Origin of the sequence: Arthrobacter sp. UYEF21 (assembly GCF_040546085.1) — a bacterium.
Taxonomy (GTDB): Bacteria; Actinomycetota; Actinomycetes; order Actinomycetales; family Micrococcaceae; genus Arthrobacter.
In genome coordinates, this window is the sequence record NZ_JBEPNF010000017.1 from 1 (window position 1) to 55,925 (window position 55,925).

Annotated in this window: 59 protein-coding genes (1 of these 59 running past the window's edge); 45 read left to right on the plus strand and 14 right to left on the minus strand. The window is 64.9% G+C overall.

Features of this window, described 5'->3' with window-relative positions; all coding sequences use genetic code 11:
• Nucleotides 1-272: 272 nt before the first annotated feature.
• From rpsO to ABIB27_RS15865, 4 genes are all read left to right on the plus strand, one after another.
• Nucleotides 273-542, plus strand: coding sequence for a 30S ribosomal protein S15 (gene rpsO, locus ABIB27_RS15850; protein ID WP_354217483.1), 270 nt, complete (start codon nt 273-275; stop codon nt 540-542).
• Nucleotides 543-788: 246 nt separating this feature from the next.
• Entirely contained in the window at nt 789-3,044 is a 2,256-nt protein-coding gene (locus ABIB27_RS15855; RefSeq protein WP_354217488.1) for a polyribonucleotide nucleotidyltransferase, read from the plus strand.
• 106 nt (nt 3,045-3,150) lie between these two features.
• Entirely contained in the window at nt 3,151-4,494 is a 1,344-nt protein-coding gene (locus tag ABIB27_RS15860) for a M16 family metallopeptidase (RefSeq protein WP_354217482.1), read from the plus strand.
• Nucleotides 4,495-4,604: 110 nt separating this feature from the next.
• Nucleotides 4,605-5,066: a DUF1579 domain-containing protein gene (locus ABIB27_RS15865; RefSeq protein WP_354217480.1), complete on the plus strand. Its 462-nt coding sequence runs from the start codon at nt 4,605-4,607 to the stop codon at nt 5,064-5,066.
• 44 nt (nt 5,067-5,110) lie between these two features.
• Here the strand turns inward: ABIB27_RS15865 and ABIB27_RS15870 are convergent, their stop codons facing one another.
• The gene (locus ABIB27_RS15870) at nt 5,111-5,392 is read right to left on the minus strand and encodes a hypothetical protein (protein WP_354217479.1); all 282 of its coding nucleotides are present in this window, start codon (nt 5,390-5,392) and stop codon (nt 5,111-5,113) included.
• Between the two features lie 189 nt (nt 5,393-5,581).
• On the opposite strand from ABIB27_RS15870, the gene ABIB27_RS15875 reads away from it, so the two are divergent.
• Entirely contained in the window at nt 5,582-6,712 is a 1,131-nt protein-coding gene (locus tag ABIB27_RS15875; protein WP_354254238.1) for a helix-turn-helix transcriptional regulator, read from the plus strand.
• Nucleotides 6,713-6,749: 37 nt separating this feature from the next.
• On the opposite strand, the gene ABIB27_RS15880 is transcribed toward ABIB27_RS15875, so the two are convergent.
• The 3 genes from ABIB27_RS15880 to moaA form a co-directional block, all read right to left on the minus strand.
• Nucleotides 6,750-7,043, minus strand: a complete 294-nt coding sequence (locus ABIB27_RS15880) for a hypothetical protein (protein WP_354217477.1) — start codon at nt 7,041-7,043, stop codon at nt 6,750-6,752.
• 452 nt (nt 7,044-7,495) lie between these two features.
• Complete coding sequence (locus ABIB27_RS15885; RefSeq protein WP_354217476.1) at nt 7,496-7,762, minus strand: MoaD/ThiS family protein; 267 nt, start codon at nt 7,760-7,762, stop codon at nt 7,496-7,498.
• Nucleotides 7,763-7,767: 5 nt separating this feature from the next.
• On the minus strand, nt 7,768-8,907 hold the full coding sequence (moaA, locus tag ABIB27_RS15890; protein WP_354217475.1) for a GTP 3',8-cyclase MoaA: 1,140 nt from the start codon (nt 8,905-8,907) through the stop codon (nt 7,768-7,770).
• Between the two features lie 373 nt (nt 8,908-9,280).
• On the opposite strand from moaA, the gene ABIB27_RS15895 reads away from it, so the two are divergent.
• The 7 genes from ABIB27_RS15895 (at nt 9,281) to ABIB27_RS15925 (ending at nt 14,975) form a co-directional block, all read left to right on the plus strand.
• Entirely contained in the window at nt 9,281-10,720 is a 1,440-nt protein-coding gene (locus ABIB27_RS15895; protein WP_502909246.1) for a molybdopterin-dependent oxidoreductase, read from the plus strand.
• A 24-nt stretch (nt 10,721-10,744) separates the two neighbouring features.
• Nucleotides 10,745-12,115, plus strand: a complete 1,371-nt coding sequence (locus ABIB27_RS15900; protein ID WP_354254240.1) for a molybdopterin molybdotransferase MoeA — start codon at nt 10,745-10,747, stop codon at nt 12,113-12,115.
• The gene (gene moaC, locus ABIB27_RS15905) at nt 12,103-12,597 is read left to right on the plus strand and encodes a cyclic pyranopterin monophosphate synthase MoaC (RefSeq protein ID WP_354217473.1); all 495 of its coding nucleotides are present in this window, start codon (nt 12,103-12,105) and stop codon (nt 12,595-12,597) included. Before ABIB27_RS15900 ends, moaC begins: the two co-directional genes overlap by 13 nt.
• Complete coding sequence (locus ABIB27_RS15910) at nt 12,594-13,142, plus strand: MogA/MoaB family molybdenum cofactor biosynthesis protein (RefSeq protein WP_354217472.1); 549 nt, start codon at nt 12,594-12,596, stop codon at nt 13,140-13,142. The genes moaC and ABIB27_RS15910 overlap by 4 nt, the downstream gene beginning before the upstream one ends.
• Nucleotides 13,132-13,593: a molybdenum cofactor biosynthesis protein MoaE gene (locus ABIB27_RS15915; protein WP_354217471.1), complete on the plus strand. Its 462-nt coding sequence runs from the start codon at nt 13,132-13,134 to the stop codon at nt 13,591-13,593. Before ABIB27_RS15910 ends, ABIB27_RS15915 begins: the two co-directional genes overlap by 11 nt.
• Before the next feature lie 125 nt (nt 13,594-13,718).
• Nucleotides 13,719-14,489, plus strand: a complete 771-nt coding sequence (gene dapB, locus ABIB27_RS15920) for a 4-hydroxy-tetrahydrodipicolinate reductase (RefSeq protein ID WP_354217470.1) — start codon at nt 13,719-13,721, stop codon at nt 14,487-14,489.
• Nucleotides 14,490-14,492: 3 nt separating this feature from the next.
• Nucleotides 14,493-14,975 carry a hypothetical protein gene (locus tag ABIB27_RS15925; RefSeq protein WP_354217469.1) on the plus strand — a complete coding sequence of 161 codons (483 nt, stop codon included), beginning with the start codon at nt 14,493-14,495 and terminating at the stop codon, nt 14,973-14,975.
• A gap of 86 nt (nt 14,976-15,061) precedes the next feature.
• Here the strand turns inward: ABIB27_RS15925 and ABIB27_RS15930 are convergent, their stop codons facing one another.
• The gene (locus tag ABIB27_RS15930; protein WP_354217468.1) at nt 15,062-16,297 is read right to left on the minus strand and encodes a heparan-alpha-glucosaminide N-acetyltransferase domain-containing protein; all 1,236 of its coding nucleotides are present in this window, start codon (nt 16,295-16,297) and stop codon (nt 15,062-15,064) included.
• A gap of 206 nt (nt 16,298-16,503) precedes the next feature.
• Here ABIB27_RS15930 and ABIB27_RS15935 point away from each other — a divergent pair, with 206 nt between their 5' ends.
• The 8 genes from ABIB27_RS15935 (at nt 16,504) to ABIB27_RS15970 (ending at nt 25,246) form a co-directional block, all read left to right on the plus strand.
• Nucleotides 16,504-16,839: a hypothetical protein gene (locus ABIB27_RS15935; RefSeq protein ID WP_354217467.1), complete on the plus strand. Its 336-nt coding sequence runs from the start codon at nt 16,504-16,506 to the stop codon at nt 16,837-16,839.
• A gap of 9 nt (nt 16,840-16,848) precedes the next feature.
• Nucleotides 16,849-17,595 (plus strand): carbon-nitrogen hydrolase family protein, encoded by a 747-nt coding sequence (locus ABIB27_RS15940; protein ID WP_354217466.1) that lies wholly within the window; start codon nt 16,849-16,851, stop codon nt 17,593-17,595.
• A 162-nt stretch (nt 17,596-17,757) separates the two neighbouring features.
• Nucleotides 17,758-18,666, plus strand: a complete 909-nt coding sequence (gene dapA / locus ABIB27_RS15945) for a 4-hydroxy-tetrahydrodipicolinate synthase (RefSeq protein ID WP_354217465.1) — start codon at nt 17,758-17,760, stop codon at nt 18,664-18,666.
• A gap of 41 nt (nt 18,667-18,707) precedes the next feature.
• Nucleotides 18,708-20,399 (plus strand): ribonuclease J, encoded by a 1,692-nt coding sequence (locus ABIB27_RS15950; protein ID WP_354217464.1) that lies wholly within the window; start codon nt 18,708-18,710, stop codon nt 20,397-20,399.
• Nucleotides 20,400-20,562: 163 nt separating this feature from the next.
• Complete coding sequence (locus tag ABIB27_RS15955; protein WP_354217463.1) at nt 20,563-23,496, plus strand: FtsK/SpoIIIE family DNA translocase; 2,934 nt, start codon at nt 20,563-20,565, stop codon at nt 23,494-23,496.
• Nucleotides 23,497-23,505: 9 nt separating this feature from the next.
• The gene (gene pgsA, locus ABIB27_RS15960; protein WP_354217462.1) at nt 23,506-24,153 is read left to right on the plus strand and encodes a CDP-diacylglycerol--glycerol-3-phosphate 3-phosphatidyltransferase; all 648 of its coding nucleotides are present in this window, start codon (nt 23,506-23,508) and stop codon (nt 24,151-24,153) included.
• Nucleotides 24,150-24,629: a CinA family protein gene (locus tag ABIB27_RS15965; RefSeq protein WP_354217461.1), complete on the plus strand. Its 480-nt coding sequence runs from the start codon at nt 24,150-24,152 to the stop codon at nt 24,627-24,629. The genes pgsA and ABIB27_RS15965 overlap by 4 nt, the downstream gene beginning before the upstream one ends.
• Before the next feature lie 164 nt (nt 24,630-24,793).
• Nucleotides 24,794-25,246, plus strand: a complete 453-nt coding sequence (locus ABIB27_RS15970; protein WP_354217460.1) for a helix-turn-helix domain-containing protein — start codon at nt 24,794-24,796, stop codon at nt 25,244-25,246.
• Nucleotides 25,247-25,319: 73 nt separating this feature from the next.
• Here ABIB27_RS15970 and ABIB27_RS15975 read toward each other — a convergent pair whose 3' ends face one another.
• Nucleotides 25,320-25,889 (minus strand): MarR family winged helix-turn-helix transcriptional regulator, encoded by a 570-nt coding sequence (locus ABIB27_RS15975; RefSeq protein ID WP_354217459.1) that lies wholly within the window; start codon nt 25,887-25,889, stop codon nt 25,320-25,322.
• 41 nt (nt 25,890-25,930) lie between these two features.
• Here ABIB27_RS15975 and ABIB27_RS15980 point away from each other — a divergent pair, with 41 nt between their 5' ends.
• The 6 genes from ABIB27_RS15980 to dapF all read left to right on the plus strand — a co-directional run bounded on the left by ABIB27_RS15980 (nt 25,931) and on the right by dapF (nt 31,567).
• Nucleotides 25,931-26,152 (plus strand): DUF3046 domain-containing protein, encoded by a 222-nt coding sequence (locus ABIB27_RS15980; RefSeq protein ID WP_354217458.1) that lies wholly within the window; start codon nt 25,931-25,933, stop codon nt 26,150-26,152.
• A 191-nt stretch (nt 26,153-26,343) separates the two neighbouring features.
• A complete protein-coding gene (gene recA / locus ABIB27_RS15985; protein WP_354217457.1) occupies nt 26,344-27,399 on the plus strand; it encodes a recombinase RecA in 1,056 nt (351 codons plus the stop codon).
• A gap of 34 nt (nt 27,400-27,433) precedes the next feature.
• A complete protein-coding gene (locus ABIB27_RS15990) occupies nt 27,434-27,973 on the plus strand; it encodes a regulatory protein RecX (protein WP_502909247.1) in 540 nt (179 codons plus the stop codon).
• 59 nt (nt 27,974-28,032) lie between these two features.
• The gene (miaB, locus tag ABIB27_RS15995) at nt 28,033-29,598 is read left to right on the plus strand and encodes a tRNA (N6-isopentenyl adenosine(37)-C2)-methylthiotransferase MiaB (protein WP_354217455.1); all 1,566 of its coding nucleotides are present in this window, start codon (nt 28,033-28,035) and stop codon (nt 29,596-29,598) included.
• 3 nt (nt 29,599-29,601) lie between these two features.
• Nucleotides 29,602-30,498, plus strand: a complete 897-nt coding sequence (gene miaA / locus ABIB27_RS16000) for a tRNA (adenosine(37)-N6)-dimethylallyltransferase MiaA (protein WP_354217454.1) — start codon at nt 29,602-29,604, stop codon at nt 30,496-30,498.
• Nucleotides 30,499-30,622: 124 nt separating this feature from the next.
• Nucleotides 30,623-31,567, plus strand: a complete 945-nt coding sequence (dapF, locus tag ABIB27_RS16005) for a diaminopimelate epimerase (RefSeq protein WP_354217453.1) — start codon at nt 30,623-30,625, stop codon at nt 31,565-31,567.
• On the opposite strand, the gene ABIB27_RS16010 is transcribed toward dapF, so the two are convergent.
• The gene (locus ABIB27_RS16010; RefSeq protein WP_354217452.1) at nt 31,548-32,162 is read right to left on the minus strand and encodes a class I SAM-dependent methyltransferase; all 615 of its coding nucleotides are present in this window, start codon (nt 32,160-32,162) and stop codon (nt 31,548-31,550) included. The genes dapF and ABIB27_RS16010 overlap by 20 nt on opposite strands.
• A 442-nt stretch (nt 32,163-32,604) precedes the next feature.
• Here ABIB27_RS16010 and hflX point away from each other — a divergent pair, with 442 nt between their 5' ends.
• Both hflX and ABIB27_RS16020 read left to right on the plus strand, forming a co-directional pair.
• Nucleotides 32,605-34,170 (plus strand): GTPase HflX, encoded by a 1,566-nt coding sequence (gene hflX, locus ABIB27_RS16015; RefSeq protein WP_354217486.1) that lies wholly within the window; start codon nt 32,605-32,607, stop codon nt 34,168-34,170.
• Nucleotides 34,163-36,220 carry an ATP-dependent DNA helicase gene (locus tag ABIB27_RS16020; protein WP_354217451.1) on the plus strand — a complete coding sequence of 686 codons (2,058 nt, stop codon included), beginning with the start codon at nt 34,163-34,165 and terminating at the stop codon, nt 36,218-36,220. The genes hflX and ABIB27_RS16020 overlap by 8 nt, the downstream gene beginning before the upstream one ends.
• Before the next feature lie 105 nt (nt 36,221-36,325).
• Here the strand turns inward: ABIB27_RS16020 and lexA are convergent, their stop codons facing one another.
• Nucleotides 36,326-37,072 carry a transcriptional repressor LexA gene (lexA, locus tag ABIB27_RS16025; RefSeq protein WP_354217450.1) on the minus strand — a complete coding sequence of 249 codons (747 nt, stop codon included), beginning with the start codon at nt 37,070-37,072 and terminating at the stop codon, nt 36,326-36,328.
• A gap of 512 nt (nt 37,073-37,584) precedes the next feature.
• Between lexA and ABIB27_RS16030 the strand changes: the two genes are divergently transcribed.
• From ABIB27_RS16030 to ABIB27_RS19500, 9 genes are all read left to right on the plus strand, one after another.
• Entirely contained in the window at nt 37,585-37,899 is a 315-nt protein-coding gene (locus ABIB27_RS16030; protein ID WP_502909241.1) for a LysM peptidoglycan-binding domain-containing protein, read from the plus strand.
• Between the two features lie 83 nt (nt 37,900-37,982).
• On the plus strand, nt 37,983-39,101 hold the full coding sequence (locus ABIB27_RS16035) for a histidinol-phosphate transaminase (RefSeq protein WP_354217449.1): 1,119 nt from the start codon (nt 37,983-37,985) through the stop codon (nt 39,099-39,101).
• A 59-nt stretch (nt 39,102-39,160) separates the two neighbouring features.
• Nucleotides 39,161-39,787 carry an imidazoleglycerol-phosphate dehydratase HisB gene (gene hisB / locus ABIB27_RS16040; RefSeq protein ID WP_354217448.1) on the plus strand — a complete coding sequence of 209 codons (627 nt, stop codon included), beginning with the start codon at nt 39,161-39,163 and terminating at the stop codon, nt 39,785-39,787.
• On the plus strand, nt 39,784-40,515 hold the full coding sequence (gene hisH, locus ABIB27_RS16045) for an imidazole glycerol phosphate synthase subunit HisH (protein ID WP_354254243.1): 732 nt from the start codon (nt 39,784-39,786) through the stop codon (nt 40,513-40,515). The genes hisB and hisH overlap by 4 nt, the downstream gene beginning before the upstream one ends.
• Complete coding sequence (locus ABIB27_RS16050) at nt 40,516-40,674, plus strand: CG2302 family histidine operon protein (protein WP_354217446.1); 159 nt, start codon at nt 40,516-40,518, stop codon at nt 40,672-40,674.
• A 53-nt stretch (nt 40,675-40,727) separates the two neighbouring features.
• Nucleotides 40,728-41,474, plus strand: coding sequence for a bifunctional 1-(5-phosphoribosyl)-5-((5-phosphoribosylamino)methylideneamino)imidazole-4-carboxamide isomerase/phosphoribosylanthranilate isomerase PriA (gene priA, locus ABIB27_RS16055; RefSeq protein WP_354217445.1), 747 nt, complete (start codon nt 40,728-40,730; stop codon nt 41,472-41,474).
• Between the two features lie 9 nt (nt 41,475-41,483).
• Entirely contained in the window at nt 41,484-42,380 is an 897-nt protein-coding gene (locus tag ABIB27_RS16060) for an SseB family protein (RefSeq protein ID WP_354217444.1), read from the plus strand.
• A gap of 57 nt (nt 42,381-42,437) precedes the next feature.
• A complete protein-coding gene (locus tag ABIB27_RS19495) occupies nt 42,438-42,692 on the plus strand; it encodes a hypothetical protein (RefSeq protein ID WP_502909242.1) in 255 nt (84 codons plus the stop codon).
• A 52-nt stretch (nt 42,693-42,744) separates the two neighbouring features.
• Nucleotides 42,745-42,951, plus strand: a complete 207-nt coding sequence (locus ABIB27_RS19500; RefSeq protein ID WP_502909243.1) for a hypothetical protein — start codon at nt 42,745-42,747, stop codon at nt 42,949-42,951.
• Nucleotides 42,952-43,105: 154 nt separating this feature from the next.
• Here the strand turns inward: ABIB27_RS19500 and ABIB27_RS16070 are convergent, their stop codons facing one another.
• Nucleotides 43,106-43,492: a DUF1844 domain-containing protein gene (locus ABIB27_RS16070; protein WP_354217443.1), complete on the minus strand. Its 387-nt coding sequence runs from the start codon at nt 43,490-43,492 to the stop codon at nt 43,106-43,108.
• A gap of 388 nt (nt 43,493-43,880) precedes the next feature.
• Here ABIB27_RS16070 and infC point away from each other — a divergent pair, with 388 nt between their 5' ends.
• The 4 genes from infC to ABIB27_RS16090 all read left to right on the plus strand — a co-directional run bounded on the left by infC (nt 43,881) and on the right by ABIB27_RS16090 (nt 46,768).
• The gene (gene infC, locus ABIB27_RS16075) at nt 43,881-44,993 is read left to right on the plus strand and encodes a translation initiation factor IF-3 (protein WP_502909244.1); all 1,113 of its coding nucleotides are present in this window, start codon (nt 43,881-43,883) and stop codon (nt 44,991-44,993) included.
• Between the two features lie 115 nt (nt 44,994-45,108).
• A complete protein-coding gene (gene rpmI, locus ABIB27_RS16080) occupies nt 45,109-45,303 on the plus strand; it encodes a 50S ribosomal protein L35 (RefSeq protein WP_009358635.1) in 195 nt (64 codons plus the stop codon).
• Between the two features lie 119 nt (nt 45,304-45,422).
• Nucleotides 45,423-45,806, plus strand: coding sequence for a 50S ribosomal protein L20 (rplT, locus tag ABIB27_RS16085; RefSeq protein ID WP_164201051.1), 384 nt, complete (start codon nt 45,423-45,425; stop codon nt 45,804-45,806).
• Nucleotides 45,807-45,856: 50 nt separating this feature from the next.
• Nucleotides 45,857-46,768, plus strand: a complete 912-nt coding sequence (locus ABIB27_RS16090; protein ID WP_354217441.1) for a TrmH family RNA methyltransferase — start codon at nt 45,857-45,859, stop codon at nt 46,766-46,768.
• Nucleotides 46,769-46,863: 95 nt separating this feature from the next.
• Here ABIB27_RS16090 and ABIB27_RS16095 read toward each other — a convergent pair whose 3' ends face one another.
• Nucleotides 46,864-47,139 carry a GlsB/YeaQ/YmgE family stress response membrane protein gene (locus ABIB27_RS16095; protein WP_354217440.1) on the minus strand — a complete coding sequence of 92 codons (276 nt, stop codon included), beginning with the start codon at nt 47,137-47,139 and terminating at the stop codon, nt 46,864-46,866.
• Nucleotides 47,140-47,341: 202 nt separating this feature from the next.
• On the opposite strand from ABIB27_RS16095, the gene ABIB27_RS16100 reads away from it, so the two are divergent.
• Entirely contained in the window at nt 47,342-48,313 is a 972-nt protein-coding gene (locus tag ABIB27_RS16100; protein WP_354217439.1) for a cation diffusion facilitator family transporter, read from the plus strand.
• A 55-nt stretch (nt 48,314-48,368) separates the two neighbouring features.
• Here the strand turns inward: ABIB27_RS16100 and ABIB27_RS16105 are convergent, their stop codons facing one another.
• The gene (locus tag ABIB27_RS16105; RefSeq protein ID WP_354217438.1) at nt 48,369-49,577 is read right to left on the minus strand and encodes an MFS transporter; all 1,209 of its coding nucleotides are present in this window, start codon (nt 49,575-49,577) and stop codon (nt 48,369-48,371) included.
• A gap of 211 nt (nt 49,578-49,788) precedes the next feature.
• On the opposite strand from ABIB27_RS16105, the gene ABIB27_RS16110 reads away from it, so the two are divergent.
• The gene (locus ABIB27_RS16110) at nt 49,789-50,241 is read left to right on the plus strand and encodes a (deoxy)nucleoside triphosphate pyrophosphohydrolase (RefSeq protein WP_354217437.1); all 453 of its coding nucleotides are present in this window, start codon (nt 49,789-49,791) and stop codon (nt 50,239-50,241) included.
• Between the two features lie 27 nt (nt 50,242-50,268).
• Here ABIB27_RS16110 and ABIB27_RS16115 read toward each other — a convergent pair whose 3' ends face one another.
• The 3 genes from ABIB27_RS16115 to ABIB27_RS16125 form a co-directional block, all read right to left on the minus strand.
• Complete coding sequence (locus ABIB27_RS16115) at nt 50,269-51,384, minus strand: Rv2578c family radical SAM protein (protein WP_354217436.1); 1,116 nt, start codon at nt 51,382-51,384, stop codon at nt 50,269-50,271.
• Nucleotides 51,385-51,471: 87 nt separating this feature from the next.
• The gene (locus tag ABIB27_RS16120) at nt 51,472-52,113 is read right to left on the minus strand and encodes an SIMPL domain-containing protein (RefSeq protein WP_354254245.1); all 642 of its coding nucleotides are present in this window, start codon (nt 52,111-52,113) and stop codon (nt 51,472-51,474) included.
• A 5-nt stretch (nt 52,114-52,118) separates the two neighbouring features.
• On the minus strand, nt 52,119-52,715 hold the full coding sequence (locus ABIB27_RS16125) for a hypothetical protein (protein WP_502909245.1): 597 nt from the start codon (nt 52,713-52,715) through the stop codon (nt 52,119-52,121).
• Nucleotides 52,716-52,913: 198 nt separating this feature from the next.
• On the opposite strand from ABIB27_RS16125, the gene pheS reads away from it, so the two are divergent.
• A complete protein-coding gene (pheS, locus tag ABIB27_RS16130; protein ID WP_354254246.1) occupies nt 52,914-53,975 on the plus strand; it encodes a phenylalanine--tRNA ligase subunit alpha in 1,062 nt (353 codons plus the stop codon).
• 3 nt (nt 53,976-53,978) lie between these two features.
• Nucleotides 53,979-55,925, plus strand: the 5' portion of a protein-coding gene (pheT, locus tag ABIB27_RS16135; protein ID WP_354217433.1) for a phenylalanine--tRNA ligase subunit beta. Its footprint extends 597 nt past the window's final position; only the first 1,947 of its 2,544 coding nucleotides appear in the window; it begins with the start codon at nt 53,979-53,981; its stop codon lies beyond the right edge, outside the window.

A 55,925-nucleotide genomic window follows, 5' to 3' on the forward strand; every position in this document is an offset into this window, starting at 1 on the left:
CCTGGCCGGAACCCGGGGCATTGCCAAGGCGATGCGGACTGCCGGACGCGATCCGGAAATCGCCCGGAACCTCACCGGACTTTGAAATAGCCCTGGCTGTTTCGACAAGATTGCGGCGCTCCCGCTAAACTGAACGTTGGATCCGGCTGCAGTCCGTGGCGGCTGGTTCCTGCCATGCGTGGAAAGCCCCAGTTATCAAGGGAATTCCTGCGCGGGCAGACCCGGCAGTGAAGTACTGATTCGGGCCTCACGGCACATCGCTAGGAGTTATTGTGGCACTTGACGCCGCTGTAAAGCAGTCCATCATCAAGGATTTCGCAACGTCCGAGGGCGACACCGGTTCGCCGGAGGTCCAGGTTGCAGTCTTGACCCAGCGGATCAAGGATCTGACTGAGCACATGAAGGAGCACAAGCACGATTACCACACCCAGCGCGGTCTGCTGGCAATGGTTGGTCGTCGCAAGCGCATGCTCACCTACCTCAAGAACACTGACATCTCCCGCTACCGTGCGCTCATCGAGCGTCTCGGCCTGCGCCGCTAGTCAGGCTTTAGGGGCGGCCCTTTCCTTGTGGATCGGGCCGCCTTCTTCAGAAGAAAATTAAACAGGAGGATCAACCGCATCACGCATTCGCGGTCCTCGGTAGTGATCCCCGGGAACGGCTTCCACGATGGAAGCCCCGGCCCGTGGGTCTCGATCGATGACCGGGTGCAGTGCAGGCCAGTAAACAGATGCTGGCCTGGGTTGATGCGGCTGGGCTCCGTGAATCATGAAACGGAGGTGACTCTCTTGGAGGGTCCCGAAATCCAGTTCTCAGAAGCAGTCATTGACAATGGCCGCTTTGGCAAGCGCGTAATCCGCTTTGAAACCGGCCGTCTTGCCAAGCAGGCAGCCGGCGCAGCCATGGTGTACATCGACGAAGACACTGCTCTGCTGTCCGCCACTACCGCGGGCAAGCACCCGCGCGAAGGCTTCGACTTCTTCCCGCTGACGGTTGACGTTGAAGAGCGCATGTACGCCGCCGGCCGTATCCCGGGTTCGTTCTTCCGCCGTGAAGGCCGCCCGTCCACCGAAGCCATCCTGGCGTGCCGCCTGATGGACCGCCCGCTGCGTCCGGCCTTCGTCAAGGGCCTGCGCAACGAGGTCCAGATTGTGGTGACCGTCCTGGCCATCAACCCCGACGAGCTCTACGACGTGGTGGCCATCAACGCCTCCTCCATGTCCACCCAGCTCTCCGGCCTCCCGTTCTCCGGCCCGATCGGCGGCGTCCGCGTTGCCCTCGTAGCTGACGAGCAGGGTTCGCAGTGGGTTGCTTTCCCGAAGCACTCCCAGCTCGAAAACTCCGTGTTCAACATGGTTGTGGCCGGCCGCGTTGCCGGCGACGACGTCGCCATCATGATGGTTGAAGCCGAAGCGACCGACAACTCCTGGAACCTCATCAAGGAACAGGGCGCCACCGCTCCCACCGAAGAGGTTGTCTCCGAGGGCCTTGAGGCCGCCAAGCCGTTCATCAAGGCACTGTGCGACGCCCAGGCTGACCTGGCCGCACGCGCTGCGAAACCGACCGTGGAGTTCCCGGTCTTCCTGGATTACCAGGACGACGTCTACGCTGCTGTCGAGGCCGCCGCTGCTGAGAAGCTGGCAGCTGTCTTCCAGATCGCCGACAAGCAGGACCGCGATGTTGCCACGGACGCGCTGAAGGACGAAACCACTTCTGCCCTGGCCGGTCAGTTCGAAGGCCGCGACAAGGAGCTGTCGGCAGCATTCCGTTCGGTCACCAAGCAGGTTGTGCGCCAGCGCATCCTGAAGGACCAGATCCGCATTGACGGCCGTGGCCTGACGGACATCCGCCAGCTCACCGCCGAGGTTGAGGTTCTGCCCCGCGTGCACGGTTCGGCCATCTTCGAGCGCGGCGAGACCCAGATCATGGGTGTCACCACGCTGAACATGCTGAAGATGGAACAGCAGATCGACTCGCTGTCGCCCGTCACGCGCAAGCGCTACATGCACAACTACAACTTCCCGCCGTACTCCACCGGTGAGACCGGCCGCGTGGGTTCGCCCAAGCGACGCGAAATCGGCCACGGTGCCCTGGCAGAGCGCGCACTCGTGCCGGTGCTGCCGTCCCGCGAGGAATTCCCGTACGCCATCCGCCAGGTGTCTGAAGCTCTCAGCTCCAACGGTTCGACGTCGATGGGTTCCGTCTGTGCCTCCACGCTCTCCCTGCTCAACGCTGGTGTGCCGCTGAAGGCTGCCGTTGCAGGTATCGCCATGGGCCTGGTCTCCGACCAGGTTGACGGTCAGACCCGCTACGCTGCCCTGACCGATATCCTCGGCGCCGAAGATGCCTTCGGCGACATGGACTTCAAGGTTGCCGGCACCGCAGAGTTCGTCACGGCCATCCAGCTGGACACCAAGCTCGACGGCATCCCCGCCTCGGTCCTGGCAGCAGCACTGAAGCAGGCCCGCGAAGCCCGCCTGCACATCCTCGAGGTCATCAACTCCGCGATCGACACCCCGGACGACCTCTCCGAGTTCGCGCCGCGCGTCATCGCGGTCAAGATCCCGGTTGACAAGATCGGCGAGGTCATTGGGCCCAAGGGCAAGATGATCAACCAGATCCAGGAAGACACCGGCGCTGACATCTCCATCGAGGATGACGGCACTGTCTACATTGGCGCCACCAACGGTCCGTCTGCAGACGCAGCACGCTCCGCCATCAACGCCATTGCCAACCCGCAGGTTCCCGAAATCGGCGAGCGCTACCTGGGTACGGTCGTCAAGACCACCGCCTTCGGTGCGTTCATCTCCCTGACGCCGGGCAAGGACGGCCTGCTGCACATCTCCGAACTGCGCAAGCTGGCCAACGGCAAGCGCGTGGACAACGTTGATGACGTGGTTTCCGTCGGCCAGAAGATCCAGGTGGAAATCACCAAGATCGATGACCGTGGCAAGCTGTCGCTGTCCCCCGTCGTGGCTGAAGAGGAAGGCGCTGGCGACAGCGTTGACGCTTCCGTCGCAGAGGGCGCTGCCGAAGCGGAGTAGCATCCTGCTGCACACAGATGAATCGGCGGGGCCGGTGGATGATCCACCGGTCCCGCCGCTGTTACGATGGCAGCCTGATCCGGCCGCCGCTCCTGAAAGGCTTCAATTGACTGTTGTACCCCTGCCGCTTGAGCAGAACCAGCCCGGTGACACCCTGGTCCACGGCTCCGACGGCGGCTCTGTTGTCCGGCGATCGGTGCTGCCCGGCGGCGTGCGGGTATTGACCGAGGCGATGCCGGGCCAGCGCTCGGCAACCATCGGGTTCTGGGTCGGGGTCGGGTCACGCGACGAAGCCCCGGGCCAGCACGGCTCCACGCACTTCCTGGAGCACCTCCTGTTCAAGGGCACCAAGCGCCGGACCGCCCTCGAAATCGCCTCCGCGTTCGACGAGGTCGGCGGGGAATCCAACGCCGCCACGGCCAAGGAAAGCACCTGCTACTTTGCCCGGGTGTTGGACACGGACCTGCCCATGGCCATCGACGTCATCGCCGACATGATTACCGGCGCGGTTCTGGACCCCGCCGAGATGGAGCAGGAACGCGACGTCATCCTCGAAGAAATCGCCATGGACAGCGATGACCCCACCGACGTGGCACATGAAAACTTTGTCGCTGCGGTGCTGGGTAAGCACCCGTTGGGCCGCCCTATCGGAGGCACCCCGGCTGCCATCCGCGCCGTCGCCCGTGATTCGGTCTGGGAGCACTACCGCCGCTATTACCGCCCGGACGAACTGGTCATCACCGCCGCCGGAGGGCTGGAGCACGACGTCGTCTGCAGCCTTGTGGTGGATGCGCTCCACACAGCCGGGTGGTCATTGGAGCCCGCCGCCGCCCCCGTAGACCGCCGCTCCACCGAGCGTGCCGACATCACCGGCACCGCTGGCCTGCATGTGGTCAAGCGGGCTGTGGAACAGGCCAACATCATCATGGGTTGCCCCACGATTGTTGCCACGGATGACCGCCGCTATGTGATGAGCGTGCTCAACGCCGTCCTGGGTGGAGGCATGTCCTCACGGCTCTTCCAGGAAATCCGCGAGAAGCGTGGGCTCGTGTACTCCACATATTCTTTTGCCTCGTCCTATGCCGATGCCGGCTACTTCGGCATGTACGCCGGGTGCACACCGTCCAAGGTGCGCCAGGTACTTGACCTGCTGGGGCTGGAGCTGGACAAGCTCGCCGAAGGCGGAATCTCGGACGACGAACTCCGCAAGGCCGTGGGCCAGCTATGCGGCGGCATCGTCCTGGCGCTTGAGGACACCGGTTCCCGGATGTCCCGCCTGGGCCGCGCAGAACTCGTCTCTGGTGAATACCAGGACATCGACGAAACGCTGCGCCTTATCAAGTCCGTCACGGCGCAGGAAGTCCAGGACCTTGCCCGGGAGCTGGCAGCCGCACCACGGACCGTCACGGTCGTGGGCCCGTTTGAGGAAACTGAGACGTTCGGCCTCTGACGGGCACCTTCCTGCAGTTGGCTCACGGTTCCTTTGTCCTGGAGCAGCCAGTCCCGGTCCCAGCCCGAGGGTCTCTGTCTCGGAACGCTCTGTCCGGCGATAATGTAGCCATGAATGCTCCGCAGCCGGGCACGGTGCACGCCGTGTTGGAAGACTTCCTGGGCCATTGGCGCGGGACTACACGTCTTGCAGCGTCAGCTTGGGGTCCTGAACGCTCAGCAGTGGCGGAAATCAGTTTCACGCGGGCGGCGGGAGGGTTCGCCGTAGTACAGAGCTACCGGCACACTGAAGCAAACGGCACTCATTTCGACGGCCACGGTGTGTTCACTGTCGACCCCGACCACCACGATGTCTTCTGGTACTACGTCGACAGCACGGGCTTGCCCCCCGGAACGCCGGTCCGGTGCACTTGGGTGGATGGGGTCCTGCGCGTGGAGCGGCACAGTGACCGGGGGACCGCGCGCCACACGTTCCAGGTTGCCGACGGCGTACTGACCTACTCCGCCGGGCTGCGCCTCGGCGAGGGCCACAGCTTTGGCCCGTTCATGACCTGCGAGTGCCGCCGCGCCTGAACGTCTTCAGCGTCACTGGGAGCTCGATCTCGCCGTTCTGGTCATCAGCCGGCTGATTCGAGAATCCTCGTCTGCGGCGCACCGTTGAGGGCTGGCGACGCGGACGATGAGTTCCAGACCTTGCTCTTCAGGTTCGCCAGCAATTGCTCAGCCTGGTTGAGTTCACTGAAGTCGAGCTCCACCACGACGTATTTGGAGTCATTCACCGGCCGGGAAATCCTGTGCCCGACCACCCCGGACGCAGCCCGATTCAACGGATCGCGGTCGAAGGCCTGCTTCCACAGACCAAAGTCCTTAATTCCATGTTCTATGTGAAGTGTGTACATGACTGATTCTCCTTAGCCGGACGGCGATGTTCTCGGGATCCGCAGTTACCGGTGGCATTACTCAAGTGGGTACTTTTACCCTAAAGTGTCCGGCCGTCCGCGGGCCATCCCAGAATTCTGGGGGACTGCTCGGGATTCTGCGGTACTGTCCCACAGGGAGATGGTGTCCCCAGAGCGCATACTGTGGGAATGACGACCGCAAGGTCTTGGGACCGGATCCTGGACCGGATCCGGCTCCTTGATGATTCGAATCCGGACCACCGCGCCTTGCGTGCCGGTGTGTTGGCCGAGTTGGGCCGCGTCATTCCGTTCAGCGCCTTCGTCTGGCCACTTTCAGACCCTGTGACGGGAACTGGAATTTCCCCCATGGCCCGGTTTCCGTATCCGGAGGATCTGCCGCTGCTGATCCGGCTGAAGTACCTAACGACGGTAGGGCGCTGGACCACGCTGGCGGGCAGGGAATCGCCCGTGACGACACTGTTGAGCGAAACAGGCGGCAATCCATCGCAGAGCCTTGTCTGGGATAGGTTGATGAACCGCTATGGGGTGTCGGATGTTCTGTATGCGGGCTTCACGGACAAGTATGGCTACTGGGGCTGGCTTGATCTGTGGCGGACGGTTGATCAAGGCGCTTTCACTGCCGAAGAGGTTCGATTCGTGGCGGCGGTAGTCCGCCGAGTGACGCCGGCACTCCGCCGGTCAGTCTCCAGGCAGTTTTCCAGGGCCGGGCCAGTTCCATCACCCCTATCCTCGCCCGTTGGCGGACGTCCGAGAGCTGACTTGCCTCAACAGGGTGTCCTGATTCTCGACGAGGACATGGCAGTGGTGGGTGACACGGTTTCTGTCGACGAATGGCTGGGACTCCTCCAAGCCGGACCGTCGCCCTTCCAGCGTGTTCCGGCCGAGGTATTGAATGTCGCCGCCCAACTGTTGGCAGTGGAGGCGGGGGTGGATCGCCATCCTGCGTGGTCCCGCGCGTATCTGGGGGCCGGCCAGTGGGCCATTCTGAGGGCCAGTCGGATGGGTCCCGCTGGGTCAGGGCCCACGCCACCGTTGGCCGTCACTATCCAAGCTTGTCCTCCTGAGGAGCGGCTGGATATTTTCGCCCGGAGCTTTGGTCTGACACCACGGCAAAGGGAGTTGCTTGATCTCGGTGCAGGGGGCGTTGATACCGTTGCTATGGCGACGGCCCTGGGCATCAGCACCTACACCGTTCAGGATCAGTTCAAACAAGTATTTGATGCCTGCGGCGTCCACAGTCGGGCGACCCTGTTGGCTATGGCTTTAGGCACAGCGCCGTACGCAGAGCGGTGCACTTAGGGCAGCTCAAACTCGGCGTGGCCGTCTTTGCGATACGTCAACAGTGATCAGCATCTGCGCCCAAGGTGAAGGAACACCGACGCTGCGGCCACCGCATGGCCCGGGAGGCGGCGGTGGTCCGCTCCCAGATCCCGGACGCAGTATCCGCGGGCAGGTAGTCCGACAGCAAGGCCATGCCGTCCCGGTCCGGGGAAAACAGCACCCGGCGGTCGATGGCGCACTTCATGTGTCGTATCTCGAAGCTAACCGGATGGTGCCGTTCCCGCCAGGTCCGGGCCTTGGCCCGGACCCGGCCAGCTGTCATCTCACCGGCATGGCCGTAGTGATTCACTGACCGTCATCGCACAGGCGACCTCCGCTATAGAGGCCATCTCCTGAACCGTGTAGTCCTCCGGCGAGACAACAGGTCCGCCATGGCCTCCGCTGCGCCGGCGTACCCGGCGGCCAGATGGACCCGAACGGCGGCCACTTGGGCATCAATCCGGCCGGTCCGAGCTAGTCCGTCCGGAAATCATCCGCCAATGCCCACAGCGTCGGCATCACCGGACCCGATCGATTCTTCGGCGCGCAAGAAGCAACCAGCGCAGTGGCAGAGACCGCTAGAGCCTCCGCCGACTTCACTGCCGCTCTGCGTCCCATACCCACAGCATCCCAGCAAGCGCCGACAAAAGGCCCGTGGATTAGCGGCTACGTGGATGACTCTGAGGGCGGCCCGTCACGTGCACGTAGCCACCCGTAATGCTGGGCTAACGGCAACTGTCGCTGCAGCCGTTGCCGATATCCCTATCCGCCGGCGAAGGGCGGCAGTACGTCAACCACGTCGCCCGGTTTTAGCACAGTGGTGTGGTCCCGGACGGCTACCTCGTTGAGCAGGAAGCTGCTCCGGGAGAGGACGCGCTGCAGGGGAGGGGTTCCTGTAGGCGGCTTGGCGCGGTCCACGGCAATGACGGCCTGCAGCAGCTCAGCCACGGTTGCGCCTGAGGGCAGGTCAAAGCGCTCCTCGTCCAGTCCGGCAGCGGCCCGCGCGGCGGCGAAGTATCGTACGTTCAAAAAATTCATCCTCCGATGGCGCTCATGCTGCGGTCCGGCTGGACGAAGTCCGCGGCGCCGAGACCCGTGTGATCCATGCCGTGCGCCTTTGGTTTGACCCACATGGCGTCCTGCCAGCGTTCGGCAAGGGCTTGATCGCTGGCACCCTGGCGAAGAAGACCCAGCAGATCAAACTCCTCGCGCGAAAACAGGCAGCTCATGATCTTGCCCTCAGCGGTGATCCGCGTGCGTCTGCAATCCGAACAGAACGGCTCGGTGACGGAGGCGATGATTCCCACGGTGCCCAGCACCGGACCTTCAGCACCCAGCGCTGACCGGACGGTTAATTCCGGGCCAGCCACCCGGCGTCGTACTTCAAAGCGTTCTGCCGGGGCACCGTCGCGGGCACGAGGGTCCGGGCTCAGGACGTAGTCCACCGAAAGCAGGGCACGGATTTCGGCCGCCGTGATCATGTTCCGGCGCGTCCACCCGTGGTCTGCATCGAGGGGCATCTGCTCGATGAAACGCAGTTCGTAGCCGCGGTCCAATGCCCAGGCGAGCAGGGACGGCGACTCAGCGTCATTGATGCCCCGCATCAGTACAGCGTTGAGCTTCACGGGGCCCAGGCCGGCGGCCCAGGCGGCGTCGACCCCGGCCAGCACCTTGTCCAGGAACGGACGCCGGGTCAGTTTAGTGAAGGTTTCTTCGTGCAGCGAATCGAGGGAAACATTGATGCGCGTCAGGCCCGCAGCCTTGAGCGCGGCGGCCTTTTTGTCCAGGCCAACGCCATTGGTGGTCATGGAGATCGGCAGTTCCGGATGGTTGTTGCGGAGAGCATCGATGATGTCCACGAGATCGGCCCGGACCAGCGGCTCCCCGCCCGTCAGCCGGAGTTCACGGACACCAAGCAGGTCCACACCAATGCGGACAATACGAACGATTTCCTCAGCCGACATCACCGCCTGCTTGGCCAGCCACTCAAGCCCTTCCGCCGGCATGCAGTAGGTACAGCGCAGATTGCACTTGTCTGTCAGCGACAGCCGCATGTCAGTGGCCCGGCGGCCGTACTGGTCCAGTAGCCCCACGGGCGTGCCAGCGGGACGGGCCGGCGGCGCGCCCGGGCCCGCACCGTCGCGCGGTTGAGGCATGCCTAGCTGAACGCTCATGAGTTCAGGCTACGCCACCTTTGCCACGGGCATGACACCCGGGACGCCCGTCACCTGGGCCTCCGCGTATGGCCGGCCAGCAACCCCGACCAACCTCGCGCCGAATTGGCGCCAATGAGCGGCGGGGTCCGGTGCCGCGGGGCGCCCGCGAACCTATGCTGGAGTAGTGAACAGATCCCAGCCTTTGCAGGAAATGGCCGACGACGGCGCGAGCTCCGAGGTGCGGCCGGGTAACCAGGGTGCGGCTCCACGCAGCCGCCGCTGGGCTGCGGCGTCAGGGGTGGTTGCCGCGGTCGGCGCGGTGGTGGCCGGGGAGTTGCTTGCGGGGCCGTTGAGCCCATCCCTGTCGCCACTGACGGCGGTGGGCGGGGTGATGATCGATGCTCTTCCGCCCGGCGTTAAGGAGTGGGCAGTGTCCTTGTTCGGCACTGCCGACAAGGCGGTTTTCGTGGTGGGGATGCTGCTGGTGATTGCCGCCGTCGGAGCTCTCGCAGGGATTCTGGAACACCGCAGGAAATTTGCTGGGGTGGCCGTGATGGCGCTGTTTGGGCTAGTGGGTCTCGCTGCGGTCCTTACCCGCGCACAGCTGACTCCCGGTGCCGTTCCGGTGCCGCTGCTGGCAGCTCTGGCCGGCGGGCTCCTCCTGCGGTTCCTGGTCCGCAGGCTCCAGGAAGAAGCGCCAGCGTACGCGGGAGGCGCGGGAGGCGCGGGAGGCGCGGGGGGAGCGGGGGGAGCGCGAACTCCAGGGCGCCGCACCTTCCTGCAGGTCCTGGCAGCGACTGCTGGAGTCACCGCTGTTGGCGGGATTGTTGCCGCCGTCTGGCGGGGCACGGCCGCAGGCATCAGCACCGCCCGCGAAAAACTGCAGCTGCCCCCCGCAGCTTCGGGAGCACCGGCCATCCCGGCAGGTGCCGAAGTGGGCCTGGGCGGGATGCAGCCGCTCGTCACGCCAAACCGGGATTTCTACCGGATCGACACCGCACTGATCGTCCCGGTCATCGACCCAGTGACCTGGACACTCCGCGTCACGGGGATGGTGGACCAGGAGATTCAACTGAACCTGGCGGACCTGCTGACCAAGCCGCTGATCGAACGGCACGTCACCATCGCCTGCGTCTCCAATGAAGTGGGCGGCGACCTGATCGGCAACGCCCGCTGGCTCGGCTGGCCGGTGCGCGAACTGCTCGCCCTGGCCCGACCGCAGAGCGGCGCCGACATGGTTTTGACCAGGAGCTCCGACGGCTGGACAGCCGGCACTCCGCTGGAGGCACTCACCGATGGAAGGGACGCCATGCTCGCGGTGGGGATGAACGGGGAACCACTGCCGCTGGAACACGGCTTCCCGGTGCGGATGATTGTGCCGGGCCTTTACGGCTACGTGTCCGCTACCAAGTGGCTCACGGAGCTCCGCCTCACCAGGTTCGCTGATGAGGAAGGTTACTGGACTCCGCGCGGCTGGTCCGAACGCGGGCCCATCAGGACGGCGTCCCGGATCGACGTGCCCCGCACAGGCCGGCGGGTCAGCGCCGGCACGGTGATGTTCGGTGGTGTTGCCTGGGCGCAGCACACCGGCGTTGGGAAGGTGGAACTGCGGGTCAACCGGGGCCCGTGGCAGGCCGCTGACCTCGCCCCGGGGATCTCGCGCGACACGTGGTACCAGTGGCAGCTGGGCATAGAGCTGGCGCCGGGCCAATACGAGGTCCAGGTCCGCGCCACGGACCTCAACAGCCAACCGCAGGCTGAAGAACGCCGGTCCGTTGCCCCGGACGGAGCCACCGGCTTCCACACCATTAGAGTTGACGTGAATCCATAAACGGCGCCCACCGAAGGCAGGACCATGCACAGCCCTCCGCACAAGCACGGCCACGCCCCGCACCAGCACGCTGATGCCCCTACCCGGCACGGCGATGCCCCTACCCGGCACGCTGATGCCCCTACCCGGCACGGCGATGCCCCTACCCGGCACGCTGATGCCCCTACCCGGCACGGCGATGCCCCGAACCACTCGCGGTCCGTAGCCCGGCACCGCGCCGCCGTCGCCGCGCTGCTGGCCCCGCTGCTGACCGAAGCCGGAGCGGAAACGCTGACGCTGCGGGCTGCGCTGGGTAAGGGCCTGGCCAGTGACATCGCGGCGCCCCTGAGCCTCCCGCCGTTCGCCAACTCCCAAATGGACGGTTTCGCCATCAACAGCGCGGACCTGCCAGAAGGCGGCGCGGAGCTGAGGGTGGTTGATCCCGTTCCGGCAGGTGCCACGCCCGCGGCCCTCAAGCGCGGCACCGCTGCCCCCATTATGACCGGAGCCATGATCCCTGCCGGCGCGGACGCCGTCGTACCCGTCGAAGCCGCCGTTCCGGACCGGTTCCCCGCGCCGGGAGCAGCCAGTACGGTGTGGTTGCCGGCGACGGTGGCCGGCACCTTCGTGCGCTCCGCCGGCAGTGACATTGCGGCGGGGGAGCGGGCCTTGGCCTCGGGAAGCTTCCTCGGCCCGGGCCAGTTGGGATTGCTCGCAGGTCTGGGCATCGGTGAGGTGACCGTACACCGGCCTTTGAAGGTCCTGCTGGCCACCACCGGCGACGAAGTGGTTGAACCCGGCCAGCCGTTGACCGCAGGCAAGATCTACGACGCCAACGGAACCTTGCTCGAAAGTGCCATGCGCCAGGCTGGCCTGGCCGTGGTGCGCACGGCCATCGCCTCGGACAGGCCCGAAGAACTCCGCGCACTGCTGCGCAGGCACGCCGGCACTGTTGACCTGATCGTCACCACCGGCGGGGTGAGCAAGGGAGCCTATGAAGTAGTCCGCCAGGCCATGGAAGGCCAGTCCGCCGAGTTCGTCCACGTGGCGATGCAGCCCGGCGGCCCGCAGGGGATCGGGACGTTCGACGGCGTACCTTTCCTGGGTTTCCCGGGTAACCCGGTGAGCTGCCTGGTGTCCTTCGAGATGTTCCTGCGGCCCGTGCTGTCCGAATTGTTTGGCGCGCCCGTTGCCCGGACCGCCATCCGCGCACGGCTGGCCCACGGCCTGACCTCGCCTGAACACAAACATCAGGTCCGGCGCGGCAGCTTCCAAGCCGATGGCACCGTGCGGCTGGAAGGCGGCGAGAGTTCGCACCTGATGCACGCACTGGCTGGCTCCAATGCACTCGTGCAGGTGCCGGCAGGCATCTCGGCGCTCGCCGAGGGTGATGAGGTGGAAGTATGGATGCTGTGAATCCAGAACAATCCCCGCCGGCGCTGACCCACCTGCGCCGGGACGGCAGCGCCCAGATGGTGGACGTGTCAACCAAGGCCGAGACCACCCGCGAAGCCACCGCCACGGCCACCGTCCGCACTACGCATGAAGTGCTGGGCCTGCTCGGCTCCGGGGGATTGCCGAAGGGTGATGCCCTGGCGGTGGCGCGGGTTGCCGGCATCATGGCCGCAAAGAAGACCCCTGACCTCATCCCGCTGTGCCACCCGTTGCCAATCTCGAAAGTCACCGTGGACTTCGACCTCGGGGCCGATTCTGTGGACATTTTGGCCACAGTCAAAACCCGTGGCGTCACCGGCGTGGAAATGGAAGCGCTGACGGCGGTGTCGGTGGCCGCCCTTAGCGTGTACGACATGATCAAAGCGGTGGACAAGCACGCCGTGCTGACGGACATCAAAGTGCTGGCGAAAAGCGGCGGCAAGAGCGGGGACTGGACACTATGAGCGAGACCACCGAAGAAACCTTTTTGCCTGAGCCGAACAATCACGAGCCGCACACGCACGGCGAGGTGCAGGGCCGAAAGGCGGGAGTTGTGATCGCCTCTACCCGGGCCGCAGCCGGCATCTACGACGACGAGACCGGCCCCGTGATCATCGACTGGCTCACCGAACACGGCTTCGAGGCCTACCCTGCCATGGTGGTCCCGGACGGCGAACCCGTCGGGGCGGCGATCCGTGCGCTGCTGACCCAGCACCCCGCCGTCGTCATCACCAGCGGCGGGACCGGGCTCAGCCCGGATGACCGGACCCCCGACATGACGCTGCCCCTGCTGGACCGGGAAATTCCCGGCATCATGGAGGCAATCAGGCGTGCCGGGGCGGCCAAAACGCCGCTCGCGGCGCTGAGCCGCGGCCACGCCGGAGCTGCCGGGCGGACGTTCATCGTCAACCTGCCGGGTTCGCCGAAAGGCGTGATGGACGGGCTGTCTGTCCTCGACCCGGTGATCGGGCATCTTTGCGACCAGCTGGAGGGCGGCCATGGGCACTGAATCAGTTTTCGAAGTGGTCCACGCGGTTCTGAGTGCGGCGCCTATCTCCGTGGCACAGGCCATCGCCGCAGTCGAGTCGGACACCGCGGGGGCCGTTGTCAGCTTCAGCGGGGTGGTGCGGAATCACGACGGCGGCAAGGCAGTGGAGCGCCTCAGCTACAGTGCCCATCCCACGGCCCACCAGGTGATGGCCGACGTCGTTGCCCGGCTGGTTGCCGAGCATTCAGATAGTGCGGATGACACCAAGCCCGTGCGGATTTGGGCTGCCCACCGCATCGGCACGCTGGAAATCGGTGATCCCGCGCTGGTGTGCGCCGTCTCTGCAGCCCACCGCGGCCAGGCCTTTACCGTGTGTTCTGAACTTGTGGACCGGATCAAGGAGCAGGTTCCTATCTGGAAGGAACAGTTCTTCGCCGATGGCACTGTCGAATGGGTGGGCGCGGGCAGCTGACCGCAGCCGGCACCTGCTGCCGGCGCACCGATCGGAATCTGGGCGTGCGCTGTAGCCTGCGCACGCGAGGTAACGCACGTCCGCAGGTTCCGTCCCGCGTCCGGCCCGACGGTAGGGTTAACGGCATGACCGAACAACATCCCGCACCCAGCCGCGTGGCTGTCCTGGGCGCCAACGGGCGCATGGGCGCCGAAGCCGTCAAGGCCGTTGAAGCCGCCGCCGATATGACGCTCGTAGCCGCCCTGGGACGTGGCGACTCGCTGGACCAGCTGGCCGCTGCCGGCACCGACTTCGTGGTGGACCTCACCGTTCCGGAGAGCACCGAAGCGAACGTCCGCTACGCCGTCGAGCACGGCATGCACGCCGTCGTAGGAACCACCGGGTGGGATTCCTCCCGGCTCGCCGCCCTGGAAGCACTTCTCGCGGCGCACCCCGAAACGGGTGTGCTGATCGCCCCCAACTTTGCCCTCGGTTCGGTGCTGGCCTCGGCGTTCGCCGCCAAGGCCGCCAAGTACTTTGAGTCCGTGGAAATTATCGAACTGCACCACCCGGACAAGGTGGATGCGCCCTCCGGAACCGCCGTCCGCACCGCCCAGCTCATCGCGGCTGAGCGGGCAGCTGCGCAGGTTCCGGCCAGCCCGGACGCAACCACCAGCGAGCTCGCCGGTGCCCGGGGCTGCGACGTGGACGGAGTGCGTGTCCACAGCGTCAGGCTCCGCGGGCTGGTGGCCCATCAGGAGGTCCTGCTCGGCGGTCCGGGGGAGCAGCTGACCTTCCGGCACGATTCCTTTGACCGTGCCTCCTTTATGCCCGGCGTGCTGCTGGGCGTCCGCAATGTGGCGGCGCACCCTGGACTGACGGTGGGCCTGGACAACTACCTGGATCTGGGGCTCTAGGCCGTGGGCGAATTCCTTGCGGCGTTCCGGAAGAACCGCACCAAGATCTGGGTGGGTGCCGTCACACTCCTGCTGGTCTTTTACTTGGTGGTGTCCTTCCAGCGCTCCATCTTGCTGCTGATGGACAACAACCTTGCGGCCAAAGCAATCGGTGCCGCGTACCTGGTGCTGCCCATCGTCGGGGCCTGGGCTCTGATCCGGGAGCTGATGTTCGGAGCCCGCACCGAAAAGATGGCCAAAATCCTGGAATCCGAGGGCGGATTGCCCGTAGATGATCTGCCCCGCACGCCTGCCGGCCGGATCATCCGGGCGGCAGCTGACCAGGAATTCGAGAAGTATCGGGCAGAAGCCGAGGCCGCCCCTGACGACTGGCGCTCCTGGTTCCGCCTGAGCTGCGCCTACGATGCCGCCGGGGACCGTAAGCGCGCCCGCGCCTCCATGCGTGATGCCGGCCGTCTCTTCCGCGGTAACGTGACGGCCAGCTGAGGGCACATCCCGCTGAGGGGCTGCCGGCTAAGCTGTCCTCCGGCTAACGCACACTTCCGCTACTCGTCCGCTATGGCGGGAGCGCGCTACCGCGTGCCGATCCGTTTGCCGCGGCCCAGTTGGTTGGCAGCATGGCCAACCTGCTCCAGCGGGCCGCGCCACTTCAGCAGGACAAAAACGATGCCCGCGATGATGGCCGCCGCGGCCTGCGCAAAATACATCCCATCCTCGGTCCAGCCGGGCGGCAGCGGCTTCAGGTAGAACCCGGACACCACCCAGACGTGGACTGAATACAGAGTCAGCGTCATGGCGCCGGCGCCTCGCAGCGGCAGCAGCAGGTCCAGGTCCACCCAGTTCGCCAGCCTGCCAAGCAGCAGGCACGCACCCACCACGGCCGCCGCCACTCCGGAGGTATGCGCCAGGTCAAGGCTGGTGGCGGAATGCGGTGCCGCGGACGCCAGCCACCACCAGGAGCCCTCCTGCCGGATTCCCGTGAGGTTGACCTGAAGCACGCTGTCGAGCGGGTATCCTGGCGCGTTCAACACCTCTTCCAATGCTGTGCGGCCGCCCCAGGTCTCCATGGCAGCAGTTCCCAGGGCCTTGGCCAGTGCGGCCACCGCCGTGCCGCCGGTCAGCAACAGGACAGGGACCATTGCCTTGGTGAGTGCCAGGCGGCCTATGACGAGGCCGACCAGCAGATAGGCCAGCCATTGGAACACCGGGTAGTAGCCGGTCAGGAAAAGGTCGCCCAGCAGGGGAAACGGCGTCGAAAGGTCTTCCCAGGACGGGTTGTGCCCCAGGTGGAGCGGCGGGTCCGACGCCATGAGCCAGGGTCGGAGCAAGTAGGCGAGCGCCGGTGAGAGGAGGATCCAGGCTGCGGACCAGGCGCAGAGCACCTTGACCTTCAGGCCCAGAAACGGCAGGACGCACAGAAACAGCAGGGCGTAGTGGACCAGGATGATCGCTAGGTTGACTTCCAGCCCGCCCAGTGAGAGTCCGACGGCGGCAATCACCAGTGCGCGCAGTGCGATGCCGCGGCGGGCAGCGTTCAGGGCAGTTCCTTCCGGCGGCACCTGCTTGCCGGTGGAAAGTGCCAGTCCCACGCCGGCCAGCACAGCGAAGAGGGCTGCCGCCCTGCCGGAGAAGGTCAGGCCGATCCACGTGGGAGTGAGGTCGGCATTGGCCTCGAAGGTGGGCAGCAGATGCGTAGCCATCATGCCAAGGAGCGCCAGGCCCCTGGCTGCGTCAACGCCGCGGAGGCGTCCTAAGGCAGTGGAGGGTCTGGGCGCCCGCGAGGGTCTTGCCGTGGCTCGGGTCGTCATGAGGCGATGGTCTCACACGATTCCGTGAGGCCCCAGTCAAGATGACCGGGGGCCCTTGAGGGGGCTGTGCTGCTAACCTGCGTCTTGTGTTCGAATATATGTTCTAATAATATGGATCCATGCAGACCCCCTTCCAGCCTCAACGGTCACCGGAATTTCCGGCCACAGGTGTCTCCCAGCGGCCCACGCCGGACGGTGGTGGTGCCATGCCTCCGCCCGGACTGATGAAAGCCATGAGTCCGGGCGTGGTCGACTACCTCTTCCGCCAGTTGGTCACTGGACGGCCCGCGGAGGACATCCAGTGGCAGGAAGAAGGCATCGCCCTGACGGCGCAGCCGGCTGGAGCCGAGCTGGCACGCCGGTTGGCTGAAATCGACATTGAAGCGCTCACGCCCACCGAGCTGTTCCACTACGTCCGGGCAGCCCAGAGGCTCGCGGCGTGGGCTGAGGAACTGAGGGAGGCGGCGGTGGGGAGGTATTGCCAGCCGGGCGAGGCGCAGGATGGGAAGCTGCATGGTGCGCGGCTGCAGGGTGGTCCTTAGGATGAAGGCGTGACTGAAGCCCTGACTGTATCCGTCGTCCAATACCAGGCGCTGGATGGCGGGATCATGCCGAATGTCTACGAACACGTCCGGATGATCGAGGACGCCGAATCACACGGCGCCCGGCTGGTGGTATTCCCGGAAATGTCCTTGACCGGGTACAACCTGGCATTGCTGGCTGATGATGACGGCTGGCTTCGGGCCAACGATCCACGGCTGGGTGACCTCCATGAGATTTGCCGCCGGACCGGGATCACTGCCGTGGCAGGGGCTGGCTACCGGGAACCGGACGGCACGCCGCGGCTCGCGTGCCTCGCCATCCACCCGGACGGCACCACCGAGTTCGGTTTCAAAACCCATCTGCATGGACCGGAAAAGGAACTCTTCGCCACCGGTGAACATGCCGTGGTGCTCGAAGTGGATGGCTGGCGGGTCGCGCTGGCCATCAGCACTGATGCCGCGGTTCCTGCCCACGCCACCGGGTCGGCGCTGGCCGGCGCCGATGTTTACGCTGTCTCGGCGGTCTATACCCTGGCGGAGGAACGGCGGCTGGCGCTGCACCTTGGAGCCCGGGCCATGGATAACCGGATGTTCGGCATCCTGGCAAACCTGGGCGGAGCCACACCGCTGGGCCCCTCCTGCGGACTGAGTGGATTCTGGGGTCCGGACGGCTTCCAGCTGAAACAAGCCGCGGGAACCAGTGCCGAGGTGGTCACCGCAGTTCTGCAGCGGAGCGCTTTGCGTAAAGTCCGCTGACCCGCTGCAGCGCCGAAGCGCAATGCCTGGGACGCCGTAGTGCTGAACGGCAGTGCCTGGGGGGAGGCTGCTGCCCGGTTTCATGTGACACCGGGGTTGTTTGACGCTTATCACCCCGCCGCCATTGTCCTAACCGGCTGCGGACAGGGTAACGTTTTTTCCATGCCTCACAATTCCGCTGCCATTCCTGCCCTCGGTACGCTCCTGACCGCCATGGTCACGCCCTTCACCAAGGACGGCGCAGTCGATTACGCGCAGGCGGCCGAGCTTGCCACCAAACTCGTGGATGATGGCTGCGACGGCCTGGTGGTCACCGGAACCACGGGCGAAACCTCCACTCTCACCGATGAGGAAAACCTTGGCATGTTCCGTGCCGTCAAGGAGGCCGTCGGAGACCGCGCGGCCATTATCGCCGGTACTGGAACCAACGACACCGCACACTCGGTGCACCTCTCCCAGCAGGCAGCTGCGCTGGGAGTCGACGGTTTGTTGCTCGTCACGCCGTATTACAACAAGCCCAGCCAGGCCGGCGTTCGTGCACACTTCGAAACCATCGCCTCCTCGACCGATGTGCCCGTCATGCTTTATGACATTCCTGGCCGCTCCTCCATCGCGATCGAACCCGACACCATGATCCGCCTGGCCCAGCACCCTAACATCGTGGCCGTCAAAGACGCCAAAGCCGATTTCTTGGCGGCCAGCCGGGTCATGGCAGAGACGGACCTGTACTTCTATTCAGGCGACGACGGACTGACCCTTCCCTGGATGTCCCTGGGCGCCGTCGGGCTGGTGGGCGTCACAACCCACGTCGCAACCCGCCGTTTCCGTGAACTGATTGACGCCATTAACTCCAACGATCTTGGGACCGCCCGTAAGATCAACTTCGAGCTGCTGCCCGTGGTGAGGGCAACCATGACCCGTGTCCAGGGAGCCGTGGCAGCCAAACAAATTCTTAAATGGCAGGGAGTCCTGCCCAACTCGATTGTCCGATTGCCCCTCGTGGAGCCGGACGAAGCCGAGATCGAAACCATCCGCGAGGATTTGGCGGAAGCGGGGCTGGTCTTTTCCTGAGGGCTAAGACCGGCACCATTCCGCCTGGAAAGTAGAGCACTATGACCCAAACTGCCCTTCCTGGCCTTGTCACGCCTCCACGCCTGCCGCAAGGCACCCTTCGGATCGTCCCGTTGGGCGGGCTGGGGGAGATCGGCCGCAACATGGCTGTCTTCGAAATCGAAGGCAAGCTGCTCATCGTCGACTGCGGCGTCCTCTTTCCCGAGGAAACCCAGCCGGGCGTTGATTTGATCCTGCCCGATTTCTCGTACATCGAGGACCGGATGGATGACATCGTGGCCGTTGTCCTGACGCACGGCCACGAGGACCACATCGGCGCCGTCCCCTACCTCCTGCGGCTCCGCGCTGACATTCCCCTGGTGGGCTCGCAGCTGACACTGGCCCTGATTGAGGCCAAGCTGCAGGAACACCGGATCCGTCCATACACCCTTACCGTTGAAGAAGGCCAGATCGAAAAGTTTGGCCCCTTCGAGTGTGAGTTCGTCGCGGTTAACCACTCCATTCCCGATGCTTTGGCTGTGTTCATCCGCACGGCCGGCGGAACTGTCCTGCACACGGGCGACTTCAAGATGGACCAGTTGCCGCTGGACGGCCGGATCACCGACCTCCGTCACTTCGCCAAACTGGGCGAAGAGGGCGTTGACCTCTTTATGTCCGACTCCACCAACGCTGACGTGCCGGGCTTCACCACCGCCGAAAAGGAAATCGGTCCCACGCTGGAGCGGCTCTTCGGCCAGGCCACTAAACGCATCATTGTGGCGTCCTTCTCCTCGCACGTCCACCGCGTCCAACAGGTGCTGGACGCGGCGGCCAAGCACAACCGCAAGGTGGCGTTTGTTGGCCGGTCCATGGTCCGCAACATGGCCATCGCCGCAAAGCTCGGCTACCTTGATGTTCCCGACGGTCTCCTGGTGGACATCAAGAACATCGACAACCTGCCGGACAACCGCGTTGTGCTGATGTCCACCGGATCGCAGGGCGAGCCGATGGCGGCCCTTTCACGCATGGCCAACGGCGACCACCGCGTGGTGGTAGGCGACGGTGACACCGTGATCCTTGCCTCCAGCCTGATCCCCGGCAACGAGAACGCCGTGTTCCGCATCATCAACGGCTTGCTCAAACTCGGCGCAGACGTCATTCACAAGGGCAATGCCAAGGTCCATGTCTCTGGCCACGCAGCCGCCGGCGAGCTGTTGTATTGCTACAACATCCTTGAACCCCTCAACGCCATGCCTGTGCACGGCGAGACCCGGCACCTGATTGCCAACGGCAAGATCGCCATCGAATCGGGCGTGCCCACGGCCAGTGTCATCCTCGCAGACAACGGCACCGTCATCGACCTCAAGGATCACCGCGCTGACGTGGTTGGCCAGGTCGAAGTGGGCTTTGTCTACGTTGATGGCTCCAGCGTCGGCGAAGTCACGGAAGCGGATCTCAAGGACCGACAGACGCTCGGCGATGAAGGCTTCATTTCGATCATCACGGTCATCAACCGCACCACCGGCAAAGTGGTCTCGGGCCCGGAAATTCATGCCCGGGGCGTGGCCGAGGACGATTCGGTCTTCGACGAGATCATCCCGAAGATCAATGCCGCCTTGGAAGAAGCTGTGCTCAACCGGACGGACCACACCACGCACCAGCTCCAGCAGGTGGTGCGGCGCGTGGTGGGCACCTGGGTCAACCGCAGGCTGCGTCGCAAGCCCATGATCATCCCGGTGGTCCTCGAGGCATAACACCGCAGAGACCCCTGTGGATCTGAAAGGCCCGGTTCTTCGGAACCGGGCCTTTCCCTGTACCCGGGCACTACGGACGGCGCCTGTTAGGCGGGCAACACTAAAGCCCCGGAACGGCCGGAAATCCGCGGAAAACCGCACCAGTTCGGGTACCGTGGCACGTATGGCCACTCGCACTACCCCCGCGCCCAAAGGCACCGCCCGCGGCACCAACACCGCCAAATCCGGCAGTTCCGCAGGCCGCGGTGCAGGCTCAGCAACGTCCCGGGCCGGCCGCACCAACGGACGGGCCGGATCCTCCACCGGCACCGCGCGAACCCGCCAGTTTCCCGCCGTCGAACAGCATCAGCCCTGGCTCCTGCGGGTGGTGGCCGGCGCTTGGCTGGGGGTTGGCCACCTGGTGGGCGGGGGAGTCCGCAGGATCGGCTCCGATGTCAGCGACCTTCCAGCGGAGGACCGTCGCGATGGTGCAGCTCTGTTCAACCTCGCGCTGGGCGTTTTCATAGCCACCTTCGCCTGGTGGGGCCTGACGGGATGGTTCCCGGACACTGTCCACAGCGTGGTCAACGGCACCTTCGGCTGGGTGTCGCTGCTCTTGCCGCTGATGCTTTTTGTCTGTGCGTTCCGGCTGTTCCGGTGCCCCGACGACGGCCGCGGCAACAACCGGGTAGGGATCGGGTTCCTCATCATGACGTTCGCAGGCTGCGGCCTGGCCCACGTCCTGGGCGGGCAGCCTACTGTCGCCGAGGGCTTCGACGGCCTGCGCCAGGCAGGCGGCATGCTCGGCTTCCTGGCAGCCGCACCGCTTGCCGCCATCCACGCGATGGTGCCTGTTGTGCTGTACGGCCTGCTGACCTTCATCTCGCTGCTGATCATCACCGCCACGCCCTTCGGGGCCATTCCGCGCCGGCTGCGCGCGGCCTATGAACACCTGATGGGCATTGACCTGCAGGAGCCCGGCGAGGCAGGAGACCGCCACGACCGCAGCTACCTTGAGGAATCCCGCGCCGCCGCTGCACCGAAGAAGAAGAAGCGGCGCTTCTTCGGCAAGGATGAAGAATCCGACGCCGGCCTGGAAGGGTACGTCGGCGACGAAGCCTTCGAGCATGCGGTCATCGATGACGAGGACGCTGCCGCAGGCGGAAAACCAAGCCGTGGCCCCCGGCCTGCTCCCGGCGTGCGCCGCCCCACACAGGCGGAGATCGCCGTCGAGAAGATCAAGGCCGCCCAAGGCCTCGGCACTGCAGGCAACGGCCCGGCGGACAACGCCACCGAAGCCATTCCCTTGGTGACGCCCGGCATGGTGGCCGCCGGCTCGCTCAACCCCGTTCCCGTCGCCGTTCCGCAGGTCCCGGCCAACCCCGTCACTCCGGCGCCGCTGCCCACGCCCATTCCGCAACGAACCGAGCAGCTCTCCCTGGCCGGCGACGTCACCTACACCCTGCCGCCGTCGGACGTTCTGACCCCAGGTTCCATCCCCAAGGAACGGACCGAAGCCAACGACGCCATTGTGGCGTCCCTGACCGAAACCCTGAACCAATTCAATGTGGACGCGCAGGTCACCGGCTTCAGCCGTGGACCCACCGTGACCCGGTACGAAATTGAGCTGTCGCCCGGCACCAAGGTGGAGCGGGTCACCGCGCTGTCCAAAAACATCTCTTACGCTGTAGCCTCCAGCGACGTCCGGATCCTGAGCCCCATCCCCGGCAAGTCGGCCATCGGCATCGAAATTCCCAACTCCGACCGTGAGACGGTCTCCCTGGGCGACGTCCTCCGCAGCCAGAACGCACGCCGGACGGACCACCCCATGGTGATGGGCGTGGGCAAGGACGTCGAAGGCGGCTACGTTGTGGCCAACCTGGCGAAGATGCCCCACCTGCTCGTCGCGGGTGCCACCGGTGCGGGTAAGTCCTCGTTTGTGAACTCCATGATTACCTCCATCCTGATGCGGGCCACCCCCGATGAGGTGCGCATGGTCATGGTGGACCCCAAGCGCGTGGAACTGACAGCCTACGAGGGTGTGCCGCACCTGATCACCCCCATCATCACCAACCCGAAGAAGGCCGCCGAAGCCCTGCAATGGGTGGTCCGGGAAATGGACGCCCGCTACGACGACCTCGCCAACTACGGGTTCAAGCACATTGACGATTTCAACAAGGCTGTCCGGGCCGGCAAGGTCCACCCGCCGGTCGACTCCAAACGGGTTATCCGGCCCTACCCCTACCTGCTGGTGATCGTGGACGAGCTCGCCGACCTGATGATGGTGGCCCCGCGCGACGTCGAAGACTCCATTGTCCGCATCACCCAACTGGCCCGTGCGGCAGGTATCCACCTGGTCCTCGCCACGCAGCGGCCCTCGGTGGATGTGGTCACCGGCCTCATCAAGGCCAACGTGCCCTCCCGCATGGCTTTTGCCACGTCCTCGGTCACCGACTCCCGGGTGGTCCTTGACCAGCCCGGTGCGGAGAAGCTCATAGGCCAGGGCGATGCCTTGTTCCTGCCGATGGGAGCCTCCAAGGCCATGCGCGTCCAGGGCGCCTGGGTCACCGAATCGGAAATCCACAAAGTGGTGGAACACGTCAAGGGCCAGCTGAAGGCCGTCTACCGCGACGACGTCGCCCCCGAGGCGCAGAAGAAGCAGATCGACGACGACATTGGGGACGATCTCGATGTGCTGCTGCAGGCCACGGAACTGGTGGTCACCACCCAGTTCGGGTCCACCTCGATGCTGCAGCGCAAGCTCCGCGTCGGCTTTGCCAAGGCCGGCCGGCTGATGGACTTGCTGGAGTCCAGGGGAGTGGTTGGCCCCTCGGAAGGATCCAAGGCACGCGATGTCCTGGTCAAACCCGACGACCTGGCTGCCGTGCTGGCCGCCATGAAGGGCCAGGACGCGCCGGCCGTTGCCGATTCCCAGACAGCGGCGCTCAGCGAAAATGCCAATGCGAATATCGCCCAGGGCGGCTACGCGGAAGACCTCGTGCAGGCGGATCTCGACCAGCGCAGCCAGAACGTCGAATACTTCGACGGGGCAGACACCAGCTCCAACGGCGACGACGAAGACGGATCTGAGGACGCCTGGTCACTCACCGGACGGTAGCCTAGAAGGGTGACTAGCACTGAAGCAACTGCCGCCGGCCCCAGCAGCCCCGGGATCTGGAATCTTCCCAACATCCTGACCATGCTGCGCATTGCGCTGGTGCCGTTCTTCGTCTGGTTCCTCCTCGCTGATGCCCCCGGGCTGCACAGCGAGTCAGGACCGTGGCGCTGGGCAGCGGTGCTGGCGTTCGCCGTCGCCATCTACACGGACAAGCTCGACGGCGACATCGCCAGGAGCCGGGGGCTCATCACGAATTTCGGCAAGATCGCCGATCCCATCGCCGACAAGCTCCTGATCGGTTCGGCGCTGGTGATGCTTTCCGTTCTAGGGGAGCTGCCATGGTGGGTCACCATCGTGATCCTCGTTCGGGAGTGGGGCATCACGGCATTGCGCTTTGTTGTCATCCGCTACGGTGTCATTCCGGCATCGCGGGGCGGCAAGCTCAAAACCGTAGTGCAGACCGCCGCGATCTTCCTGTACTTGCTCCCACTGGGCGCGCTGGCGCCGTGGCTGGTGTGGGTGGCATTCGCCGTGATGATGGTGGCCGTGCTCATCACCGTGTGGACCGGCGTCGAATATGTAGTGGAAGCCGTTCGGCTCAGGGCCCACGGCAAGCGGTCCGGGAATACTGCCCCTGGGACGGAGGAGCTGACGTGACGAATCTTCACCACCTGGCGGAAGAGACGGTGCGGCTGGCGTTGGACTCCGGGCGCACGGTAGCTGCTGCCGAGTCGCTCACTGCCGGGATGGTCACTGCTGTCCTGGCCGATACTGCGGGCGCCTCGGGCATGCTGCAAGGCGGGGTCGTGGCCTACCAGAACTCCGTCAAAACCGACATTCTGGGGGTTTCTGCTGACCTGCTGGCCGGCGTCGGCTCGGTGGACGGCGACGTCGCAGCGGCCATGGCCGCCGGTGTCCGTGCTGCTTTGGGTGCCGACATCGGCGTCGCCACCACCGGCGTGGCAGGTCCGGAGGCACACGACGGCAAATCCGTAGGCACAGTCTTTATTGGGGTCGCCGCGGCCGAAGGTGCTTCCGCGTTCCAGTACACCTTCACTGGCAACCGCGCCGACATCCGCGGGCAGGCATGCGGGGCTGCGCTGGAAAGGCTGGTCGAAGCCCTGTCCTCCTGAGTCCTATCTATCTGAAGCTACCGGGCGTAAAGTTACCGGGAACAAATCCCGGAACCTATTAGTTATTACATTGTGTCGCTTTGGCAGAGCCGGGGCGCCTAGGATGATAACCAACCACGGTTCCCTCAGGGTGACCGGACTTATGAAGGAGCAAGGCGATACAGATGGTAAAGCAGCCCGTATCCGTGAACGGCGTTGTCCGCTGGAAGGATGTGGGCCTCGCCGATCAGGCTAAGAGCGAACAGAGGGAGCGCAAAATGGTTGTGCTTCGTCACGAAATCGGTGATGTCCTGCGCGACGTCCGCCAGCGCCAGGGGCGTACGCTCCGCGAAGTGTCGCACAGTGCCCGTGTTTCCCTGGGGTACCTCAGTGAAGTGGAGCGTGGCCAGAAGGAAGCCTCGTCAGAGCTCCTTTCTTCAATCTGCTCCGCGTTGGATGTGCCGCTGTCCCTCATGCTCCGTGAAGTTAGCGACCGCGTAGCTGTCGTCGAGGGCGTCGCCGTTCCAGACACCGTTCCCCAGGAATTCTCGCAGCGTTACGGCCGCGATCTCGACCGCGATCTCAGCGCCGAACTCACGAAGGAACTGTCTACGGGCCTTCTTTCCAGCGCACGCTAAAGCCGCCCGCACTGCCCTGAAATCATGAACGACGAAGCCTCCGGCAGTAGCCGGCGGCTTCGTCGTGTGGTTACTAAGTGATGTTGCCCGGCCTGCTGCCGCGCTGGGCGGACATGTCTTTGGCCAGGACGTCAAGGTCGAAGAGGGAGTTGAGCTTAGCCATACATTCGGCGAGGGTCTGCAGTTCCTCTACTGGCCATTCCCCCAAACGTTCGCGGAAATCCTGCTGGCGCGCATCCTGGACCTGATGCATCTTCTCCTCACCCCTTGCAGTGAGACGGATTGACTGCGCCCGTCCGTCCAGGGGATCGGCTTCCTTGAAGACCAGGCCGATGCTTTCCAGAAAGGCGATCTGGCGGCTGACCGAGGGCTTTCCCACGCCGATGTTCAGGGCGAGGTCAGTCAACCGGATGGGACCTTCGCGCCGGATCACCGCCAACAAACCGTAAGCGGCCGGCTCCAGATCCGGGTGGACCTGGCGCGAGAGCTGATGGGACACCGACCGCGCACGACGCCAAAAGAGGCTGATCTGCTGCTCCACGGTGTTCAGTGCGTCATCGACGGTGTCAGCGCCGGGACCCGGGGCAGCGTGACCGGCTGCGGCGGGGCCTGGGGCAGGTGGACCATCGGCAGGGTTGCTCATGGCAACAATTCTAGGGTCCGTGACCGTGAGAGACTCTATTGGTGCGGATCAGTGACTATTGGCGGCTTATGGACGACGAATTCGGGGCCGGCTATTCGCGGGTCCTGAGCAGCAGCCTGGTTCTTGCCGGAGTTGGCGGACGAACAGCTGACCAAGCCCTCGGGGCCGGCGTGAGCCCCCGCGACGTGTGGCAGGCGATCTGCGACGTCCAGGACGTCCCGCCCGAGCGGCGCCTGGGCCTGGACGTCAAGCCCCGGGACTGACTTCTTGCCGGCTGACACGCCGCCGGATCTGTTCGAATATCTGTTCGGGTAAAGCTATGCTTTTTGTAGTGGGTTATCCACATAGGCGATGACATCCGGCTTGAATGTCGGCGGGTGCCATTAGCGTCAGAGATGACCAATAACGGCCGCTGAGGCCACTCCAAAGCGAGAAAGCATTAGAGGTGTGAACCATGGCGGCAGCCCCGGATCGTGAAAAAGCGCTGGAAGCAGCGCTGGCCCAGATTGACAAGCAGTTCGGCAAGGGATCCGTGATGCGGCTCGGGGACGAAGTTCGCGCCCCCATCGAGGTCATCCCTACGGGCTCCATTGCCCTGGACATCGCTCTGGGCATCGGTGGACTGCCCCGCGGCCGCGTCGTAGAGATCTACGGCCCCGAATCCTCCGGCAAGACCACCGTTGCTTTGCACGCCGTCGCCAGCGCGCAGCGCCAGGGCGGGATCGCCGCATTCATCGATGCTGAGCACGCCCTGGATCCGGAATACGCCGCCAAACTGGGGGTCGATACCGATGCGCTCCTGGTCTCCCAGCCTGACACCGGTGAGCAGGCGCTGGAAATCATGGACATGCTGATCGGCTCCGGCTCGCTGGACGTCATCGTCATCGACTCTGTTGCCGCCCTGGTGCCCCGCGCGGAAATCGAAGGCGACATGGGCGACAGCCACGTCGGCCTGCAGGCCCGCCTGATGAGCCAGGCGCTGCGTAAGATCACCGGCCGCCTGAGCCAGACCAAAACCACCGCCATCTTCATCAACCAGCTCCGTGAAAAGATCGGCGTGTTCTTCGGTTCCCCGGAGACCACCACCGGTGGTAAAGCGCTGAAGTTCTACGCCTCCATCCGCATCGACGTTCGCCGCATCCAGACGCTCAAGGAAGGTGCGGACTCTGTTGGTAACCGCACCAAGGCCAAGATCGTCAAGAACAAGATGGCCCCACCCTTCAAGATCGCCGAGTTCGACATCATCTACGGCCAGGGCATCTCCCGTGAGGGCGGCATCATCGACATGGGGGTGGAGCACGGCATCATCAAGAAGTCCGGTTCATGGTTTACCTACGACGGTGACCAGCTGGGGCAGGGCATGGAGAACTCCCGCAGGTTCCTGCGCGATAACCCCGAGTTGGCCGCTGAACTTGAACGCATCATCAAGGAGAAGCTTGGCGTAGGTACCAAGCCTGCCGCGGACGAGTCCAAGGACGCGCCCAAGCTGAAGGCCGTTGACGGCTTCTAAGGCCCGGTGGTCTGACCCCGATCCGGAGTCTTCCATCGCGGCGGACGCAGAGCCTGACCCCGCGTCCGCCGCGCGGGCGATTGTTCTGCGACAGCTGACAGGTTCGGCTAAAAGCCGGCTGCAGTTGGCGCGCAAACTCGCGGACCGGAACATCCCCGAGGATGTGGCAGAGGCTGTGCTGGACCGGTTCCAGGAGGTCCGCCTCATCGACGACGCTGACTTCGCCGACATGTGGGTGCGGAGCCGGTCCCAGTCACGGAAGCTCGCGAAGGGGGCCCTGCGCCGTGAGCTGTCGGATAAGGGCATCGATGCGGACACTGCCGCTGCCGCGCTGGAGCAGCTTTCCGATGCGGACGAGGAAGCGGCCGCCCGCGTTCTCGTGGAACGGAAACTCCGCCCTGGCACCGACCTGGCGGACAGGGCGGAGCGGGACAAAATCGCCCGCCGCCTGGCCTCCATGCTCGCGCGGAAGGGCTATCAGCCGTCCCAGGCGTTCCGGGTGGTCGGAGAGGTACTCGACGCCCGGCTGGGCGGCCGCGGCGGTGACCACGGGGACAACCCGCCGGAGCTTTAGATTGCGGAGGCTGGCGTCTTCGCGGGGCGGCTGACCCGCCGAGCCGGTACCCTTAACAGGTGAGTTTGACCATTCCTTCCCCCACATCCGGTACCGTCCCTTCCCTAGACGCTGGCGCACCGCAGCCCCGCACCTATCAGGTGCGCACTTTTGGCTGCCAAATGAACGTCCATGATTCTGAGCGGATGGCGGGCATGCTTGAGGATGCGGGCTATGTTCCGGCCGGGGGTGAGCAGGCTGACGTTGTGGTGTTCAACACCTGCGCCGTCCGGGAAAACGCAGACAACAAGCTCTACGGCAACCTGGGAATGCTGGCGCCGGTGAAGGCTGCCAACCCCGGGATGCAGATCGCCGTGGGCGGCTGCCTGGCACAGAAGGACCGCGAGACCATCCTCAAGAAGGCGCCGTGGGTGGACGCCGTCTTCGGCACGCACAACCTCGGGGCGCTCCCGGCATTGCTGGACCGGGCCCGGCACAACAACGAAGCGCAGCTGGAGATCCTCGAATCCCTCGACGTTTTCCCCTCCACGCTGCCCACCAAGCGGGACTCGGCCTACTCAGGCTGGGTGTCCATTTCCGTCGGCTGCAACAACACCTGCACCTTCTGCATCGTCCCGGCCCTGCGCGGCAAGGAAAAGGACCGCCGGCCCGGCGACATCCTGGCCGAAATCCAGGCCCTCGTCGATGACGGGGCCATCGAAGTGACCCTCCTGGGGCAGAACGTGAACTCCTATGGCGTGGAATTCGGTGACAGGCAGGCGTTTTCCAAGCTCCTGCGCGCGTGCGGCGAGATCGACGGCCTGGAAAGGGTACGTTTCACCAGCCCCCACCCCGCCGCCTTCACCGATGACGTCATTGACGCCATGGCCGAGACGCCCAACGTGATGCCGCAGTTGCATATGCCGCTGCAGTCGGGGTCGGACAAAGTCCTGAAGGACATGAAACGGTCTTACCGGTCCACCAAGTTCCTGGGCATCCTGGACAAGGTCCGCGAAAAGATCCCGCACGCCGCCATCTCCACCGACATCATCGTGGGCTTCCCCGGTGAAACCGAGGAGGACTTCCAAGCCACGCTCGATGTGGTGGAAAAATCCCGCTTCGCCACCGCCTTTACTTTCCAGTACTCCAAGCGACCCGGCACACCGGCCGCAGACCTGCCGGACCAACTGCCCAAGGCCGTGGTCCAGGAACGCTTCGAGCGACTGACCGCCCTGCAGGACAGGATTGCCGCCGAAGAGAACGCCAGGCTGTTGGGCCGCCGGGTGGAGGTGATGGTGACCGCCCAGTCCGGGCGGAAGTCGGAAGAAACCCACCGGCTTTCCGGCCGGTCACAGGACCAGCGACTCGTGCACTTCTCCGTTCCGGTCGGTGCCGAGACACCACGGCCCGGGGATCTGGTCACTGTCACCATCACCGAGGCCGCAGCCTTCCACCTCGTGGCGGACCCCGTCCCGGAGGATTACAGCCTGCGCCGTTCCCGTGCCGGCGATGCCTGGGACAGGTCACAGGCCGATTCATGCGGAGCTCCGGCGCCCGGGGGCGCGGGTGCGGGTGCCGCGGGCAGCGGCCCAGGCCGGACCGGAGTTTCACTCGGCATGCCCACCCTTCCCGTCCGGAGCCGCTGACCGGTGGCCTCGCCTCCGGTCATCGCGGTAGTCGGTCCTACCGGCTCAGGTAAGTCCGATCTGGCGGTCAGCCTTGCGCTGAAGGTGGACGGCGAGGTGATCAATGCCGATGCCATGCAGTTCTACCGGGGCATGGATATCGGCACCGCCAAGATCTCCGTAGCTGAACGCCGGGGAGTTCCCCACCACCTTTTGGACACCCTGGACGTCACCCAGGAAGCGAGCGTTTCTGACTTCCAGCAGCAGGCCAGGGCGATCATCAGCGACATCCACGCCCGCGGCAAACGCGCCATTCTGGCGGGCGGTTCCGGCCTCTACGTGCGGGCCGCTTTGGACGTTCTTGAGTTCCCCGGCACGGACCCCGATCTGCGCCGGAATTTGGAGGCCGAACTTGAGCAGACCGGTCCGGAAGCCCTCCTGGCGCGGCTCCGGGAGGTGGACCCCGTATCCGCTGCCCGCGTCAGCGATGCGCGACGCATCATCAGGGCGCTGGAGGTGCACCAGCTCACCGGCCGGCCGTTCAGTTCCTTCATGCCCCAGCGGGAGTACGTCCAGCCTGCCGTGCAGATCGGACTCGGGGTAGACCGCGAAGTATTGCGTGAACGGCTGGCCGTACGGGTCCACAGCATGGTTAAGAGGGGCCTGCTGGCGGAGGTTCGCCGGCTTGACTCCGCAGGGCTGCGCCGCGGCAAGACCGCGCCGCGCGCCCTCGGCTATGCCCAGTTCCTGCAGGTGCTCGACGGCGCCGCAACCGTTGGGGAAGCCGCCGAAGACACCATCGTGGCCACCCGGCAGTTCGCCCGGCGCCAGCTCACCTGGTTCCGTGCGGATGCGCGCATCAGCTGGCTGGATTGGCAAACGCCGGACCTTGCGGCGCAGGCCGCGGCACTGTGTCACTGACACCGCATCCGCACTGCAGTCCTGCCTGACGTTACCCACACCGCAGCCGCACTCCGGACGTGCCTGGCCGCGCGCCGTCGTCGGCCGTATTAGCCGTTTGTTGCCCTGGCGGTAATCTAGGACCATGGACGCAACCCCCGCAGAGACCGCTGAGCCCGCCTTCCGCACACTGGGCGGACTCCGCTTCTCCAAGGGACACGGCACTGGTAACGACTTTGTGTTGATCGCCGATCCGGACGGCGTCCACACTATTGACGCCGGCCAGGTTGCCGCCCTGTGCGACCGGCACCGCGGTATCGGCGGGGACGGCATGATCAGGGCCGTTCCGTCCCGCTATCTTTCTGAAGGCCGCCAACTGCTGGGCAGCAGCCCCGAGGCGGAATGGTTTATGGACTACCGCAACGGCGACGGTTCCCTTTCGGAAATGTGCGGCAACGGCGTCCGAGTTTTTGTGCACTTCCTCCGTGCCGAGGGACTGGTTAGCCTGCACGACGGCGGATCGCTCACCATCGGTACGCGCGGCGGCGTCAAGACAGTGGTCCGTACCGGCGACAGCTACGCCGTGGACATGGGGCCGTGGGAGTTCATTTTCCCCGGGGAAGCGAGCGCCAAAGCCATGGATTCCCTCGTGACCGCGGACGGCCTGGAAGTACCCCGCCCGGCCCTGTCCGTCAGCATGGGCAACCCGCACACGGTAGTCGCTCTGGCAGAACTGGCCGAGCTGGAGTCCACCAGGCTCTTTGCCGCACCGAAGGTTGATCCCGTGCCCGCCAACGGCACCAATGTCGAATTTGTGGTGCCCGCCGAACCGCTGGTCCATGACGGCATCGGCACTGTCACGATGCGTGTCCACGAAAGGGGCGTCGGGGAAACCCAGTCCTGCGGAACCGGTGCGTGCGCCGCTGCGGTGGCCACACGGCATTGGGCAGGGGCGGAGGCTCCGGACTCCTGGCTGGTCAACGTGCCGGGCGGTGTGGTCGGCGTCAAATTCTTCGCCGGTGCGGGCGGCCATGAACACGTCGAACTCAGCGGCCCCGCGGTCATCGTGGCTAGTGGGACGCTTTCCTGACCCGCAGGATCCGGAAGGACTTGGCGGTGCTCTCGCGGGTGACTGTAAAGGATCGGTCCAGCTCGGCGGACAGCCAGCGCTGAAGCGAATCGGAGCCCAGGTTCTTCTGCACCACCAGCCAGGCTGAACCGCCCGGCGCCAGTCGCGGCAGCCACTGCGTCAGCAGGCTGTGCAGTTCGTCTTTGCCGATCCGGATGGGCGGGTTGGACCAGATGGTATCAAAGCGCAGGTCCGGGTCCACGGTGTCGGGGGTGCTGGCCAGCACGTTGCCCAGGCCCAGCAGAGCCGCGTTTTCGTTGGTCAGGGTGATGCAGCGTTCGTTGACATCCACCGCGTAGACCTTGGCATGCGGCGCCCGCAGGGCAAGGGTCAGGGCTATGGGCCCCCAGCCGCAGCCGATGTCCAGGAGGTTCCCGGCGGCCGACGGAGCCGGAACTTCAGCCAGGAGGACCGCTGTTCCTTTGTCGATGCCGTCGGGGCTGAAGATCCCGCCGGCGGTCTGCAGTGTGCGCGTCGCGCCGGCCAGTTCCACCGTGAGGGGTTTGCGGGTGAACGGCCCGGCGGGCGATGCGCTGAAATAGTGTGCGGACTCCATAACTGGCCAGATTAGTTGGCCGCAGTGGACAAAGCGAAACGGCTGCCACCTGGTCTGCTAATCTGGAACGCATGTTCTTGATCTTCGAGTAGCCGGCATGGGCCTGTGCTGTCAAGCCGCCCGTCCCGAGACCGTGCTCCACAGCGATGCAGGTATCATCCCTCCGCATGTGCGCCCAGCACAGGACTACCGTGCCTGTCCTGCCGCAGGGCAAACTCGAGTGATCATTCCAGAGCCGGTCCCTTCCTGAGATTTGCCCGCGCCCCTTCGACTCCACGCATCAGCTGTGATGCTGACCCGCCCCTGCGCGTCACCGCTTCGACCGGCGCGCGCAGCAGACCAGGAGGTCCGCATGACTGCCAGCCGTCAGCCCAGCGCGAATACTTCACCACTGACCAACGATCGGCACTATTCTGAAGATGCCGAATCTTCAAAGGAGACCATGACCAGCCAGCCCAACCCCGGTTCCGATCCAGCAGCCCAGGACATGAGTCCCGAGGAAATCCAAGCTGTCATCGACCGGATTCTTGCCAAGGACGTACCGGCCAGGAACGTCACCGCCACCGACGGCGATAAGGCTGTGTTTGGCAGGGCCCAGGCCATTTCCCGCCTGGCTGATGAACACACAGATTACGACGGCGACCAGCAGGACCTGGCGGAACGCCGGGCACTGCGGCGCGTTGCCGGCCTGTCCACCGAACTCGAAGATGTCACCGAAGTCGAATATCGGCAGCTGCGGCTCGAACGGGTGGTGCTGGCCGGGCTTTGGTCCGAAGGCACCCTAGCGGACGCGGAGAATTCCCTGCGCGAACTCGCAGCCCTCGCCGAGACCGCCGGATCGGAAGTCCTTGACGGGATGGTGCAGCGCCGTGCCAAGCCGGACCCCGGTACGTTTTTGGGCTCCGGAAAGGCCCTTGAACTCAAGGAAATCGTGATGGCAACCGGCGCGGATACCGTGGTGGTCGACGCCGAACTGGCACCCTCCCAGCGCCGCGGACTTGAGGACATCGTCAAGGTAAAGGTCATTGACCGCACCGCCCTGATCCTGGACATCTTTGCCCAACACGCCAAGAGCCGTGAGGGCAAAGCCCAGGTGGAACTGGCGCAGCTCGAATACCTCCTGCCACGGCTCCGCGGCTGGGGCGAATCGATGTCCCGCCAAGCCGGTGGCCAAGTGGGTGGCGCGGGCGCCGGCATGGGTTCGCGTGGGCCCGGCGAAACGAAGATCGAACTGGACCGCCGCCGCATCCGCACCCGCATGGCCAAGCTGCGCAGGGAGATCGCCGCGATGAAGCCGGCACGGGAAACGAAGCGGGCAAACCGCCGTCGTAATTCAGTGCCGTCGGTGGCGATCGCCGGGTACACCAACGCCGGCAAGTCCTCCTTGCTCAACAGGCTCACCGACGCCGGCGTGCTGGTGGAGAACGCTCTCTTCGCCACCCTGGATCCGACAGTGCGCAAGGCCGAGACCTCGGACGGCCTAGGGTACACGCTGGCCGATACCGTAGGTTTTGTCCGGTCGCTGCCCACCCAGCTGGTGGAAGCATTCCGCTCCACGCTGGAAGAAGTGGCGGATGCCGACCTGATCCTGCACGTGGTGGACGTCTCCCACCCGGACCCCGAAGGCCAGATCGCTGCCGTCCGCCAGGTCTTCAGTGAGGTGGATGCCCGCAAGGTGCCTGAGATCATCGTGCTCAACAAAGCCGACGCCGCAGATCCGTTTGTGGTTGAGCGCCTCAAGCAGCGCGAGCCGCGCCATGTAGTGGTGTCGGCCCGGACAGGCGAAGGGATCGCCGAACTGCTTAAGGCCATCAGCGACGGGATTCCGCGGCCCAGCGTCAAACTCGAGCTTCTTATCCCGTACGACCGAGGCGACCTGATCAGCAAACTGCACGAGACCGACGCCGAGATCCTCAGTCTGGACCACGGCGAATACGGTACGCGCGCCGTCGTGATGGTCCGGGAGGGCCTTGCGGCTGAACTGGAATCCTTCGTCAAAAATGACTGACCTGGCGGCAGGGGAAATTTCCGAAACGGCCGGCGAGGAGTTCGTGATTGAGCTCCTCGACCGTGCCGTCGCCGGGATGGGCGGCCAAAGCCGCGCCGGTCAGCACGAGATGGCAAGGCGGGTGGCCAAGGCCATCGAAACCGGAGACCACCTCCTGGTCCAGGCCGGCACCGGCACCGGCAAGTCGCTCGCGTACCTCATCCCGCTCATTGCGCACTCGCTGGTGAGCAACAAGCCCACTCTGGTTTCCACTGCAACCCTTGCGCTGCAGACCCAGATTGTGGGCCGGGATCTTCCCCGGCTGCTGAAGACGATCACCCCCGCCCTGGACCGTCCCGTAAAGGTAGCGCTGGTCAAGGGACGCTCCAACTATGTGTGCCGGCACAAGCTCGAAGGCGGCTTCCCCTCAGAGGAGCCGGCCGAGGGCCAGCTTTTCTCCCTGGGTGAAGACACCAGCGTCCCGCATTTCGCTGCCGCATTGGGCGGACCCTCGTCGCAGCTGGGCAAGGAAGTAGTGCGCTTGCGCGAATGGGCGGAAAAAACCGCCACCGGAGACCGCGACGAACTTCTTCCCGGCGTCACGGACCGCGCCTGGCGGCAGGTTTCGGTCACCTCGATGGAATGCCTGGGCGCACAGAAATGCCCGATGGCTGCCGAGTGTTTCAGTGAACTGGCACGCCATGAGGCGGCCGAGGCCGACGTTGTGGTCACCAACCATGCCATGCTGGCCGTCAGCGCCTTCGAGGGCCTTGCCGTACTTCCCGAATATGACGTTGTAGTGGTGGACGAGGCCCACGAACTCCAGGACCGGGTCACAGGTGCGGTCTCCGGGCAGCTCTCGGTGGCCATGATTTACGCGGCAGCCTCGGGCGCACGGAAACACACTGCCATCACGGTTGACGCACTCAACGCGGCCGCGGCCAACCTCGAACTCGCGCTGGCGGGAGTCTCTGACGGGCTCCTGCCCAACGGACTCAATGATGAACAGCTGGACTGCGTGGACCAGTTGCGGGAGGCTTGCCGGGCTGCCCTGTCAGATTCCAAGGGTGACGGCAGCCAAACGGCCGACGGCGGGCGGCAGCTTGCCCGCTCGCGGCTGATGCTGATCCTGGAACTGTGTGAACGGCTCATCGTCGCCCGCGAGAACCGCGAAGTGGTGTGGTTTTCCCGCGCCAGTTCCTTCGACCCCCAACAGGGCTATTCGCAGCCTGACGAGACCTCTCCCGCGTTGATCAACGTCGCGCCGCTCAGTGTCGCCGGCAAGTTGCGTGAAGGTCTGTTCGCCGGCCACACCGTGGTGCTGACCTCGGCAACCCTGGCCATTGGGTCAGCGTTCGAACCTGCCGCCGGTGGCCTGGGACTGGTAGGGGAGGGCGCTCCGAGCTGGACGGGTATCGACGTCGGATCGCCGTTCGACTATCCGAAGCAGGGCATCCTGTATGTGGCCGGGCACTTGCCCAAACCCGGCCGCGGCGCGTCACCCGAGGCCCTCGACGAGCTGGAGGCACTGATACGGGCGTCCGGCGGCGGCGCGCTGTGCCTCTTTTCGTCGCGCCGTGCGGCCGAAGAGGCTGCTGGGGCAATGCGCCCGCGGCTGGGGCTCAGCATCCTCTGCCAGGGCGACTCCACTATGACCGCGCTCGTAAAGCAGTTCGCTGACGAGCCTGATACTTGCCTGTTTGGCACCATGTCCCTGTGGCAGGGGGTTGATGTTCCGGGCGGATCCTGCCGGCTGGTGGTGATCGACCGCATTCCGTTCCCGCGGCCGGATGATCCGCTGATGACTGCCCGCTCGCGTGCCGTTGCGCAGGCCGGCGGAAACGGCTTTATGGCGGTGTCGGCCACGCACGCGGCCATCCGCCTTGCCCAGGGGGCGGGCCGGCTGATCCGTTCGACTGGGGACAAGGGAGTAGTGGCCGTCCTCGATTCACGCCTTGCCACGGAGCGGTACGCCGGGTTCCTCCGCGCGGCGCTTCCGCCGTTCTGGCCCACCACGGACCGCAAGACAGCCTTTGCCGCCCTCCAAAGGCTGGCCGGGAAAGACGCCTGACGGTCCTACAGCGACCGTCACTGCCGGTATCACGGCGCCGGTATGACATCGGCCAGTACGCTGCCGCGGCCGGCAGTGCAACGGCCGGTTCTAGAGCGGCCGGTACTACAGGGAACGCAGGACCGAGACGACCTTGCCCATGATGGTGGCGTGATCACCAAGGATAGGCTCGTACTGGGTGTTCTGCGGCAACAGCCAAGTGTGGCCATCGCGCTGGCGGAATGTTTTCACGGTGGCTTCGTCGTCCAATAGGGCCGCAACGATATCCCCGTTGGCGGCGTCTGCCTGCCGGCGCACCACTACCCAGTCGCCGTCGCAGATGGCAGCGTCCACCATGGAGTCGCCGGCCACGCGCAGCATAAACAGCTCACCCTGACCCACGAGCTGGCGGGGCAGGGGCATGACATCTTCAACTACCTGATCGGCAAGGATCGGTCCGCCGGCAGCGATTCGGCCCACCAATGGCACCATTGCCGTGTCCATGGCGGTCGGAAGTTCTGTGACCGTTCCGCCGATGCTGTGCAGGACGGCCGGTTTGGCTGAGCCGCGGGATTTGGCCGAGCCGCCATCCAGCGTCAAGGGCATCAGGACTTCCATGGCGCGCGGCCGCTTGGGATCCCGGCGGAGATAGCCCAACTTTTCGAGCTGGGAAAGCTGGTGGGTGACGCTGGAGAGGCTCGCCAAACCCACAGTGTCGCCGATTTCCCGCATGGACGGGGGATAACCGTTGTCATTGACGGAACGCTGGATCGTCTCAAGGATCTTTTTCTGGCGGGCGGTAAGTCCCTTGGGAGTCCTTTGGGCCTGGCGGCCCTGTGGCGGTGCCTTGCCCTCGGCGGCTGGTGCTGCCATGTTCGCCAATGCCTTTCGGTTGCCCCGGTTCCGGTCCGGCCGCTGGTGCGTGGAACCTCCGGGCTGATTGATTGTCAGACCCTGCTGATCAACTACAGGAGTGGTTGTTCTTTGATCCAAACGTAGGCCAGCCACTTGGCTTTTTCAAACATTTGTTCTAGCGAGTCTCGACAATATTCGTTGATAAGTGCTAAAAATGGAGAAGCAAAGTTCGAACATGTGTTCTACTCGTCGTCTGCGGATTCGAATATTCGCATCGTGTTACGGCTCAGCCGGTACAGGAAAGGGATGCGTATGGCACACCGGGCAGCACAGTATGGTCCAGGAGGGCTCATCTCATGTCAGCTATATCTGCTTCGCAGGACTCCCGTCCGCAGTTCGTTTCCGTCCAGCACCTCACCTCACGGCTTGAGGCGGCGCAGGGACCTGAGTGGGCGCCTCGGGATGATCGGGCTGGCTGGACCTCCCGCCCGTCACGGAAGTCCATAGCGTCCCGGCAGCGGAAGGAACCATTGCCTCCGCTCCGCCTGACCCGCAGGGGTCGCGTGGTGCTCATCGGCATCCCGCTGGTGATCCTGGCTGCGGTTCTGCTCTCGCTTGCCGGGTTCCTTAACTCTCCGGCGAAGGCGGCCGACTCTGCCGCCGATCTCTCCGTGACGCCTACGGTCACCGTCACGGTCCAGGCCGGGCAGTCACTCTGGGCCATCGCCGCCACCGCAGTGCCCCAGCGGGACGCCCGCGACGTCATCGCAGACATCGTTCAGCTGAACAACCTCACCTCCGGCGGCGTGGTGCCCGGCCAGCAGTTGTTCGTCCCCGCCCAGTAGCTGCCGGGACCGGCCGGATGTCCAACGAGGCCCAGTAAGACGTCACATTTTCCGGGTGTGTGCTTCGGAACTAAACTGTTCAGGTGAATGACCAGCTAGAGCGTCTGAACCGACTTCCACTCCGGACCAATCTCCGCGGACTGACCCCTTACGGTGCCCCTCAGTTGGATGTCCCCATCCTGCTGAACGTCAATGAAAACACCCATGGCGTTCCGGCCGAAGTACAGGCCGCGATCAGCGCGGCAGTGGCGGAAGCGGTGGCAGGGCTCAACCGTTACCCGGACCGTGAGTTCACCGACCTCCGGGAAGCGCTGGCCGAATACCTCGGTCACGGGCTCGACGCCACCAACATCTGGGCGGCCAACGGATCCAACGAGGTACTCCAGCAGATCCTGCAGGCATTCGGCGGTCCGGGCCGCAAGGCTTTGGGCTTCCCGCCCACGTATTCCATGTACCCGCTCCTTGCCAGCGGCACGGACACCGAATACATAGTGGGGCAGCGCGCAGAGGGCTACGGGCTCAGCGCCGAGTCCGCTGCCTTGCAGGTCAAGGAGCTTCAACCCAACATCGTCTTCCTGTGCTCGCCTAATAACCCCACCGGTACCGGCCTTGGCCTGGACGTAGTGGAAGCTGTCTACGCCGCCGGTGAGGCCAGCCAGACCATCGTGATCGTAGACGAGGCCTACCACGAGTTTGCGCACGACGGAACACCCAGCGCGCTCACTCTGCTGCCCGGACGGGAACGCCTGATTGTTTCGCGCACCATGAGCAAAGCCTTTGCCCTTGCCGGAGCGCGCCTGGGCTACATGGCCGCCGCGCCTGAAGTCACGGACGCCCTCCGCCTGGTCCGGCTGCCATATCACCTCTCTGCCATCACCCAGGCGGCTGCCCTCGCCGCACTTCAGCACCGGACTGCGCTGATGGCAGACGTCCGGGACATCAAGGAACAGCGGGACCGCATCGTTACTGAGCTGACCCGGATGGGCCTCAAGCCCGCGGCCTCTGATTCGAACTACGTCTTCTTCGGGGGGCTTGAGAGCCCGCACGGGGTGTGGCAACAGTTGCTGGATGCGGGGGTGCTGATCCGCGACGTCGGAATCCCCGGACACCTCCGCGTCACTGCGGGAACTGAGGCGGAAACAACAGCCTTCCTGACTTCCCTGGAGGGCATCCTGACCAACCAGGCCAAGCTCCCGGCCTAAACTTGAAGTACCGGCGCCTTGGGGCGTCCCTCACTCCTGCGCTTTAAGGACATATGACCATGAGTTCCACCGGATCGAACGCTGCCGAGTCACGGACCGCACGCATGGAGCGTGCCACCAGTGAATCGTCAGTGCTCGTGGAGATCAACCTCGACGGCACAGGCGTTTCGGACATCGACACGTCTGTTCCGTTCTACGACCACATGCTTACGGCGCTGTGCAAGCACTCGCTCATCGATATGACGGTCAAGGCCACCGGTGACATTCACATCGACGTCCACCACACGGTGGAGGACGTCGCGATCACCTTCGGTGAGGTCCTGCGCACGGCGCTGGGCAACAAGGCCGGCATCCGTAGGTTCGGCGAGGCCACGGTACCCCTTGACGAAGCACTGGCCCACGCCGTGGTGGATGTCTCCGGACGTCCGTATCTGGTGCATGGGGGCGAGCCCGCCGGCCAGGAATACCACCTGATCGGCGGCCACTTCACCGGGTCACTGACACGCCATGTCTTTGAAGCCATCACGCTGCACGCAGGCATCTGCCTGCACATGAACGTCATCGCGGGCCGCGATCCCCACCACATCGTCGAGGCCCAGTTCAAGGCATTTGCCCGTGCCCTGCGTGCCGCCATCGAACCTGATCCCCGCGTGGAGGGAATCCCTTCCACCAAGGGTGCCCTGTGACGGGCCAGGTCCTCCGGGACGGCGCCGTGATCGATCCGGCCGCCGGTAAAAAAACCGTATCGCCCGAAGGTAAGCCCACTGTCACCGTTCTGGACTATGGTTCAGGGAACGTCCGCTCGGCCGTGCGTGCCCTTGAACGGGCGGGCGCCGAGGTCATCCTTAGCTCCAAGCCGGAAGATGTGCTGAACGCTGACGGCCTGGTGGTGCCCGGCGTTGGTGCCTTCGAAACCGTCATGCGTGAGCTCAAAGCCGTGGACGGAATCCGGCTGATTGGCAGGCGGGTGGCCGGCGGCCGGCCCGTCCTGGCAATCTGCGTGGGTCTTCAGGTGATGTTTGAAGCCGGTGTTGAGCATGGCACCGAAGCCGAAGGCATGGGGGAATGGCCAGGCAAGGTGGAACTGCTTCCTGCCGACGTGGTGCCGCACATGGGCTGGAATACCGTGCAGGTTCCGGAAGGCTCCAAGCTGTTCGCCGGTGTCGAGGACCAGCGGTTCTACTTCGTGCACTCCTACGGTGTCCAGGACTGGAACTTCGACGTCATCCAGCCCCGGATGACGGCCCCGCTGGTGACCTGGTCCGAGCACGGCGCGCGATTTGTTGCCGCCGTGGAGAACGGGCCGCTGTGCGCCACCCAGTTCCACCCCGAAAAATCAGGAGACGCCGGCGCCAGGCTGCTGCGCAATTGGGTGGACGGCCTCCGCAAGCCGGCCGCCGCGGGTACCGCCTAGATGTGGTCCATCGTCCTGATGGGACTGGCCGGCATCATGGTGGGCGGCGCCTTGTCCTTCCGCCAGCAGGGCAAACCGCTCTGGATCCAGATTGGTTTTTACGTGCTGGCGGGGACGTCGCTGCTGGCCGCGTACCTGCTGACGCTCCCCGGGAAATAGCCCACACATTGTCTGCCCGCTACACCAGCACCACAACCCGAAGAGGATTTGAGATGACCACCGCAACCGATCTGCCGGTTCTAGAACTCCTGCCCGCCGTTGACGTCGTAAACGGCCAGGCCGTACGACTGGTTCAGGGGGAGGCCGGCAGTGAGACAGGCTACGGCACACCGCTGGAGGCTGCACTCAACTGGCAGCAGCAGGGTGCTGAATGGGTGCACCTGGTGGATCTCGACGCCGCATTCGGCAGGGGCTCCAACGCCGAACTGCTCCGAGAAGTAGTAGGCCGGCTGGACATCAAGGTAGAGCTCTCCGGTGGGCTCCGGGACGACGAATCCCTCGAGGCGGCGCTGGATCTCGGCGTGGCCCGCGTCAACCTGGGCACTGCAGCCCTGGAGAACCCGGAATGGACGCGCAAGGCCATCGAGCGCTTTGGCGACAAGATCGCCGTCGGCCTTGATGTCCGCGGCACAACGCTGGCGGGCCGGGGCTGGACCAAGGAAGGCGGCGACCTTTGGGAGGTTCTGGGCCGCCTGGAAGAGGCCGGATGCTCCCGTTATGTCGTCACCGACGTCACGAAGGATGGCACTCTGCAAGGGCCCAACGTGGAGCTCCTGCGTCAGATGGTGGAGAAGACGGGTAAACCTGTGGTCGCCTCCGGTGGTATCTCCAGCCTTGACGACCTGAAAGTGCTCCGGTCGTTGGTCCCCTTGGGTGTTGAAGGCGCGATCGTTGGCAAGGCGCTCTACGCCGGTGCCTTCACGTTGCCCGAAGCCCTTGACGTCGCCGGACGCCGCTAGCCGGATCCCGTGGACAGCACGCCCAACGCGGATGCGGCCGGCAGCCCGCCGGTGACGCGCCACCTCCCCGGACACATCGCGGCTGCCCTTGCCGGTGCGGGCGGATCTGCGGACTCGGCCGGCCGGCCCTGGGAGGGCCGGAGCCTGGCCGGGGACGACGGCAAGATCCACAATTTCGAGGACGACGACGGAACGGCCGACGCTGGCTACCTCACCGCCGTCAGGGCATTGGTTGACGGCAGCGGCGACGAAGCATCGGTGGTTGCTTCCCTCGCAACTGCGCGGGTCTTTATCCCCATCATCGCCAGGCTCGGCGCGGAGGCAGAGGGCGTGGATGGCCTGAAGGCGGACAAGCAGGCCGACATGGCGCTGGTCACGCTGAAGGCTGCCGACGGCCGGACAGCCATGCCTGCCTTCACCTCGGTAGATCAGCTGGCAGCCTGGCATCCTGAAGCCCGCCCGGTCGCCGTCTACGCAGCCCGGGCCGCCCTCTCAGCGGTCGCCGAAGGCGCAGAGCTTCTGGTGCTGGATCCCGGTTCCGATGTCACCTTGGTGGTCCGGCGGCCGGCCGTCTGGGCGCTGGCACAGCAGCAGGGCTGGGTTCCGTCCTACACCGATTCCGCGCTGGCCGCCGAAATGGCTGCTGCGGCCGCCGGATTCCGGTCGGTCCGGAACATCGAACTGCTCCCCGGCTCCGGAGTTGCAGCCGTCACCGGCGGGGGAGCGAGGCTCTCCGGCGGTGGTGCAGGACCGGAACTGCAAGTGGTGCTATACCTCAAGGATGGCCTAGATGCGGCCGCGGTGCAGGAACTGGTGGCTGGACTGCAGGCTGCCTGGTCGCGAAATGTATTGTTTGGTGAGCGGGTCGATTCGCTTGAAATTAAGTTGCGGCGCGCAGTTCAGTAGCTGACGGTCAGCGGGGAGGGCCCGCCGTGGCCCACGCGGCAGACCCTCATCCCGTCGGTGGGGTCCGAAGCAGTGATTTGGTCCGTGGTGCTGCACGCCTGCTATGAACGGCTGCTGCCGCTGGTTTTCATCGGCAGCCTGCTGGCCCTCCCCATCTTCAGCGTGCTCCGCCAGTCCCTTGGCGTCCTTGCGGATGGCACCCGGCGGCGGACCGCTTTTGCGCTGGACTCGTTCGCCAGCGAGATGGTCCTTCTGATCGGGCCCGCAGCCGGAGCCGTGGTGGCCACAAGCGGTTTCACGGTCCTGGGCTAAAGGAGGTGGGTGTGTCCACGTCCTTGGCCGGGCCGTTAAAGTCGCAGACCTTTTGGCCGAAGACCGCTGCGGCGAGGCAATCGGCTGGTACGGCTCCGCCCTGACCGCGGGTGTGGCGCTCGGGGCGCCCCCTGCCGGTGTCTTCATCGATGGGATGGGCCCGTCCGGCGGGTTTTTAGCAGTGGGCGGGGCTGGCTTCGTGCTCTGGCTGGTCGGACTGCTGCTTCAGGCCGTACGGCGCCGCCTGGTGGCCGCCTGAGCTGTCCTGCCCGAGTTTTTGTCCAGATACTGTCCCTTTTCCGGCGCGGGAGTGCGATTATCTGGACAAAAACTAAGGGAACCAACGACGAAGGCGGGCGGACCGCCCTGGTCCGCCCGCCGTCGTCATTAATTTATGGAGTTGCCGGGGCAGGTCAGTTGACTGCGCCCGTGTACTTTTCTCCGGGGCCCTTGCCCGGGGCGTCCGGAATCGACGACTCTTCGCGGAAGGCCAACTGCAGTGATCGGAGGCCATCGCGCAACGGCCCGGCGTGCTGGGAGCCGATTTCGGGGGCAGCTGCCGTCACCAGGCCGGCGAGGGCGGTGATGAGCTTGCGGGCCTCGTCCAGGTCCTTCAGTTCCTCGGCATTTTCCTCGGCGGCGAGGCCAAGCTTGACTGCTGCTGCACTCATCAGGTGAACGGCGGCGGTAGTGATGACCTCTATGGCCGGCACCTCGGAGATGTCGCGGATTTGCCGGCTCATGTTGGCCTCGGCAGGGGCGGCCTCGAAAACGTGTGAATTGCTGTCTGGGGTACTCATACTGGTAAGCTTGTCACAGACCGACTGAGTGTCGTTATTTTGCTGTGTTAGGGTCCAGCCGGCGCCACGCTGCGTCGTGAGGGATTTTTTCTGTAGAATGGCATGCAGTTTGCAAGCGGAGTTCTCTCCCACCCGCGTCAGCCGTTTTCCCACCGGAAGTCATTCCAGGGAAGCAAGGTTGCCGGGTACCGGTCGGACAGTTCACTGGGCGTTGGGCCCGGAGTACTGCGCACAGCCTTTTTGAAGAGGACCGTGCACCCGATCATTGAGGCCTTCGATTGCTCCGGCAATTGGGGGCCTTCTCTATTTGCCGGTGGATTACCATTTCAATCACAGGAGCCTTAACATTAGCGAGCCAAGAATCAATGAGCGTATCCGCGTCCCCGAGGTGCGGCTGGTCGGCCCTGCAGGTGAACAGGTAGGAGTCGTCCGTATTGAGGATGCCCTTCGTTTGGCTGCCGAGTCCGATCTTGATCTCGTTGAGGTTGCACCGCAGGCCAAGCCTCCGGTGTGCAAGCTGATGGACTTCGGCAAGTACAAGTACGAGGCCGCAGTCAAGGCACGTGAAGCCCGGAAGAACCAGACGAACACCGTTCTGAAGGAAATCCGCTTCCGACTCAAGATCGACACCCACGACTACGAGACCAAGCGCGGCCATGCACTGCGCTTCCTTGGTGCAGGTGACAAGGTCAAGGCCATGATCCAGTTCCGTGGCCGCGAGCAGCAGCGTCCGGAAATGGGCATCCGCCTGCTTCAGCGCTTCGCTGAGGACGTCGCCGAGGTGGGCGTAGTTGAGTCCAGCCCGCGTATTGATGGCCGCAACATGGTCATGGTGGTGGGCCCGCTGAAGAACAAAGCGGAAGCCAAGGCTGAGGCACGCCGTGCATCTCAGCGCGCGGAGGCCAAAGCGCAGAACGAAGCCAAGGCTTCGGGCCGCATCGACGTCACGGGTGACGACCAGGCGCCGCTGACCCAGTCGTTGGCCGACCTCCTTCCGGAAGGGTTCGCCATCACCACCGAGCCCGAAACGGCAGCGCCGGAAACTGAAGCCGCCGAGGCGGAAGCACCGGAAACGGCAGCGCCGGTCAATGTTGAAGCAACCCAAGCGCCTGCCGTTGAAGCAACCGAAGCGCCGGTCAAGGAAGCTCGCGTCAAGGAGGCTCCTGCGAAGGAAGCCGCTGCACAGGAGGCTCCTGCGAAGGAAGCCGCTGCACAGGAGGCGCCTAAGCAGGCAGCTCCGAAGGCCGCTGCTCCCAAGCGGGAAGCACCCAAGGCAGCCCCGGCTCCGGTCAGGGCTCCCGCGGCCAGGCCAGCTGAAGCACCCAAGGCAGCTGAAGCATCCAAGCCTGTTGAAGCAGCCAAGGCAGCCGCACCGGCTCCGGCAGCTCCCAGGCCGCCGGTACCGATGCCCAAGCCGGTAGCCCGGCCTGCAGCTCCGAAGCCTGCTGCAAGGCCTGCCCCCAAGGCAGCTCCGAAGCCGGCCGGTAAGAAGACTACCTAGTTCAAAGCTGCAGGAGGGTTCCTCCGGCAGTACGCAACCAGCACGCCGCCTGCAGGGGTGGCTGCTCGAAAGAACTGCAGACAATGTCTGCGGACACGTAAGGAGATCGGTTCCCATGCCGAAGATGAAGACCCACAGTGGTGCTAAGAAGCGCTTCAAGCTGACCGGCAGCGGCAAGCTGCGCCGCCAGCAGGCCAACCGCCGCCACTACCTCGAGCACAAGTCCTCCAGGCTGACTCGTCGTCTCGCCGGCGACAAGATTGTCTTCAAGGGTGACGCAAAGGTCATCCGGAAGATGCTCGGCATCTAAGTTCCAAGTTCTCTGACTGATGCCACCTGGCAGCAGTCAACTACCATAAAGGCTTCTCAGGCCAGCCGGTTGTTCCGGCAGTAGTTGCTTGGGATCAGAATTTTCGAAGGAGTACGCACGTGGCACGTGTGAAGAGGGCGGTCAACGCCCACAAGAAGCGCCGGGTTATCCTTGAACGCGCAAAGGGCTACCGTGGACAGCGTTCACGCCTGTACCGCAAGGCCAAAGAACAGCTGCTGCACTCGTTTGTGTACAGCTACGGCGACCGCAAGAAGAAGAAGGGTGACTTCCGCCGCCTGTGGATCCAGCGCATCAACGCTGCATCCCGCGCCAATGGCCTCACCTACAACCGCCTGATCCAGGGTCTTAAGGCCGCTGAGGTCGAGGTTGACCGCCGTATGCTGGCTGAGCTCGCTGTCTCCGACGCCAACGCTTTCGCCGCACTGGTTAAGATCGCCAAAGACTCCCTGCCTGCTGACACGTCAGCTCCGGCCGCGAAGTAGTAACTGAAGGCAGTTCAAGGACCGGTGGCTCCAGCCACTAAAGTTCTTATATGAACGAAACCGGGCGCCCGCAAGAATTTCCATTGTCCAACCCCCGAGCTGATCGGGTGAGGGAAGTGGCAAAGCTTGCAGGGCGCCCGGCCCGTTTAAAACGGGAACAGTTCCTGGCGGAAGGCCCCCAGTCCGTCAGGGAAGCCCTTACGCTCCATCAGCAGCGGCTCGCGGCAGGGCTGCCTGGAGTGGTCCATGAAGTTTTCGCGAGCGAAGCGTGCCTAGACCGGTACCCCGAGTTTGATGACCTGGCGGAGGGGACCAACGCCCGGCTGGCCACTGACGAGGTCCTAACCGCGATGTCAGACACAGTGAACCCCCAGGGCATTATCGCCGTCTGCGGCTTTCTGGACGTCAGCCTCGAAGAAGTGCTCGACGCCGGTCCGCGCCTGATCGCGGTGCTGTGCCAGGTGCGGGATCCCGGCAATGCCGGTACGGTGCTGCGTGCCGCGGATGCCGCCGGAGCCGACGCAGTGGTGCTCACCGGATCAAGTGTGGATATCTACAACCCCAAAGCGGTCCGCTCCACCGCCGGTTCGCTGTTCCACTTGCCGGTGGTTCTGGGAGCCGATATCGAGGACGTCGCAGCCGCCTGCCGCGCGCGCGGGATCGGTATTTTGGCTGCGGACGGCCACGGTGACGTCAACCTGGATACCCTCCAGGACCAGAACGCCGCGCGCCGCATTGCCTCCGCCGGCGTCGAATCGCTGTATGCGTTGGAGGCACCTACGGCGTGGCTCTTCGGAAACGAAGCGCAAGGGCTCTCGGAAGCCGAACTGGCACTTGCAGACCACAGGGTGGCTGTACCCGTCTACGGAGCCGCGGAAAGCCTCAACCTGGGGACAGCGGCTACGGTGTGCCTCTATGCGAGTGCCCGTTCCCAGCAGGGTAATACGGAGCAGGCGGGGTAACGCGCGGGCCGGTCAACGATCAGCACAGCTTAAACAGGCAGGGCCCCGAACATTTCGGGGCCCTTGCTGTATGAAACAGATGAGATAAGAGGTGATTAGGGTGCGCGGGTGGACCCGCGGCGTCCGGTGATGGCGCCGTAGATGCCGGCAACTACCAGACCGCCTACAATCGCGAGGATCCAGGTACCCAGATCAAAGAAGGCAAGGTCGCCCTTACCGAACAGGAGGCTGCCAATCCAGCCGCCTACAATCGCGCCGACTACGCCCAGCACGAGGCTCGTCACCCAGCCGCCGCCGACCCTGCCGGGCATAACAGCCTTGACGATGGCCCCCACTATGAGGCCGAGAATAATCCAAGCAAGAAAACCCATGTCTCCTCCTTCATATTCGTCGGGAATTAATTGTCCCGATTAGTGTTCAAGCTAACATAAGGGCGCTTCAATGTCAGCAGGCTTAGTGCCTGTCGCGGGTGCGTGTTGTCCGCCTGAAAAGGTACGGTATTCGTGGGCGGAGCCTTCCGGCGCCGCCGTATATCTCTGCTTGTTTCCGTAACTTTGAAGAGGAGAAGCCTCCGTGGCTGCAAATGGCGGTTCCAAGGCGATCGTCGCGGCCCTTGCCGCAAACCTGACCATCGCTGTCCTCAAGTTCGTTGCCTTTTTCCTTACGGCTTCCTCGTCAATGCTGGCCGAAGCCATCCACTCGGTTGCCGACTCGGGGAACCAGCTGTTGCTGCTGATTGGTGGCAAACGCGCCCGTAAGGCAGCCAGCGCCGAGCACCCCTTCGGGTATGGCCGTGAACGTTACATCTACGCGTTCATCGTCTCCATCGTGCTCTTCAGTGTGGGCGGCCTTTTCGCACTCTTTGAAGCCTGGGAAAAGCTGCAGCACCCACACGCCATTGAAGGGGATTTCTGGTGGGTCCCGCTCGCCGTCCTCATCGGGGCCATCGTAGCGGAGTCCGTCTCTTTCCGGACAGCGATTACCGAATCCAACCACATCCGGGGCAAGCAGGGCTGGGTGAGTTTTGTGCGCACCGCCAAACAGCCTGAGTTGCCAGTGATCCTGCTGGAGGACCTCGGGGCGCTTCTTGGCCTGGTTTTCGCAATCGTGGGCGTGAGCATGACCCTGATTACCGGAAACGGAATCTGGGACGCCGCAGGTACGGCCATGATCGGCCTGCTGCTGGTGGCCATCGCGGCTGTGCTGGCGGTGGAAACCAAGTCCCTGCTGCTGGGGGAGTCTGCCTCCCGTGACGATGTGGGGCGGATCAGCGAGGCCATCGAGGCCGGGGGACACAACCGCGTGATCCACCTCAAGACCCTGCACCTCGGACCGGAGGAGCTGCTGGTGGCCGCCAAGATCTCCGTGGGAGCGGCCGAGACCGGCAAGGACATCGCCGCTTCCATTGACGCCGCTGAAGCCAGGATCCGTACGGCTGTTCCGATCGCGCGCGTGATCTACCTCGAACCGGATCTGCACCGTGATGACCTCGACGGTGCCGGCCAGGTGACGGCCGGTTCAGGCTCGCAGGATCCCCTGCCCTGATCCATCCTGAGTGCCGGTTGTTCCGGTGAAGCCGCTGGCTGCCCGTTCCCCTGGATCAGGTGGCCAGCGGTTTTTTGCGTTCCAGGAGGCCGCTGACCACGGCGACCGCCAGCCCCAGGACGGCCAGGACCGCACCCACGAGCGCGGGCGCAACGAATCCCCAGCCCCAGGCGATGACCACACCGCCCAGGAATGCGCCCAAAGCGTTAGCAACATTGAGCGCCGCGTGGTTAAGCGAGGAAGCCAAAGAAGGGGCATCCGGCGAGGCGTCCAACAGGCGGGTCTGCAGGGCCGGCACCAGCATGGAGCCGGCCGCTCCCACTACGAACACCATCACGAAGGCTGACCACGGCCAGTGCACGGCAACGGCGTAAATGACCAGGGCGACCGCGATGCCCGGCAGGACCCAGTAGAGGGTTCCCATCACGGATTTATCCGCTAACCGCCCGCCCGCTACGGTTCCGGCAACCATGCCAAGCCCGTACAGGGCCACCACGACGGGCAGCAGTGATGCGGGGATCCCGGCCACCAGCGTCATGGTATGGGCGATGTATGTATAGGTGGCGAAGAAGCCGCCAAAACCGACGATGCCGATGAGGATGGCCAGCCAGACCTGCAGGCGTTTGAGTGCTCCCAGTTCGCGGCGGATACTCGCGTCCGGATGGGGCGGCTGGAACGGGACGAATTTCCACAGCAGGACCAGCGTCAGTACGCCAATGCCTCCGACGAGGACGAAGAGCAGCCGCCAGCCGAAGGTCTGGCCTACCCACGTGGCGGCGGGTACGCCGACGACGTTGGAGACCGACAGGCCGGCCATCACCATGGAGATGGCCCAGCCGCGCCGGCTGGGAGGAACCAGGGAAGCGGCGATCACGGCTGCGACACCGAAGAACGCCCCGTGCGGCAGCCCGGCCGCGAACCGGGAAACCAGCATGCTGCCGTAATCGGGAGCAACATAGGAAGTCAGGTTTGCCAGGGTGAAGAACAGCATCAGACCGAGCGCGAGATGCTTGCGCGGCAGCTTGGCTCCCACGGCGGCGAGCAACGGTGCGCCCACCACTACGCCCAGGGCGTAGGCGGAAATAAGGTGCCCGGCTTCAGGAGTGCTGATGTCAAGGCCCTGCTCCACCTCCGTGAGCAGGCCCATCATGGTGAATTCCGTGACACCAATTCCGACGCCGCCCATGGCCAATGCGAAAATGGCCGCACCGGGATTGGGGCTCATCACCGTGGGTGCAGTGCCGGTTCGGGTGATGCTGCTCATGTGCCTGCTTTTCAACGAGGGTGTTGGATGGAGCCGGGGTATGGTCGGCCCGTGCCCCTGTACGGAACCCTGGAACGGGTCTATGTATTCCAGTCCGGCCGGCGGGCAACGCCCGCAGTCCATTGTCTCCTATGGCGCTGCCGCCCTGCGAAGACTTTGGGCTTGCCCCGGGCATCGTGTCAGCGGGCGCCCGCCCTCATAGACTGGGGCGGTGAGTGCACAGATACAAGTAGTTGGCGCAGCAATACTGGATTCGTTGGAACGCCCGGCCCGTTTGCTGGTGGCACGGCGGACGGCTCCTGAGCGGTTTGCCGGACTCTGGGAATTTCCCGGCGGGAAAGTGGAAGCCGGCGAAGAGTGCGAGGACGCGCTGCACCGTGAACTCCGGGAAGAACTAGGGGTTGGTGTCCGCCTGGGACACGAACTGCCGGCCGGGACGCCCGCCGGGTGGCCGCTGAACGCGCGCGCAACCATGCGGGTCTGGCAAGCCGAAATCACTGAGGGCGAGCCACATCCGCTCGAGGACCACGACGAACTGCGCTGGGTGGGCGTGGCAGACCATCAGACGGTGCTTGAGCTTCCCTGGATTCCTGCCGACTTCCCCATTGTTCAGGCTCTGCTGGACTCGCTCAGCGCACGGGTGCTACAGGCCCGAACGCCCTGATTAGCGGCATGCGGTGAAGTTGCAGGGTCAAAACAGGGTTGGCTGGCGAAGCGCCGGCGGGCCGGCTAAACGCTCCATGCCTGAGCCGGCTTGACCCGAAACCGGGAGGCTTCCCTCCGGGTACTGGGCCTCTTCGCCGCGGGGATCGTCCGCCAGGTCGCGGTGGCTGAAACCGTGGCCGCTCGAGAATCCGTGCCGCTGCTTGAAATAGCGCACCTTGGCCGCGAGCCAGATGCGGTATTCCTTCGAGGCGTAGGACCCCGTGCCGTAGAGGCGGCGGTAGCGGCCGGCGAGGTCAGGGTGGTTCCGGGCGATCCACTGCATGAACCATTCCCGGGTACCCGGCTTCAGGTACAGGGCGCCGGCCGTCACTCCCGTAGCCCCCGCGGCGGCCAGGGCAGCGAAGAGGCCGTCCAATGCTTCGTCGCCGTCGGAGAGCCACGGCAGGATGGGCATGGCCATCACGCCGCAAGGGAGTCCGGCGTCGCGGAGACGGGAGACGAGCTTCAACCTGGCCCGGGGGCCGGGGGTGCCGGGTTCCACTGCTTCGGACAGTGCCTCGTCCGTCATGGCGAGCGAGATGCCCACGCCTACCGGAACCTGGGCTGCTGCGCGCTTCAGGAGCGGAATGTCGCGTGCCAGGAGCGTCCCTTTGGTGAGGATGGACAGCGGGGTTCCGGAGTCCGCCAGCGCTGTGATGATGCCCGGCATTAGCTGGTAGCGGCCCTCGGCTCGCTGGTAGGGGTCTGTATTAGTGCCCAGCGCAACCTGGTGGCGGCCCCAAGAGGGCTTGGCCAGCTCCTTCCGGAGGACCTCGGCGGCGTTCACCTTAACTACAACCTGGCTGTCGAAATCGAGTCCGGCGTCGAAGTCGAGGTAAGTGTGGCTCTTGCGTGCAAAGCAGTAAACGCAGGCGTGGCTGCAGCCGCGGTAGGGGTTCACTGTCCACTCAAAGGGCATCCGTGAACCGGCGACCACCTTGTTGAGCACCGATTTGGCGGTGACCTCATGGAAGGTGATGCCGGCGAATTCGGGAGTGGTGACCGAGCGGACCAGCCCCGCGAGGGGCAGCAATGCGGGCGATGCTGCGTTTCCGGCGTCGTCGGCAGGTCGCTGCAACAGTGCTTGTGCATCCCATCTCATACCCTCTATTCGAAGATATGTTCGAACTTAAGTCAAGGATCGCCGATTATGTGTCGCGCTCCCGGCGCCGAAGCAGGGGGAGCATCGTCAGACTGCCAGCTCCCACACCACAGTGACGCTGGCGCCGACGCTCGCGTGGCCCGCTTCCACGCTGATGGCTTCCGTGGCCACTGCCCGCTGGATTTTGGCCAGCGGAACCGGACCGGAGAAAAGGGGCTGGTCGGCAACGGATACCACCGCGCCAAGCCGTGCCGACGCCAGGGACGCCAACTGTTCCGCCGCGGCAACGGCGTCCTGCCATGCAGCATCCCGGGCCTGGGCCAGCACAGCCGATTCGTCCGCGAAACCAAGCTCCAGGCCGTTCAGCCGCACGTCGTCACCGCCGGCATCAACTACGGCCGCGATCACGGCGGAGGCTGCGGCCACCTGCCGGACCCGAACGGTGAGCAGCCTGGACGCCACATACCCTGCCACGTGCTGACCCTCGCCGTCGCGCCAGACCAGCTCCGGGCGTACATTCAGTCCGGAAGTCCGGATGTCCGCGTCTGCGACGCCGTGCTGCCGGAGCGCCCCGGACACGGCGGCAGACGCCGTTCCCGCGTCAGCGTAGGCGGCCCCCACGCCGGCACGCCGGCATTCAACGCCGACAGAAATGGTGAGCAAGTCAGACGGTGCCTCGGCCGTTCCCGTTCCTGTCACAGTGATGGTCCTGGTGTTGGTTTCGCCCACGATGGTTAGACCTCGATTCCGCCGGCGTTGTGGGGCGCCGGCACTGGTGACCTGGTGTCAACGTAACCGCCGGCAGCCAGGCCGGCATGCCTTTCGAAGAAATTTGCCGACGCCGGGTTGCCGGTCCGCAGCAGCGACCAGCCGGCGGCCAGGAAGTACAGCGGAAGAAAGGGCAGGCCCAGGCACCAGGCGTAGTGACTGCAGTGCTTTTCCTCATGCCCCAGGAGCGCAGGGTTGGCCATCAGCGCCTCAGCACCGATGCGGCAGAGCACCATGTTGCCCACCGCGAACGCTCCGGCGGCGGGGAGGCGCCACGTGTAACCGCCGGCAATGATGAGCCCCCGTGGCCCGCCGCGGATGGCAGTTCCCGCCATCCAGGCCAGCAGCAGGCCCAGCAGGGTGGTGCCGTTGGCGAGGTTCGCGACCTTTCGGACCCGCTGAGCCGTGGTCAGCCGCACAGTGGTCAGCGGCAAAGCAGCCAGCGGCGCGGTCACCGGCGCGGGCGCCAACTGCGCAGCCGTCGGCCGCACAGTGGCCAACGGACCCGCCGTCAACCGCACAGGCAGCGGCTGTACTGCTGCCCGGCGTTGCCGTTCTGTCATGAGGCCATGGTAGCGGGTGTGTTCAATTAGACTGGAGGTAGTGGCCGCCCGTATTCTCCAGCGGCCCTGACCTGGTCATCGAGCGCATTCATCCTGCATGGGTGCACGGAATGACCTGCCAGTGACGGATGCGCTGCCGGGAAACCGCGCGCGGCTGCAGCCTCACCGGCAGCCCCGACTCGTAGCTAAGAACAGTAGATGACTGAAACTTTGCCGGGCGCCGCCATCCCGAATCCCACGGATGAAGCCGCCATCACTGCCGCTGTAGAACAGGCCATCGCCGCCATTGCCGGCGCGGGCACCCTTGACGAACTCAAGGCGGTGAGACTGGCGCACACCGGTGAGAAGTCCCCGCTCAGCCTGGCGAACCGTGAAATAGGCGGCCTGCCGAAAGACCAGAAAGCCGTCGCCGGCAAGCTCATGGGTTCCTCCCGGGGCAAGGTCAACAAGGCGCTCGCGGACCGCACGGCGGAGCTGGAAGCCGAGAACGACGCCCGGATCCTCCTGGAAGAAACAGTTGATGTCACCGCCGCGCCCCGCCGTCGTCGTGCCGGCGCGCGCCACCCGCTCTCCACGCTGCAGGACCGCGTTGCGGACATCTTTGTTGGCATGGGCTGGGAAATCGCCGAAGGCCCCGAGGTGGAATCCGAATGGTTCAACTTCGATGCGCTGAACTTCAAGCCTGACCACCCGGCCCGCGAAATGCAGGACACGTTCTTTGTGGAGCCGCCCGAGGCCCACCTCGTGATGCGCACGCACACGTCCCCAGTGCAGGTCCGCTCCATGCTGGAACGCGAGCTGCCCATCTACGTGCTGTGCCCGGGCAAGGTGTTCCGCACTGACGAACTCGATGCCACCCACACCCCGGTGTTCCACCAGTTCGAAGGCCTGGCCATCGACAAGAACCTGAGCATGGCTGACCTTCTGGGCACGCTGGAGCACTTCACCCGGCAGATGTTCGGCGACGAGGCCTCCGTCCGGTTGCGCCCGAACTACTTCCCCTTCACCGAACCCTCCGCGGAACTGGACATCTGGCACCCCGGCGCCAAGGGCGGCCCGCGCTGGATCGAGTGGGGCGGCTGCGGAATGATCAACCCCAACGTCCTGCGGGCGGCCGGCATTGATCCGGACGTCTATTCAGGTTTTGCTTTCGGCATGGGCATCGAGCGCGCGCTCATGTTCCGCAACGAGGTGGGCGACATGCGCGACATGATCGAAGGCGATGTACGTTTCAGCGAGCACTTCGGGATGGAGATCTAAACAGTGCGTATCCCACTTTCCTGGCTGCGTGAATTCGCAGCAGTACCGGCCGGAGCAACGGCCGAAGACGTCATGGCCGAACTGGTCAAGGTCGGCTTTGAAGAAGAGGACGTCCACCGCCCCACGGACACCCTGCAGGGCCCCATAGTGGTGGGCCAGGTCCTGAGCCTGGTCAAGGAGCCGCAGTCCAACGGCAAGACCATCAACTGGTGCCAGGTCCGCGTGGTCCCCGAAGGCCAGGAGCAAACCCTGACCGGCGAAGGCATTGATTCCTCCGGCGTGCAGGGCATCATTTGCGGTGCCCACAATTTCGCGGAAGGCGACAAAGTAGTGGTCACCCTTCCCGGCGCGGTCCTGCCGGGCGACTTCCGCATCTCCGCGCGGAAGACCTACGGGCACCTCTCCGCCGGCATGATCGCCTCCGTCCGCGAGCTTGGCATCGGCGATGACCACGACGGCATCCTGGTGCTCTCCCGGATCGGACTCGACCCGGAAATCGGCACCGACGCCATGGACCTGCTGGGCCTCTACGACCAGGCAGCCGAGATCAACGTGACCCCGGACCGCGGCTACGCGTTCTCCATCCGCGGTGTGGCCCGTGAATATGCCCACGCCACGGGTACCACCTTCATCGATCCTGCCTCCAAAGTGCAGGCCCCGGCGGAGCTCTCCGGCGGCTACGGCGTCAAGCTCAACGACGACGCGCCCATCTACGGCAAGCCCGGCTGCGACCGCTTCGTGGCCCGCACCGTCAGCGGCGTGGATGCCACCAGGCCTACGCCGCCGTGGATGACCTCGCGGCTGCGTCTGGCCGGCATCCGGTCGATCTCCCTGCCGGTGGACATCTCCAACTACGTCATGCTGGAGCTGGGCCAGCCCACGCACTGCTATGACCAGGACAAGCTGTCCGGTGACATTGTGGTCCGCCGCGCCGTCGCAGGAGAGAAGATCACCACCCTGGACGACAAGGAGCGCACTCTCGACTCCGAGGACCTCCTCATCACCGACGGTTCCGGCGCGATCGGCATCGCAGGCGTGATGGGCGGCGCCGCCACCGAGGTGAGCGATTCGACGTCGAACGTCCTGGTTGAGGCCGCACACTTCGACGAAGTGTCCATCGGCCGTTCCCGGCGCCGCCACAAGCTGCCGTCCGAGGCGTCCAAGCGCTTCGAGCGTGGCGTGGACTGGCACGTGGCGGACATTTCCGCCCAACGTGTGGTTGACCTCCTGGTGGAGCTCGCCGGGGGCGTCGCTGACCAGGCGGGGACCGACGTCGGGACCGCACCTGACGCTGTCACCATCACCTTGCCGGCGGGCTACGCCGCCCAGCGGATCGGCATCGACTTCACCGAGGAACAGATTGTCACCTCGCTGGAGGACCTGGGCGCCGTGGTGGAGAAGGCCGACGGCGGCTGGACCGTCACCGCTCCGAGCTGGCGGAACGACCTGGAAACCAAAGAGGACCTCACCGAGGAAATCGCCCGGCTGGTGGGCTACGAAAACATCCCCGCCACCCTCCCGGTGGCCCCTCCCGGACGTGGCCTGACGCGCGTGCAGCAGCAGCGCCGCCGGCTCATCCAAGCGCTGGCTGACGCCGGGCTGACCGAAGTGCTGGCCTACCCGTTCGTCTCCAAGGCCGCCAACGAGACGTTCGGCGTTGCCGAGCAGGGTGCTCCCCGGACCGCGGTGAAGCTGGCCAATCCAATCAGCGAGGAACACGGCTACCTGCGCACGTCCATCCTGCCCGGGCTCCTTGAGGTGGCCAAACGGAACCACTCCCGTGGGTTCCGCGACCTGGCGCTCTTCGAAGCGGGCCTCGTCTTCCTGCCCGACGGCACGGTGGGAACGCCGTCCATCCCGCCGCTGGGCGCCAAGCCTTCCGACGAGGTGCTGGATGCGCTGTACGACGGCGTCCCGGACCAGCCGCTGCACATCGCCGCAGTGCTGACC

Coding starts and splice junctions, on each gene's coding strand:
- moaA (WP_354217475.1), bottom strand. CDS start 8,907: ATGAGCGTTCAGCTAGGCATGCCTCAACCGCGCGACGGTGCGGGCCCG.
- moaC (WP_354217473.1), top strand. CDS start 12,103: ATGGATGCTGTGAATCCAGAACAATCCCCGCCGGCGCTGACCCACCTG.
- priA (WP_354217445.1), top strand. CDS start 40,728: ATGACCACCGCAACCGATCTGCCGGTTCTAGAACTCCTGCCCGCCGTT.
- ABIB27_RS16020 (WP_354217451.1), top strand. CDS start 34,163: ATGACTGACCTGGCGGCAGGGGAAATTTCCGAAACGGCCGGCGAGGAG.
- dapB (WP_354217470.1), top strand. CDS start 13,719: ATGACCGAACAACATCCCGCACCCAGCCGCGTGGCTGTCCTGGGCGCC.
- ABIB27_RS16125 (WP_502909245.1), bottom strand. CDS start 52,715: ATGACAGAACGGCAACGCCGGGCAGCAGTACAGCCGCTGCCTGTGCGG.
- ABIB27_RS15950 (WP_354217464.1), top strand. CDS start 18,708: ATGACCCAAACTGCCCTTCCTGGCCTTGTCACGCCTCCACGCCTGCCG.
- ABIB27_RS15955 (WP_354217463.1), top strand. CDS start 20,563: ATGGCCACTCGCACTACCCCCGCGCCCAAAGGCACCGCCCGCGGCACC.
- ABIB27_RS15915 (WP_354217471.1), top strand. CDS start 13,132: ATGGGCACTGAATCAGTTTTCGAAGTGGTCCACGCGGTTCTGAGTGCG.
- ABIB27_RS15975 (WP_354217459.1), bottom strand. CDS start 25,889: ATGAGCAACCCTGCCGATGGTCCACCTGCCCCAGGCCCCGCCGCAGCC.
- ABIB27_RS16070 (WP_354217443.1), bottom strand. CDS start 43,492: ATGAGTACCCCAGACAGCAATTCACACGTTTTCGAGGCCGCCCCTGCC.
- ABIB27_RS15875 (WP_354254238.1), top strand. CDS start 5,582: ATGACGACCGCAAGGTCTTGGGACCGGATCCTGGACCGGATCCGGCTC.
- ABIB27_RS16115 (WP_354217436.1), bottom strand. CDS start 51,384: ATGAGATGGGATGCACAAGCACTGTTGCAGCGACCTGCCGACGACGCC.
- ABIB27_RS15930 (WP_354217468.1), bottom strand. CDS start 16,297: ATGACGACCCGAGCCACGGCAAGACCCTCGCGGGCGCCCAGACCCTCC.
- hisB (WP_354217448.1), top strand. CDS start 39,161: ATGAGTTCCACCGGATCGAACGCTGCCGAGTCACGGACCGCACGCATG.
- ABIB27_RS15970 (WP_354217460.1), top strand. CDS start 24,794: ATGGTAAAGCAGCCCGTATCCGTGAACGGCGTTGTCCGCTGGAAGGAT.
- hflX (WP_354217486.1), top strand. CDS start 32,605: ATGACCAGCCAGCCCAACCCCGGTTCCGATCCAGCAGCCCAGGACATG.
- ABIB27_RS15895 (WP_502909246.1), top strand. CDS start 9,281: ATGATCGATGCTCTTCCGCCCGGCGTTAAGGAGTGGGCAGTGTCCTTG.
- ABIB27_RS16090 (WP_354217441.1), top strand. CDS start 45,857: ATGAACGAAACCGGGCGCCCGCAAGAATTTCCATTGTCCAACCCCCGA.
- ABIB27_RS16095 (WP_354217440.1), bottom strand. CDS start 47,139: ATGGGTTTTCTTGCTTGGATTATTCTCGGCCTCATAGTGGGGGCCATC.
- ABIB27_RS16105 (WP_354217438.1), bottom strand. CDS start 49,577: ATGAGCAGCATCACCCGAACCGGCACTGCACCCACGGTGATGAGCCCC.
- ABIB27_RS15865 (WP_354217480.1), top strand. CDS start 4,605: ATGAATGCTCCGCAGCCGGGCACGGTGCACGCCGTGTTGGAAGACTTC.
- dapA (WP_354217465.1), top strand. CDS start 17,758: ATGCCTCACAATTCCGCTGCCATTCCTGCCCTCGGTACGCTCCTGACC.
- pheS (WP_354254246.1), top strand. CDS start 52,914: ATGACTGAAACTTTGCCGGGCGCCGCCATCCCGAATCCCACGGATGAA.
- lexA (WP_354217450.1), bottom strand. CDS start 37,072: ATGGCAGCACCAGCCGCCGAGGGCAAGGCACCGCCACAGGGCCGCCAG.
- ABIB27_RS16050 (WP_354217446.1), top strand. CDS start 40,516: ATGTGGTCCATCGTCCTGATGGGACTGGCCGGCATCATGGTGGGCGGC.
- recA (WP_354217457.1), top strand. CDS start 26,344: ATGGCGGCAGCCCCGGATCGTGAAAAAGCGCTGGAAGCAGCGCTGGCC.
- ABIB27_RS15900 (WP_354254240.1), top strand. CDS start 10,745: ATGCACAGCCCTCCGCACAAGCACGGCCACGCCCCGCACCAGCACGCT.
- rpmI (WP_009358635.1), top strand. CDS start 45,109: ATGCCGAAGATGAAGACCCACAGTGGTGCTAAGAAGCGCTTCAAGCTG.
- dapF (WP_354217453.1), top strand. CDS start 30,623: ATGGACGCAACCCCCGCAGAGACCGCTGAGCCCGCCTTCCGCACACTG.
- ABIB27_RS15935 (WP_354217467.1), top strand. CDS start 16,504: ATGCCTCCGCCCGGACTGATGAAAGCCATGAGTCCGGGCGTGGTCGAC.
- ABIB27_RS16010 (WP_354217452.1), bottom strand. CDS start 32,162: ATGGAGTCCGCACACTATTTCAGCGCATCGCCCGCCGGGCCGTTCACC.
- ABIB27_RS15870 (WP_354217479.1), bottom strand. CDS start 5,392: ATGTACACACTTCACATAGAACATGGAATTAAGGACTTTGGTCTGTGG.
- ABIB27_RS15910 (WP_354217472.1), top strand. CDS start 12,594: ATGAGCGAGACCACCGAAGAAACCTTTTTGCCTGAGCCGAACAATCAC.